We start from the raw sequence: 56,599 nt of genomic DNA on the forward strand, positions 1-56,599 counted from the left end.
CCGTCGTCGTGGACACCGGGTCGATGCGCAGGACGTAGTTGGAGTGGCGGATGTAGCGGGTGGGGTTGTTGTATGAGCGGAAGGAGGCCCAGCCCGCGTCCGCGAGACCCGCTGTGCGGTAGAAGGTCGCGTCACCGGCGAAGGTCGACGTGCCGTCGTTGGTGTCGAGCTGGAGCTGGTAGTTGTAGTGCCGCAGGTAGCGGTCGGGGTAGTTGACCGACCGGAAGGACACGCCGGAGCTGTCGGCGAGGCCCGGGACGAGGGTCCACAGGGAGTCCTTGTACGGCTCGATGGGGTACTCGTCGATGCGGCCGACGTAGTCGGAGTGGCGGATGTAACGGGCCGGGTAGTTGTAGGACTTGAGCCGGTTCCAGGCCGGCGCACCCCACTTGGCGAGCAGGTTGTTGTACTCGGCCGTGGTGATCGTGGCGATGCCGCAGTGCTTGGAGTTGACCGGCTGGGTGTAGGTCTTCTGGTCGAGCGCGGTCCAGGTGCCGGAGGCGGGGCTGGTGGACTGCCAGGCGTAGAAGACGCCGTTGGGGGTGTAGGTGTCTCCCCACAGCCACCAGGTGCCGGAGGTGAGGGACTTGACCACGGTGGGGGCTTCGGTGCCGCCGTGGGACACGCCCGCGCTGTACTCGGTGAAGCTGCCCGGGTTCAGGGTGGTGGACCTGGCGCTCACCAGGGTCTGGCTCTTCTTGAAGAAGAGGTAGTTGTATCCGTTCACCCCCACGGCCATGTCGCCGTCGATGACGTCGTAGCCGGGGTCGAAGAAGACCTGCGGGGCCGAGGCGGTGACGAAGTCGCTGGTGTAGTTGACCATGATCACGTTGTGGCCGCTGGAGTTGACCGAGGAGTAGATCACCGCGTACTGGCCCCGGCCCGCGTCCCAGAACGCCTCGGGCGCCCAGCTGTGGGTCGTCATGTCGTGGAGCTTCAGGCGCCGGTAGCCGGTGAAGGTGCGCAGGTCGGTGGAGTCCCAGACGTGGATGTACTGGCTGTTGTAGCTCCAGTCGGTGCCCTTGAGGTCGGTGGCGAGCACGACGAAGGTGCCGTCCTGCTTGCGCATGAGGAACGGGTCGCGCAGGCCCAGGGCGCCGGCGGTGGGGGTGACCAGCGGGTTGTTCTGGTTGAGCGGCGTCCAGTTCAGCCCGTCGGGGCTCACGGCCAGGTGGAGCCCGTAGTCGGTGCCGTCGCCGAGGTTGGTCGACTCGGTGAAGTAGACCATCGCGTACGCCGAGTCGGCGGCCTGCGCGGTGCCCGCGCCGAGCGTCAGGGCGAGCGGCACGGCGGCCGTCATGCCCAGAAGGCCGCGACGGGACAGGTGGGGGTTTGCGCTCATCTTGTTCTCCAAGCGGGCGTGCGGGGGCACCTCAAGTGACCGGTATTTCGAACGCAGTTCGGTAAATCGGTCAGAAAGTAGGGCCTGGCCGTGACCGCGTCAATCGTCCTGTCACTCTTTTGTGATTCCTGTGCACCCGGGGCGCGGGAGAGCGCCCCGGGGCGGGTGGGTCAGCGCTGGGTGTAGATGAAGCCGATCTTGTCGACCTCGTCGGCGGCGCGTCCGTGGAACCCGGCGATCTGCCAGCCGGACGGGGCGGTACGGGTCACGCAGTCGGAGGTGGTGGTGCCGCCGGTCAGGGTGCGGCCGAGGTTGGTCGTGAACCTGGCGTAGAAGATCCGCGTGTGGCCGCTGTACGCGCCCTGGCAGAGCTGGGCCGTGGTCACGTACTCCCCGCTGCCCAGGGCCAGGGAGGACGCGGTGCCGCCGGTGCCGCCGTGGGTGAGGGCGGTGCCGTTCGCCAGGGTGAGGCCCAGCTGGTCGACGCGGGACCCGGCCCGCAGCGAGACCGTGGTGGCGCGGGCACCGGCGGGGACGGCGGCGATATCGTTGAAGTAGTCGCCGTGCGGGCCGCCGTACTGGTCGCTGAGCTGGTAGGCGGAGTTGCGCGACCAGGTGAAGCCGACGGTGATCGGGTCGTGGTCGGAGAGCATCAGATTGTCGCTGGTGAGGAACTTGGCGTGCTCGTTGTTGTACGAGGTCGCGTTGAGGGAGACGAGGGGGCTGCTGCGGTAGAGGACCTTGTCGACGACCTCGCAGGTGTTGGGGACGGTGGCGCCGGTCTGGTCGCAGACCAGGGCGTCGCTGCCCTTGGTGGGCGGGGTGCCGCCACGGATCAGCTGGACCCAGGAATCGGTGAGGCCGTTGGCGGCGGCGAACTCGGCGATGGTGTCGCCGGAGCGGGTGTAGCGGGTGTTGGTGTCGCCCATGACCACCACGGCGTTGCCGGCGGAGTGGGCCTTGATGAACGCGCTGAGCTGGTTGAGGTTGTCCGCGCGCGAGGCCAGGTCCCCGTCGTTCGTGCCGGCGTTGGTGTGCAGGTTGTAGAAGTCGACGTAGACGCCCTCGGCCAGGCGCTCGCGCATGAAGGTGAAGCCCTTGGGGGTGAGGCAGTCGCCCGAGTCCACCTGGCAGGAGTTCCAGTGCACCCGCTCGAAGTCATCGGTGTCGTACGGGATTTTGGACAGTGTGTTCAGGCCGCTGCCGATGCCGGCGCCGCCGCTGGTGGGGGTGCGGTAGGCGTGGTTCGTGTCGCCCGCGTAGAGGTAGGCGTGGTAGTTGAAGTCCTCCTCCACATGGACGATGTCGTACGGCGCGATCCGCTGGCCGATCGCCGTGGTGCTCGACTCGCGGGGTGTCGACGCGCTGGAGATGGCCGAGGGCAGGCCGGCCACGTTGTAGGTGAGGACGCTGAAGCTGCCCGAGTCGGCGGCCGTCGCGGTCGGGGCGGCCGCGGTGAGTCCGCCGAGGACGGCGGTGGTCGTCGCCAGAGCGGCGAGGAGTCTGCGCATGGGGGGTGTCTCCTGGAGGAGTGGCACGGGTGAAAGGGGCGGGGCGGGAGAGAAGTTACCGCTGGTTACCCCATGTTGTCGCCGTCTTGCGCACTCCCGGATCGTCAAGTTCCCTGCGCCTGACCGGGCGCTGGACCCCCGTGCCCACCACCGTTCATCTCTCCTTCACGCGCGGTGGCTGAATCCCGGCCCCTTTGATGCCGCGGTTCCCGGGCGATACGAGGTGTGGAATTTCCGCGCGGCATATCTGTCTACGATATGAAGGTCGTAGGGAGAGGGAACGCGTGTGAGTGAACCACCAGTCCTCGTCTGCCCGGAGTGCGGGGCGCCCAGGGCGGCGGACGGCACTCCCTCCTGCACCTGCGCACACCGCGCCTCCGAGGCCCACCGCGAGTCCCGCACGGCCGAGGCGGCCGCAGCGGAGGACTTCGACCCGGTGCGCATACGGCCCTTTGTGGAGGTCGGCGAGGAGCCGGCAGACCCGGTCGAAGAACTCCCGTCCCGTGCAGGGGACTTGGGCGACATCACCTTGGTCCCGGTGGACGCGGAAAAGGCGCCTCGCGAGGAGCCGCGCGTGCCGTCCCCGGCCGACAGCGCCCCGCCCGGTCGTGGGCGGCGGAACCTGATCGTCACCGGGGCGGGAGCAGCCGTCGCGGTCCTGGTCACAGGCGGATTCGTCGGCGGGCTCTTCACCTACGACGGCCCTTCACGGGACGGTTCCGTGGCCGGCGGCGTGCGCGCGGGCGTGCCGGAGGCGCCGCCGTCGCCGAGCGCCCCGTCCGTCACGGCGTCTTCTCCTACGGCGACCTCGACGCGGTCGTCCGCACCGCCTTCCCTCTCGCCGAGCGCGGAGTCCAGTGACAGCGCGTCGCCGACGGGCACCACCACCCCGACCACCACCCCGGTCGGCACCCCGTCGAGCGCCGCCGCCATCACCACGGTGGGCCCCGGCCCGACGGTGTCGAGCGGCCTGCCCCCTGTTCTGCGCCTCGGCGCCCAGGGGCCCGAGGTCGTCGAACTCCAGCTCCGGCTCCGACAGATCGATCTCTACGACGGGGACGCCGACGGCGACTTCGACCAGCAGGTCGAGAGCGCGGTGCGCAGCTACCAGGCCACCCGCTTCGTCCTCAAGGACGAGCCCGGCGTCTACGGCGGGGCGACGCGCACCGCGCTCGAGTCCGAGACCTCCCAGCCGTGACGGCCCAGGGCTATCCCCGGTGCCCGTCGGAAGGGTGTGCCCCGTCGTAGGGGCGGGGGTAACCGGTCGGCGAGTAGGGCAGGTAGCGGGCCGGTGAGGCCGGATCGGCTTCGAGGGCACGGGAGTTGAGCGCGGCGGGAGCACTGCCGAGCCAGTGACCGCTCCTGATCCGGTCCTCCAGTGCGTGCAGGGCGGCGATCTGCTCACCGGGGCTGAAGGTGCAGTGGCCCGCGTTGTCGACATAGCGCTGCCGCAGCAGTGGAGCCGAGCCCCCGGCCGTGGCGGCCCGGCGGTAGGCGCTCTCGGACTGCACGGGGATCAGCGCGTCGCCGGTGGTGTGGATGTCCAGTTGGGGCTTGGTGAGGCGGCCGGTGAAGGTGCTCGTACGGCGCATCCAGTCGACGGCCTTCTGGTCGGCGCGGGTGCGCGGGGCCTTGTCGAGGGTGTTGAGGTCGGACTTCAGGGAGAGGCCGGCCTTCGCGTACAGCTCCTCGACCTCCTTGCGGTAGGGGGAGCCGCGGAGCATCGCGCGGTAGTCGACGCCGGTGTTCCACGACATGTTGCCGGCCGCCCGGGACTCGGCCTCCTGACGCCACACGAAAGCGGGGAACTTCACCAGTCCGACGACGGCCTGGTACTGGCCCACCTGCTGGGCGTCCCAGTCGGTGGGCGTGGGCCGGGGCTGCGAAGGGTCGTTCCAGCCGGGGATGTTGTGCAGGGCCGCGGCGAGCGCGATGCGGGCCCGTCCGTCGGCGGTCCGCTGCGCCTCGGTGAGGACAGCCGTCATTTCGTCGGACGCCCGGGTCGCGGCGGCCGGGGTCGGCAGCCCGGTCAGTGGGATGCCGGAGCCGGGGGTGAGGAGCGTCTTCAGCGCGAAGACCGGGTCCAGTGTGCTGTTCCAGTTGGCGACACCGCCCTGGACAAGGCCGCACATCGACAGCGAACCGGCGAGACGGGACGCGTGCCGTTCCGCGAGAGCGGTCGTGACGAGGCCGCCGTAGGACGTGCCCCAGGCGATGGTCCGGCCGGCGCGTCCGAAGCGGGCGGTGAAGGTGTCGAGGGTGGCGAGCTGGTCGGGTACGGCCTCGGTGACGGCCCAGCCGGTGGTGGCGTACGAGGACCCGATCAGCGCGTAACCCTGCTTGAGGAGCAGGGACTTCGTGGTGTCGTCGGGCGCGTCGCGAGCCGGGTTGGGGACGCCGGGCGGTGTGTAGCCGTGGCTGTAGAGGAGGACCGTGCCGTTCCAGCCGGCCGGCACATCCATGAGGTAGGTCGCGCCGGACGGCAACCGGCCCTCGATATGGACGTCCTCTGCGGCGTGGGCGGCCGGGGTGAGGGGAGCGGCGAGCAGCAGTGCCGCGACGGTGACGAGCGTATGGGTGCGGATGCGGTGCATCACGAGACGTGGGCTCCTTGGGGGCAGTCCGTGTTTTTCTGCGGTCGGGGGGACTGACACCGGCGAAAGTAGGCGTGTACATTGCGGGCGTCAATGATGTGCACAACATCAGTGGACGGGTCGTGAGGCGCTCCGACGCCTCGTCAGGAGGGCCCCATGCAAAGGCGCGTGCTCGGACTTGCCGTTGCGGTGGTGACCCTCGCGGCCGCCGCCGGATGCGGATCGTCGGACTCCGGGAGCGGCGGCACGTCCTCCGCGGGCGGAGCGAAGACGACCCGGGTCACGGTCGGTGTCATCCCCATCGTCGATGTGGCGCCGCTCTATCTCGGGCAGAAGAAGGGGTTCTTCGCCCGTCGCGGGATCGAGCTGAAGATGGTCACCGCGCAGGGCGGTGCGGCGATCATCCCCGGAGTGGTGAGCGGTCAGTTCCAGTTCGGCTTCAGCAACACCACGTCCCTGATGCTCGCGCAGACCAAGGGCGTTCCCGTGAAGTCCGTGGTCAACGGGGCGGCCTCCAACGGTAAGGTGGGGGCCGACGTCACCGGTGTTCTGGTGAAGAAGAACAGCCCGGTGAAGTCCGCGAAGGACCTGGCCGGGCGCACGGTCGCCGTGAACACCCTGCAGAACATCGGGGACACCACGGTCCGCGAGTCGGTCCGCGAGGACGGCGGCGACCCGGCGAAGGTGAAGTTCGTCGAGATCCCCTTCGACCAGATGCCGGCCGCGCTGGACGGCGGTCGCTTGGACGCCGCGTGGATGGGCGAGCCGGCCCAGACCGTGGCCAAGGCGCAGGGCGCCCGGGTCATCGCCTCGCCCTTCGCCGAGACCGACCCCAAGCTCACCGTCGCGACCTGGTTCACCTCGGCGAAGATCGCGCAGCAGAACCCGGACCTGGTGAAGAAGTTCACCGAGGCCATGACGGAGTCGCTGAAGTACGCCTCCGGCCACCCGGACGAGGCCCGGCAGATCCTCACCGTCTACACCAGGATCAGCGGCGATGTGCTGGCCGAGCTCATCCTCCCGAGCTGGCCGCCCCAGGTCGATGTGGCCTCACTGGAGAAGCTGGCCGCGCTCGGCGAGGAGGACGGCATCTTCGGCGGCAAGAAGCCGGACATCCAGGCGCTGTTCTCCTGAACATTAGAGAGAGTGCCGTTCGGCCCAGAGGTCCTCGTCCCATGCCAGGAGCCGGGCGAGGTCCTCGTCGGAGGGGCGGGGCGCGGCCGAGGGGGTGTGGGTGCCCCGGGAGATGTTGCCGCTGACGGTGATGTTGTGCTCCACGCGGGGGCGGCGCAGTCTCTCGTAGAGGCCGAGCGCGGCCTCCGTGTCCGGCGCGCCCCGCAGGGACTTGGCGAGGACGACGGCGTCCTCCAGGGCCATCGAGGCACCCTGGCCGGTCGCGGGAGAGGCCGCGTGGGCGGCGTCGCCGATGAGCAGGGTCCGTCCTGAGCGCCACGGGGTGCCGGTGGGGATCTCGGTGGCGTTGGTGACCATCAGCTCGTCGCCGGCGGCCGCGACGAGATCCGCGGCCGGCGTGGCGTCCTCGCGCAGCAGCGGCAGCAACAGGTCACGCCAGTCGGCGGGCGTGCCCTGCGCCAACTCCTCGGCAGGCAGCGGGCCGCCGCTCACCCGGGCGAACCAGTACGCCTCCCCGTCCGGCGACACCGCGTACCCGAAGGCGGCCCCGCTGCCGCGGACCATGGTGATGCAGGCGCCCGTGCCGGAAGAAGACGCGGCGCGCGTGTAGCCGTAGAAGACGTACTGGCCTGCGTGGAAGGGCCGCGTCCCGGGTGAGATCGACCGTCGTACGGTGGAGTTCAGGCCGTCGGCGCCGATCAGCAGGTCGCCGGTGGCGGTGGTGCCGTCGGCGAAGTGTGCGGTGACCCCGTCGGGGCCGTCCTCGACGGAGGCGAGCCGTGCGCCGTGCCGGACCGGGACGCCCCGGCGCCGCGCCTCGGCCTGGAGTGCGGTGTTGAGGTCGCCGCGGCGCAGGCACCGGTAGTGGAGCAGCGGGTCGGAGGTCTCGCCCATGGGCGCGTGCGCCAGCTCGGTGCCGCGGTCGTCCAGGACCCGCAGCGAGGTCAGCGGGAAGCCGATCGCGGTGACCGCCGCGGAGGCGTCCACCTGGGCGAGGGCACGCATGCCGTTGCTCGCCAGGGTGAGGAACGCGCCGATGTCCTCGGCCGAGTCGGGGTGGGCCTCGTGCACGACGGCCTCGAAGCCCGCTTTGTGCAGCGCCAGAGCCGCCGCCGTACCGGCGATACCGCCGCCGATGACCAGTACGCGTGCCACACCCACCCCGTTCGTCCCGCGCCCGCCCGCACGGTCGTACGGACAGGGAAGGAACGACCGGACGGTGGCGGGGGTTCCGCCGCCGTCCCGTCCAGTCCCGTCGGGTCAGGCGCCGCTCTCGCGCAGCATGTCCTCGCGCTCGACGAGCTTCACGCGCTCGCGGCCCTGGGGCTGCCCCAGCGCCTTCTCGGCGGCGTCCAGCTTGTACCAGCCCTCCCAGGTGGTGAAGCGGACGTTCCGCTCGGCGAGGAACGCGTCCACAGCCTCCGGCTCGGGCGAACCGGGGCTCTGGAGGCGGTCGTTCGCGAAGTCGTCCAGGAGATTCGAGACCGTCTCGTTGGCGTCGCCCTTGGTGTGGCCGATGAGGCCCACCGGACCGCGCCGGATCCAGCCGGTGACGTACGTCGACTGCAGGTGCTCGCCGTTCTCCTGCATGACCCGGCCGCCCTCGTCCGGGACCGTGCCCGAGTCGATGTCCCAGGGCAGCTTGGGCAGCTTGTCGGAGAGGTAGCCGACCGCGCGGTAGACCGCGGTGACGTCCCAGTCCTTGAACTCGCCGGTGCCCTTGACGTTGCCGGTGCCGTCCAGGGCGGTGCGCTCGGTGCGCAGGCCGACGACCTTGCCGTCCTCGCCGAGGATCTCGGTGGGCGACTCGAAGAAGTGCAGGAACAGCTTGTGCGGGCGGTCGCCGACATCGCGGATCGCCCAGTTCTCCAGGGTCTTGGCGACCATGTCGGCCTGCTTGTTGCCGCGCCGGGTCTCGATCGAGCCCTCGTCGTAGTCGATGTCCTCGGGGTCGACGATGACCTCGATGGTGGGGGAGTGGTCCAGCTCGCGCAGCTCCATCGGGGAGAACTTCGCCTGCGCCGGGCCACGGCGGCCGAACACGTGGACCTCCAGGGCCTTGTTGGCCTTGAGGCCCTCGTGGACGTTCGGCGGGATCTCCGTGGGCAGCAGTTCGTCGGCCGTCTTGGCCAGGATGCGCGCCACGTCGAGGGCGACGTTGCCGACGCCGAGGACGGCGACCTTCTCGGCCGCCAGGGGCCAGGTGCGCGGCACGTCCGGGTGGCCGTCGTACCAGGAGACGAAGTCGGCGGCGCCGTACGAGCCGTCGAGCTCGATGCCCGGTATGCGCAGCTCGCGGTCGGCGGTCGCGCCCGTGGAGAAGATCACCGCGTCGTAGAACGCGCGCAGGTCGTCCAGGCTGACGTCGGTCGGGTAGTCGACGTTGCCGAACAGGCGGATCTGCGGCTTGTCGAGCACCTGGTGCAGGGCCGTGATGATGCCCTTGATCCGGGGGTGGTCCGGAGCCACGCCGTAACGGATCAGTCCGAACGGGGCCGGCATCCGCTCGAAGAGGTCGATGGACACGCCGGGGTCGGCGGCCACACCGGACTTGAGCAGCGCGTCGGCGGCGTAGATCCCGGCGGGGCCGGCTCCGACGATGGCTACCCGCAGGGGGCGGGGCATGATCAGGTTCCCTTCGAGCGGTGACAGATCAACTCCAGGGAAGCCTAAGCTGAGGCAAGCCTAAGTCGGTACGCGGGTCCACTCTATGAGCTCATAAGCTCACCTTATGAGTGGCCGAGGCACTTCAACCGGGGTCACGGGAGCTGCTGTTCCGCCCAGATGACCTTGCCCGCAGGGGTGTACCGGGTGCCCCAGCGCTCGCTGAGCTGCGCGACGAGGAACAGTCCGCGGCCGCCCTCGTCGGTCATGGCCGCGTACCGCAGATGCGGTGAGGTGCTGCTGCTGTCGAAGACTTCGCAGATCAGCGTGCGGTCGTACAGCATGCGGACGTGGATGGGGTCGCCGCCGTAACGGATCGCGTTGGTGACGAGCTCGCTCAGGATCAGCTCCGTGGTGAACGCGAGGTCGTCCAGGCTCCAGCGGGCGAGGTGCCGGGACACGGTCGCCCGCATTTCGGAGACGGCCGCCGGGTCGGCGGGGACCTGCCACTCGGCGATCCGGTCGGCCGCGAGCGCCCGGGTGCGGGCCACGATCAGGGCGATGTCGTCGGTGGCCCGGGTCGGCGGCCGTGCGTCCAGTACGGCCCGGCAGGTGTCCTCGGGCGAGGGGCCGGCCTGTTCCAGGGCGGTGCGGAGCAGCTCCAGGCCCACGTCGATGTCGCGCTCCCGGTCCTCCACGAGCCCGTCCGTGTAGAGCACCAGGCGGCTGCCCTCGGCGAGTTCCAGGTCGACCGTCTCGAACGGCAGGCCACCGAGGCCGAGCGGGGGACCGGCGGGCACGTCGGCGTACTCGACGCTGCCGTCGGGGTGGATGACGGCGGGCGGCGGATGGCCGGCCCGGGCGATCGTGCACAGCCGGGAGACCGGGTCGTAGACGGCGTACAGGCAGGTCGCCCCCGTGACCGGGGAGTTGCCGCTCTCCTCCGCCTCGTCCTGGTCGATCCGGGCGACCAACTCGTCGAGCAGGCCGAGCAGTTCGTCGGGCGGCAGGTCCAGGGCGGAGAAGTTGTGCACCGCCGTGCGCAGCCTGCCCATCGTGGCCGCGGCGTGCAGCCCGTGCCCCACGACGTCGCCGACCACCAGCGCCACCCGCGCACCGGACAGCGGGAGTACGTCGAACCAGTCGCCGCCCACCCCGGCCTGCGCGGGCAGGTACTTGTAGGCGATGTCCAGGGCGTCCTGCTCGGGCAGCCGGCGCGGCAGCAGGCTGCGCTGGAGCGTGACCGCCATGGTGTGCTCGCGGGTGTAGCGGCGGGCGTTGTCGATGGAGACCGCGGCCCGGGTGACGAGCTCCTCGGCGAGGGCGACCTCCTCGGTGTCGAAGGGCCGGGGCTTGTCCGAGCGCCAGAAGCTGACCGTGCCCAGGACGAGGTTGCCGGCCCGCAGGGGAACGGCGATCAGCGAGTGGATGCCGTACTCGATGACATGGGCGGAGCGCTCCTTGTCCTGCGCGCGCCACCCGGCGGCCTCGGACAGACGTGCCTCCAGGACGGCCCGGCCGCCGCTGATGCCGCGGGACTGGGGAGCGGAGTCGACCAGAGGGATGCGCTCGCCGACCTTGTACAGCGGGGCGTCCTCGCGGATGCCGCTGAGCGCGGTGCGGCGCAGGGTGGTCGCCGCCTCCGGCTGGCCCCCGCTGAGCACCGCCTCGAAGAGGTCGACGGTGGCGAAGTCCGCGAACCTCGGTACGGCGAGCTCGGCCAGTTCCTCGGCGGTGCGGGTCACGTCCAGGCTCGTGCCGATGCCGACCGTGGCGTCGTACAGCATGTCGAGGCGCTCGCGGGCGACCTCGGCGCGTCCGGACAGGGCGCGCAGCTCGGTGGAGTCGCGCAGGGTGGCGACGCTGCCCGGCGGGCCGCCCTGGATGTCGGTGGGCCGCTGGTTGACCGCGAGGAGGCGGTCCTTGACCCGGTGCACCTCATCGGTGGCGACGCGTCCGGACGCCAGCAGCCCGGCGATGTCGGCGGGCAGCGCGAGGTCCAGGACGTGCCGGCCCTCGGAGTCGGCGGGCAGGTCGAGCAGCCGGTGCGCCTCGTCGTTGGCGAGCAGCAGCAGGCCCTCGCCGCCGACGATCAGCACTCCCTCGCGCACGGCGTGCAGCACCGCGTCGTGGTGCTCGTACATGCGGGTCATCTCGTGCGGGCCCAGGCCGTGCGTCTGGCGCAGCAGCCGTCGGCTGACCAGTGCCGTGCCCGCCGTGGCCAGGGCGAGCCCCACCGCGGCGGCCATCAGGAGCAGCGGCAGCTGCTGGTTGGCGGTGCCGCCCACCTTGGCGGTGGTGATCCCGGCCGACACCAGGCCCACCACCTTGCCGTCGTCCGCCTTGATCGGGACGACGGCCTGCACGAGCGGTCCTATGGTGCCCGTGATGTCCTCGGTCACCACACGTCCGGCCAGCGCGGGGGCGATGTCCCCGACGAACTTCTTGCCGATGCGGTCCGGTTTGGGGTGCGTGTACCGGATGCCCTCGGTGTTCATGACGACGATGAAGTCGACGTCGGTCGCCAGACGGGCCGCCTCGGCACGCGGCTGGAGCACCGCGGAGGGGTCGGGACCGCTGAGGGCCTCGACGGTGCCCGGCGCGTTGGCGAAGGCCTGGGCCACGGCCACCGAACGGTTGCGAGCCTCGACGGTGCTGTCGTGCCGTACCTGGAGCACGAGGGCGACCACCGCGGCCACGACCAGCAGCAGGACGATCACGACCTGGAGGACGAACACCTGTCCGGCCACGCTGCGTCCGTCGACCGCCGCCCGCAGCGCTCCCGGCGGCCGTCGCGTCCGGACTCCGTCGCGCTCCGCCCGCGTGGGCGAACCGCCCCTGAGCGGGCCTTCGTGGCGGTCGTCGGCGTGGTCGGGTGTCTGCGGTGGGCGGGGACCGCCGGGGCGACGGGCCGACCCGCCCCCGAAGCGGCCCAGGAGTCGGACCATGTGCCCATGTCTACACTGCCGCGCCCCGGGAGGCGAGGGGCGTCACGCGGTGTGACGGCCCATCGAGAACCGGCAGACCTCTCCTATTGACCGCGACTCATGGTGACCGCGACGGTGCCGTGCGCCGGGTGGCGAGCAGCAGCGCGATGTCGTCGGGGCGGTCCACGGCGTGCCGGGCGGTCGCCGTGAGCCGGTCTGCCACGCCCGCCAGGAACCTGCTGCCCGGCCGGGCGGCCGGTGCGCCGGCCTTCGCGAGGGCCACCCGCAGGGCGGTGATCCCCTCGTCGATGTCACTGCCGGAGCGTTCCACCAGTCCGTCGGTGTAGAGAGCCAGGATCGCGCCCGGCTCCATCTGGAGCTCGGTCACCGGATAGCGGGCGCGCGGGGCGACCCCGAGGACCACCCCGCCGGGCAGGTCCAGGACCCGGGTGCGGCCGTCGGGGCTGCGCAGCAGGGGCGGCGGATGTCCGGCGCGGGCCGCTCTGGCCACGCCGGTGGCGGGGTCGAGCCGGATGTAGCAGCAGCTGGCGAACAGGCCGGGGTCGAGGTCGATGAGGAGATGGTTGGTGCTGCTCATGACCTCGTCCGGCGGCCGGTCGCCGAGCGCGAACGCCCTGACCGCGCTGCGCAGTTGGCCCATGGTGGCCGCCGCCTGCACGCCGTGCCCCTGGACGTCCCCGATGACCAGGGCCAGCCCGTCGCCGGACTCGACGACGTCGTACCAGTCGCCGCCGACGTCCATCCCCGCGGTGCCCGGCAGATAGCGCCCGGCGGTCTCCAGCAGCGGATGCGCCGACAGCCGGCGGGGCAGGAGCGCCTGCTGGAGGCCCCGGGCGAGCACGGTCTCCGACTCGTAGCGCTGCGCCTTCTCCATGGCGTGGGCGATGAGCCCGGCCAGCGCGGTCAGGACCGTGCGCTCCTCGGTGCTGAAGCTGCGCGGCCGGTCGAAGCCGAGGATGCAGGAGCCGACCGGGCGCCCGGAGGCGATCAGCGGCAGGAAGGCCCGGGCGCCCTCGGTGGCGTCCAGGGCGATGCCGGGGTAGGCGGCCGTCAGCTGTTCCATCGAGTCGAAGAACAGCGGGCGGCCGGTGGTGAGGGTCTCGACGCCGGGCAGGTGCGTGCCCAGGTCCGCGCCGTCGAAGGGCGCGAGGAAGCCCTTGGGGAAGCCGGTCTCCCACTCCAGGTGCAGATGCCGTTCCTGGAGGAGATAGATCGCGAGCCGGCGGCCGCCGAACGCGGGAAGCAGCTCCCGCATCACGACCGCGGACACCTGCCGGGCGGTGACCGCCTCGGTGAGGGCGATGGCCAGCGCGATCGGCCGGTACAGGTGTGCAAGCGGGCTCACGGCCGCCTCGGACACCTCGGCGGCCCCCTGCCCCGCGGGACTGCCCGTCACCCGGCTCGCGGGCCGAACCGTACAGGTCAGCCGGTCAGGACCGGGATGCACGGAGAGGGCCAGCCAGTCGCCTTCGTACGGCTGCGGGGCGGCGGCGTCTTGAGGGGGCGGGGGTGGGGCGGTGTGGCCGGCGGAGGATGGGGGGCCGGTGTGGCGGGCGGGTGGTGGTTCCGCATCCCCGGCGGTCGGCGGTGGTTCGGTATCCCGGGCGGAGGACGGTGATGCCGTGTCCTGGACCGGTGGCGGCGCGCCGATGTGCTGAACGGATGGCTGGGGTCCGGCATCTCGGGCGGACGACGGTGATCCCGTGTCTCCAGCCGGAGACAGCGAACCGAGGTGCTGAACGGGCGGAGGTCCGGCATCCCGGGCGGTCGGCGGTGGTCCGGTGTCCCGAGGGGACCGCGGTGGCCTGGCGTCCCCAGTGGCCGACCGTGTCTCGGAGTTCTGCGTGGGTGGTCGTACGAGATGGAAGTGGACCGGGTCGGAGGTGAGGAGGGCCGCTCTCAGGTGGTCCTCGAACTCGGGGCGGGCCAGCCAGGGCACTGCCTCCCACAGGTCGCGGCCGACGAGCTCGGCGCGGGGGCGGCCCAGGAGCTCGGCGGCGCGCGGATTGGCGTAGACGACCAGGCCCAGTCGGTCCACGCAGAACACGCCGTCGGGCAGCAGGTCGGCCGCCGAGTCCGCCGTGGGGGCCGGGCCCGGGGCCACGACGACGCCCCGGACCGCGGGGGCGGCGGGCGGTTCGTAGGCGTTCCACAGGTCCAGCAGGCGCAGCGCGCCGTCCTCGTCCCGCAGGTACAGGGGCAGCGCGGGAGGGCGGCCGGCGGCGGTGTCGCGCAGGGAGGCCAGGATGCGGTGGGCGTCGCTGGGGGACACGGCCTCGGCGAACGCCTCGACCGTGCCGGGGAACTCACTGGGCGGCACACCCAGGAGGGTGTGCAGGTCCTCGTCCAGGCTGATGTCGGCTGCCTCGGGGTCCCAGGCGAAGCGTCCGGCGCGTCCCACGGAGGTGGAGGAGGTCGGCGGCCGCAGGCAGACGGGCTCACCGTCCCAGGCCACCTGGTCCGGGTTCGCGTCCTCCAGGCCCCGCAGCGCCTCGCCCAGCTCCTGGGCGAGGCGCACCATCCGGTCGCGGCCGGACAGCACCTCGGCGGCGTCGGTGACGGCCGGGCGCAGCACGGTCAGCACCCCGAAGGTCGTCGAACCGCAGACCACGGGCACATAGAGCGAACCGAACTGGAAGGGCAGGCCTGCGGCGAACTGCGGGTAGCGCCGCATCGTCTCGGTGGCGTTCGGCAGGACCACCTGGACACCGAGCCGGTAGGCGTCGGCGACGGGGAAGGGGCGGTCGGAGTGCAGCCGCCACCAGGGGCGGAACAGCGGTCCGGGCAGCCCCGACAGGACGGCGAGCCGCAGCAGCCCGGGCGTGCGGGCACGCAGATAGACCCCTCCGGCGTGGCCGCCGGCCGCACTGATCGCCTCCGTCGAAGCGTCGATCAGCAGCGCCGCCAGCCGCCCGGCCATGGGGTGTGCGTCCTCGACGCTCCCAGTCATCGGCCCTACCTAGTCCGTGCACCGTCCCGCGGGCGACACAGCAAGAATGCGCCACAAGGACACCGGCCCGCACCCGGGCGGCCATATGTATACCTCCCTCACCCTGCTGGACAACCGCCGGTCGGACTCTTAGGCTGAACTTCCAGATTTAGACAATCAGTCTATTGAGTCCTTGGACTGGAGCCCGATGGTGAAAGGCGTCGTTGACGGTGCGGACGAGCACCTCATCGGTGAGGCAGAGAAGATCGCTGTCGCGCTCGGCCGTATGTTCCCCGGTCTGTGCGAGGTGGTGCTGCACGACCTGCGCGATCCGCGGCAGGCGATCCGGGCGATCGAGAACAACCTCTCCGGCCGCCGGGTCGGGGACTCCGCGACGGAGCTGGGGCTGGCGCGCATCGCCGATCCGGAGTACCCGAGCGTGATCCAGAACTACCCCAACCGGTTCCCCGACGGCCGCCCGGCCAAGAGCACGTCCATCGGGATAAAGAACAAGGCCGGTGAGTACATCGCGGCCCTGTGTCTCAATCTCGACGTGTCGGTGCTCTCACCCGTGACGCTCGCCCTCTCGAACCTCGTGGCCACCGACACCGAGCACCGCGAGCAGCCCCTGGAGACCCTGCGGGACCGCACCACGCGCGAACTGCGCCGGACAGTGGAGGAGTTGGCCGCGGAGCGCGCCGCCACACCACGCTCCCTGAGCAGACAGGACAAGAAGGAGCTCGTACGTCGGCTGCACCGGGACGGGTACTTCGACTCGCGGGACGCGGCGCAGACCATCGCGGATCTGCTCGGCGTGTCCCGGGCGACCGTCTACAACTACAGCAAGTGAAGGACCTCTCATGACCTCCGCCGGACCGCACCCCGGCCCGCCACCGGCCGCCCGCACCCTGTTGCACATCACCGAGGAGCGGACCGCCGCGGTCGTCGACGAGGACCTGGCCCTGGCAGCGGCCCGCGCCGCCTTCGCCGCGACGGTGGACGGCCCGGTCTTCGCCTCGCTCGCCGTGCACGGATCCGATCCGCGCAACCGGTTCACCCTCAAGCCGTCCGCGTCCGCGACGCACGCAGGCGTGAAGATCGGCACGTACTGGCCGGCGAACGACGAGCACGGGCTGCCGCGCCACCACTCCACTCTGCTGCTGTTCGACCAGACGATCGGCAGGCTCGCGGCCGTCCTGGAGGTCGGCACCGCGAACGCCTACCGGACGGCCGCCGCCGACGCCCTCGCCGTCGACCTGCTGGCCCGCCCGGACGCCACCACCCTGGCGGTCTTCGGCACCGGGCACCAGGCTGCCTACGAGGTGCGGGCCGTCAGCCGGGTCCGGGCCGTCCGCGAGGTCCTGGTGGTGGGACGTACGGCCGAGCGCGCCGAGCGGACGGTGGCGGCGCTGACCGCACAAGGCCACGCGGCCCGTGCCGCGGGCGCCGAAGAGGCCTGCGCCCGGGCCGACGTGGTCATCACCGCCACCACCGCGCGGGCCGACACCCCGCCGCTTTTCGAAGCCTCGTGGATCCGACCCGGTACACATCTGTCCTGCATGGGCGCCGACGCCCCCGGCAAGCGGGAACTTCCGCCCGAACTGTTCGCCCGCGCCCGGGTGTTCTGCGACCTGCCCGAGCAGGCCCGCCGCATGGGCGAGTGCCGGCAGGCTCCCGCGGGCACGGTCCTCACCCCGCTCGGGGAGGTCCTCACCGGCCGCGCCGAAGGACGTACCGCCGACAGCGACATCACGGTCTTCGACAGCTCCGGGATCGGAGTGCAGGACCTGTATCTGGGCCTGGCCCTACTCGAGAAGATGGACATCTCCCTGTGAGCCCCGCGAATCCTGTGAACCCCGTAGATCCTGCGAGCCCTGCGAGCCCTGCGAGCCCTGCGAGCCCCGTGAGCCCGAGCATCGTCGCGCGGACCCTGGCCGATCCCGACACCCCCTTCGCCGTGGTCGACGTCCACAAGGTCAGGCGCAACGTCGAGCGGCTGGCGGCGAGGGCCCAGCGGCTCGGTGTGACCCTGCGGCCCCACGTGAAGACGGCCAAGAGCCTCGACGTCGCCGCCCTCCTGCACGAAGGCGGCCCGCCCTGCCCGGTCACCGTGTCCACCCTGGCCGAGGCGGAGGCGTTCGCCGACGGCGGCTATACCGACATCACCTACGCCGTGGGGATCGACCCCCACAAACTCCCGCGTGTCGTCGCCCTGTTGCGACGCGGGGTCACCCTGCGCGTCCTGCTGGACAGCGCGGAACAGGCGGAGTTCGTCGCCGAGGCATCCCGCCGGGCCGGACTTCCCGTCCCCGCCCAGATCGAGATCGACTGCGACGGTCACCGCGGCGGCCTCAGGCTCGACGCGCCCGCTCTTCCCGGGATCGGCCGCGTCCTGCACGAAGCGGGCTGCCTGGACGGGGTGTTGGCCCACGCGGGCGAGTCCTACTTCGCGTGGACCGCCGAGGAGCAGCGCCTGGCCGCGGGGAACGAACGCGACAGCGCCGTCGCCGCGGCCGAGCGGCTGCGCGCGTCGGGCCTGCCCGTGGCCACCGTCAGCGTCGGTTCAACCCCCACCGCCCATGCCGCCGAGGACCTCACCGGGGTCACCGAACTGCGGGCGGGCAACTACGTGTTCTTCGATCTGGTGATGGCCGGCCTCGGTGTCTGCCGCGTCGACGACCTCGCCCTGTCGGTCGTCGTCACCGTCATCGGCCACCGCCCCGAGTACGGCTGGATCCTCACCGACGGCGGCTGGATGGCCATGTCCCGCGACCGCGGCACCGCGGCCCAGGCGCAGGACCAGGGGTACGGCCTGGTCGCCGACCTCGACGGCAATCCGGTCCCGGGCCTGGTCATGACGGGCGCCAGCCAGGAACACGGCACCCTCACCGCCCGCGACGGCAGCCCCCTGCCCGAGCTGCCGATCGGCACCCGCCTGCGCGTCCTGCCCAACCACGCCTGCGCCACCGCGGCCCAGCACCACGGCTACCACGTCGTCGACGGCACGCGGGCGACGGCGGGCGCGCCGGTCGTCCAGGCCTTCTGGAGCCGCGTCAGCGGGTGGTGATCAGGTGGTGGTCACCCCAGGGGCGACACGCCCGATGGGGTGACCGAAGTCGCTTCGACACACGGGCGTAAAGTGCCGTGTGGGAGGGGAATCACCCTTGTGCAGATCGTGGCTTGTGGTATTGGAGAGGCTGTTTAAGGGGTAACTACCACCATCCGCGGCTGTTCAATCGTGGTGATGATCATGATGTGATCAGGGGCTGCCTCGGACTACGTTTCCGCTGTGATCACCTCTCAACTCCCCGTAACGACACCCCCGCTGACCGAGACGGCCGCGATCCGGCACCTCCTCTTCGGCGCACAGGACGAGATCCACGAACCCTGGCGCCAGCTGTTCAGCTCCGACGTGTTCGCCTACCACGAGGGGCTCACCCACCAGGAGCGCACGGAACTGTCCTATCAACGCCTGCGCACAGTCAACGCGGCCGTGCCCGACCCCCAGGCCCTGGCGCGGGACCCGGTCGCACTGAGCGCCCTGCACGAGTGGGCCGGGGTGGTCGACGCCGGCATGACGACGATCGCCAGCATCCACTACAACCTGTTCCTCGGCAGTCTGCTCGAACACGACCACGAGGGCCGGGACTTGGGCCCCTATCTGCGGATGGAACGCATCGGCACCTTCCTGTGCACCGAGCAGGCGCACGGCAACGACGCCCCCCAGCTGGAGACCACCGCGACCCTGGACCCAGCCACGGGCGGATTCGTGCTCACCACCCCGACGCGGGGAGCGCGCAAGTGGATGCCCAACACCTCCCTGGCCGGCGGACCCAAGGACGCTCTGGTTGCCGCCCGTCTGGTCATCGACGGGAAGGACCAGGGCGTCTTCCTCTTCCTGGCCCCCCTTACCGACACGAACGGCCGACATCTGCCGGGCGTGGAAGTGGAGTTGCTGCCGCAGACCGCGAGCAGCCCGGTCGACCACTGCGCCACCTCCTTCCACGGGGTGCGGCTGCCGCGGACGGCCATGCTCCAGGGTGAACACGGCAGGCTGACGGACGAGGGGGAACTCGTCTCCTGCCTGGGGAGTCCCCGCAAACGGTTCCTGCGTTCCATCGGCCGCGTGACCATGGGCAAGCTGTGCATGAGCGCCTACAGCCTCGGGGTGACGCGGCACGCCCTGGCCGTCGCCGTGCGCCATGCCCACCAGCGCGTCACCTCGGGCATGACCAGCGGTCAGCGGGTCCCGCTGTTCGCCCACCGCACCCACCACGCTCCGCTCGTGGAGGCGCTCGCCACGACCTACGCCGCCACCTTGCTGCAGCGTGAGGTCGTCCGGCGATGGGCGCGGGCGGAGGGGGAGGAGCGCGAGGAGGCCGAGCGGCTGGTGGCCGTGGCCAAGGGGTGGATCACCTGGCAGGCCCGCGCCGTGATGACCGAGTGCCGGGAACGCTGCGGCGCCCAGGGGCTGTTGCTCTCCAACGGGATCGCGGGACAGCTCGCCGCCAACGAGGGCACGATCACCGCGGAGGGCGACAACGCCGTCATCTGGGTCAAGGCGGCCGGGGAGATGCTGCTGGGCGGCTTCACCCCGAGACCGCCCAGCGAGGTGCCCCCGGCTACCCGGAGCCTGCACGATCCGGCCCACCTGCACGACCTGATGGGGGACCTGGAGCGAATACGCCACGAGCGGGCCCGGGTGCGGCTGCGCGCGAAACGGGCCGGCTCGCCCCTGGACCGCTGGAACGGCGCCTCCGGCGCGGCGCTGTCCCTGGTCGACGCCCACGTCCACCGGCTGGCCGCACAGGAACTCCTCGCCGCGGCCGCGCAGGTGGCCGACCCGCAGGTGGCCCTGCTGCTTGAGCACCTCCACCGGCTGTTCGCCCTGCGCTACGTGGCCGCGCACAGCGGTGAACTGCTCGCGCACGAGCGGCTGACCGCCGAGCAGGTCCGGTATCTGCCGGAGGTCCTGGAGGCCACCGTCGCCGCGCTGGTGCCGCACGCCCTCGCGCTCACCGGTGCCTTCGCCGTGTCGGAGGAGATCACGGCGCGCCACCCGATGCTGGGACCCGAGGTGGTACCGGCGTAACCGGCTCCACCACTTCCTGAGTCCGGGGCCGCGCGACACTTCGCGGCCCCGGACTTCTGTTTCAAGGCCTGGCTCACATCCCCGGCTCAGGCGGCGCGCAGGGTGCGCCGCGCGAGCTCGTACGCCGGGAGCATCTCCTCGTGCTCATCGGTGTCGAGGCCCCCGAGGTGCACCACCACCGGCCCGTCCGCGGTCGTGACGGCGAAGGCTCTCTCCTTCTTGGTCTCCTCCAGGAGCTCGCTCGTGTACAGGTACTCGACCCTCACCCCCGAGAGGCCACCGGACGTGAAGGCGCTGTACTTCTCCTCGCCCACCCCGTCCTCGGCCGCGACGAAGGCCTCCAGCACGGCCCGGGCGTCGGCGTCACCGGGCTTTCCGGCCCATACGCGGAGGAAGCCGATGTTGCCCGCGGGCTTCGCGTCGATCTCGCAGGCCAAGCTGACGGGCCCCTGGCTCAGAGGCGCCGTCACCGCCTCGGCCTTCCAGCTCTTCGCCGTGTCGAAGGTGACGGGCAGCTCGCACGCCGAGCCCGCGGCGCCGACCGAGCCCCCGCTGCTCGCGGCCGTGCCCTCAGGAGCGGACGTCCGTGCCCTGGCCGACGGCAGCGCGGACCCTGTGGAGCCGTCCCCCTCGGCGGCCTCCGAACATCCCGTCAGCACACCCGCCAGCAACGCCACATGGGCCATCCGAAGCCACGTGTTCCCCGCCCTGACCGGCATGGCCGTCTCTCCCTCTGTTCAGTGGTGGTGCTCGAAGGAGTCAGGTTAGGTGGCAGGAACAACGAATCGTGCAGCGATGGGGGAAGCGTTGTTGGCCTTCGACGAGTACTGCGACGCGATCGTCGCCCAGACCGACCTGCTCGCCCGCCACGCCAAGGGCGCCGATCCGACCCTCGCGGTGCCCACCTGCCCCGGCTGGGACCTCGGCCGGTTGCTGCGGCACGTGGGCGGCGATCACTGCTGGGCGGAGGAGATCGTACGGACCCGGGCCACCGGTCCCGTCGACGACCACTCGGTCAACGACCCTGCCTCCTACGCCGGCCTCGACGACTCCGAGCTCGGCGGCCGGCTCGCCGAGGGCGCCAGGAGGCTGGCCGGCACCCTGCGTGCGGCCGGGCCCGACGTGCCGGTGTGGACCCCCGCCGACGAGCAACTGGTCCAGCAGTCCGCGATGTTCTGGGCCCGGCGCATGACCTACGAGACGCTGCTGCACCGGGCCGACGCGGCGCTCGTGACCGGGGCGGAGTTCCTGGTCGAGGAGTACCTCGCGGTGGACGCCGTGGAGGAGTGGCTGGAATTCTCCACCGTGCCCGAGGCCTACGAGCCCCTGCCGGGTGTGCCCGGGCTGCTCGGGCACGGGCGGACCGTGGGCCTGGACGCGGGGGCGGCGGGGGAGTGGCTGCTCGACCTCGGCGGACAGCGGCCGGTGTGGCGGCGCGGGGCCGGCGCGACCACCGTCAGCGTGCACGGGCCCGTGACGGACCTGCTCCTGTTCCTCTACGCCCGCCCGGCGCCCGGTGTCGGGACGCGAGGGGACTCGGAGCTGCTGGATCTGTGGCTGAGGCGCACCCGGTTCTGGCTGGAGGCGTAGGCGCGCGAGGGGGCCGGTGTGGCCGAAGCCACGTGCCGGGTGAGGCCGGAGCCATGTCGTCCCGGTGGGAGCGCGGGCTACCGTTCGCGCAGTCCCCTCTCCCACCAGTCCCTCGGGCGGCCCGCCAGTGCAAGCAGATCTCTCCCCGGTCATCGCGGCGACCGCGCACTGGCTGACCCGCGCCTACCCGTCGGCGGGAGGTGCGCTGGCCGCCGCGCTGTGCGAGGTGCAGGCGCGACAGGCCGTGACGGTCGCCGCGTGGCTGCGCTATCCGACGGCGATGGACGCCGCGCTCGTCGGGATGGCGGGGCCGGGCGGCTCCGCGCGTCTCGACTGGGTCACCGGCGCGGACGTCACCATCGGCCGGGACGCCGAGGAGCACGCCTGGCGCACCTGGGTGGACGAGGTCGTGGCCAGCTGGGCGGCCTGTCTGCTCAGCGACCCCGAACTGGCCGAGCGAGCGGTGGCCGACATAGCGGAGGGCGAGCACACGACGGGCTCACCGGCCGCGTTCCGTCGTCTGCTCGCCCCGGACGCGACGGACCGGAATGCCGCCGCCCTGCTCCGCCATCCGGACCTGCTCGCCCCGGTGGCGGGCCTGCACCGGGGCGAGCTAGTGAACCGGCTGGGCTCGGACGAGGCGCTCGTCGCCTGACGGCGGGCGCCGCGAGGATCGATTACGGCGGCGTCGGCCGACGCCCCTGCTGTTTCCTGTCCCCGGACCTCAGTCCTGCTTGCCGCGGCCCGAGAGCGCGTCCCGCAGCCGGTCGACCAGGCCGGCCCCCGGAGCGAGCAGCTTGTTCGCCGGAGGAGTGTCCGGAGCCGACGGGTGCGGGCGGGTCGGCGCCATCTTCTTGGCGCGGCGCACCTGGTCGCCCAGCTTGTCCAGCTCCTCGTCCGAGCACGCGACACGCAGCTGCGGGAAGAGGGTCTCCTCCTCCTCGGCGATGTGCGAGCGGACCTCGCCCATCAGCTCGCCCACCAGCCGGTCGAACTCGGGATCGTCCGCCTCGCAGCCCTCCAGGTCCTTCATGAGCTGCTCGGCCTTGGAGTGGTCCTCGATCTCCCGGTCGGCCATGGTGTTCCCGTTGACCAGGTGCTCCCGGACCGCCGGGTAGAGGTACTCCTCCTCCGCGACCGAGTGCCGGATCAGCTCCATGGTGACCTGGTCGGCGTACACCTTCCGGTCCTTCTCGCCGGGTGACAGCGCCTCGATCTTCCCGAACAGTTCCTCGACCTCGCGGTGATCGGTCACCAGCTCGTCGATGACGTTTCCTCCGTGTCCCATGTTCTTTCACCTCCGCCCCCCGGGTGCCCTGTGCCGTGCTCTCTACGCCTGGTCACAGGCTTGCCGGAACCCGTGGGGACGACTGTTCGATCAGCACGGAGACCGCGCTGCTCCGAGAGGTCCTCGCGCCGGCGGCCGGTTTCAGCCGGTGACGGCACCTCGGGTGTAAGGCGGCCCGCTGGAAGGAACCCGCACCAGGACACAGGCGTACGACGTTCCGAGGAGGCCGATGTGACCGACGCCGTGGACGAGGTGCTGGCGCGAGTGCGCGGAGAGGTGGCCGCACGGGCGGACCGGCTGTGGGACATGGCGCGGATGCTGCACTCCGACCCGGAGTACGCCTTCGAGGAGCACCGGGCGGCCGCACTGCTGTGCGGGGAACTGGAATGGGCGGGGTTCGAGGTGCGGCGGGACGTCGCCGGACTCCCCACCGCCTTCACCGCACGCTCCGGCACCAGGGCCCGCCCCGCGGTGGCCCTGATGCTGGAGTACGACGCCCTGCCCGGCCTCGGCCACGCCTGCGGCCACAACCTGATCGCCGCGGCCGGCCTGGGCGCGGCGTTGGCCGCCCGTGCCGTGCTCGACCGGGACGCGGGCACCGTGTGGGCCATCGGCACGCCCGCGGAGGAGGGCGGCGGAGGCAAGGTCGCCGAGACCGACGCCGGGGTGTTCGACGACGTCGACGCGGCGTTGATGTTCCACCCCGGTGTGCACAACTGGCAGTGGGCACCGCTGACCGCGCAGGCCCAGTACCGGGTCGCGTTCCGCGGACGCGCCGCCCACCCGACCGGGAACCCCACCGAGGGCGTCGACGCGCTCGCCGCGCTCATCCAGCTGTTCAACACGCTGGCCGTGCTCGGGCGCAGGCTCCCCGAGGGCTCGCACGTTCAGGGCATCGTCACGGACGGCGGCAAGGCGACCAATATCATCCCCGAGTACGCGGAGGGCCTGTTCGGACTGCGCGCGGTGACGACGGCCGCCCTGGAGGACCTGGCGGGGGAGCTGCTGACCTGCGCCCAAGGGGTGGCGCGGGCCACCGGCACGACGGTCACGGTGGAACGGGCCACGCCGCGCTACGAGCACTTCCGGGACAGCACGGCGCTCTCGGCCCGGTTCGCCCGGCACCTCGCGGACACGGGCATCGAGATGACACCGCCCGCCCCGGGCGTCTACCTGGGCTCCTCCGACGCCGGCAACGTCAGCGGCCGGGTGCCCGCCATCCACCCCTTCGTGGCGATCATGGAGGAGGACGGCTCGGACCACACCCCCGAGTTCGCCGTCGCGGCCGGCTCCGAGCGCGCCCGGCAGGTGATGCTGGCGGCGGCGGAGGCGCTGGCCCGCACCGCGGTGGAGGTCCTGTTGCGCCCCGAGCTGCGGGACGAGGCGTGGGAGGGCCACGACCGGGCCTCCGCCCGCGTCTGAGTCGGAGTCCGAGGTCGAAGAAGGGCCGGGCCGTCAGTCGGCGTGCAGGTGGTACACGTTGAAGGCTCGCCGGATCACGGGCTGGGCGACGTTCCGCACCCGCACGCCGCCGGCCGTCACGCCGTGCTCGGTGCCCGCGTGGGCGTGTCCGTGCACGCTCAGGTCGGCCCCCGCGGTGTCGATCGCCTCGGCCAGCAGATAGCTGCCGAGGAACGGATAGATCTCCGGCGGCTCACCGGCGAGCGTGTCGGCGACGGGGGAGAAGTGGGTGAGCGCGACCCGCGTCCCGCAGCCCTGCCGCTCCAGTTCCTCCAGCGCGGTGCGCAGACCGTCCGCGCAGCGCCGTGAGTACCGTACGAACTCCTTCATCAGCGGCTCGCCGAACTCCCCGGCGCTGCGGCCCACGAACCCGCCGCCGAACCCCTTGGTGCCGGCGATGCCCACGCGCGTGTCGCCGCACTCCACGACCGTCCCCTCGCCCTCCAGCACCCGCACGCCCGCGTCCTCCAGGAGGGCCGCGACCTTCTCGGGCTGCTCGTCGTGGTGGTCGTGGTTGCCGAGGACCGCCACGACCGGCACCGGGAGGTCCCGGACCTCCTGAGCCACCACCCGGGCCTCCTCCGGAGTGCCGTGCCGGGTGAGATCCCCGGCCAGCAGGAGCAGGTCGGCGCAGTCGGGCAGCGTGTCGAAGGCCGGACGCAGCACGCCCTGGCTCTCGAGTCCCATGTGGATGTCCCCCACGGCGGCGACACGGATCACGGCAGTTCCTCCGCATGATCGGGCGTGGCGGTCTCCGCCACCACCACGTCGGTGTGCACGGCGAGCCCGGCGAGCTCCTCGCGGACGGTCCGCAGCACGGTCTCCCGGCACTGCGCGGACGGCACCGTGCCGGTGACGACGACCGCCCCGGCCCGCACCTCGGCGCGGACGCCCAGCTCGCCGAGTTCCTCCGCGGCGAGCCGGTCGCGCAGGTGGGCGACGCGGTACTCGATGTTCTCTTCCTCGTTGTCCTCGGAGCGTTGCGTCAGAGGCTCGCTCATGGCCGTCCCTCCGTCGTCCTCGGCTCGATGACCTCCAGGCGTTCCAGGAAGTAGAAGAACGCGTCCGGCATCGGCGCGTCCCCGCAGCCCCGGCGTACGGCCTCCCAGTCGACCTTCTCCCGCAGCGCGCGGGCGATCGGCAGTACGGCACCGAAGTTGCAGTGGTGCTCGGAGAACGCGGACAGCAGGCTGTGCAGCAGGTCGGTCGGGGACAGCACGGGCATGAGCACCGAGTCCACCGAGAGTTCGTCGGCCCGCGCCAGCAGATCCGTGCTGACGGGCTGGTGGGCCAGCTCGAAGATCAGGTCGACCTGCTGGCCCATGCAGTCGGCCTTCAGCAGCCAGTCCTCCGGAGGCGTCCGGACCTGCAGACCCGCCTTGCCGAGGGTCTCGGCCACGGCCTGCGCGTCCTCGGGGAGGATGGCGAAGTCGACGTCGTGCTGAAGATTCTGGGCGCCGCCGTGGGCGTAGACGGCGACGCTGCCCGCGAGCGCGAACGGGTGCCCTTCCCGTTTCAGGATCGCGCCGACCTGCTTGGCCGCCTCCAGGATCGCCTGGTTGCGGTCGACAGGCAGACTCGAGGCGAGCGCGTCGGCGGCGCTCTCGGTCGCCAGTCGCAGTCCGGCGACGCCCCCGTGGCGGGTGACGTCGTCGTCGGCGTGCTGCGTCATCAGTGTCCCCTTCCTGGTCGGCCCACACCGGAGGGCCGTGACGGCGAGCCCCGAGTACCCGGGGGGCGGGCTTCGACACGGCGGTACGCCGGGCTTGGGCGGAGGGCGTCTGCGAGCGGGGGCGTCGGGCTCCGCCTGGGGAACAGGTCGGCATGGGCCGGTGGGCGGTTGGCCTGCGGTGACAGGACGGGCCGGCCCTCGGCCGGTGGGGGTGTCGGTCTGCGGCCGGGGCCACGTCGACTCGTGTCGGTCGGTGATCAGGGGTACCTCGGCCCACGGTTGGACCGAAGCGTCGGCCGTCGGCCGGAGGATGCGTCGGGCTTCGGGCGACGCGGTGCCGCGGCGCCCGGCCGGGTGGCGCCTCAGTCGAGGAGCTTTCGGGACCGGAGCAGCGACAGGACGTGGTCGTGCACGGCGGCTGCCCGGGGGAGGTCGGGCTCCTGGCCGGTGATCCAGCACATCTCGGCCAGTTCGGCGGCGGGGCGGTGGACGCCGGTGACCGTGGTGTCGTAGACGGTCATCGTCCTCGGGACCCGCTGCAGCGCCGCGAGTGCCCGGACCGGATGATCACGGAGGCGGTCACGACGAGGGTGTCGCCGGCTCGGTGACGGGCTCGCTCATTCCGGTGGCCAGCCGTCCCGCGCCGCCAGGTGCAGGACGAGCGCCGCGATGTTCCACGCGTCGTCCTCGCCGCGATGATGCCGTCCTTCGAGCGGCAGCCCGGCGATTCCGAGGGCCTGCGCCATGCCGGGGCGCTTGCGCAGGCCGTGCACCTCGGTGAAGACCGCCTTGGCGTTGGTGTGGCGGCGGCCGAAGGGATACGGCGTCCTCGTGGCCCCGCACTGCCGGGTGAACAGGTGACGGTCGTAGTCGCCCCAACTCGCCCACGGCCGCACCCCCGAGGCGTGTCCGGCGGCCAGCAGTCGGCACGCCTCCCCGAAGGACAGGCCCCCTTCGGCCTCTTCCTGCGTGAGGCCCGTCAACTCCGTACAGAAGTCGCTGACCTCGGACCGGGCGGGCCGCACCAGGATCCGGTGCCGTTCGACGCGCTCGGCGGTCGACAGGTCCACCACCGTCAGTCCGATCTCGATGATCTCGCCCACCGCACCCGGGGGAGGGGAGCCGGGCCAGCACGTGGCCTCGACGTCCACGACGTTCAGGAGGCGCCCGGTGCCCGTGCTGTTCATGGCGAGAACCGTAAGGGCGCAGATGTGGGCGAGTCATCTCGTTTTCCCTGCACGGAGGTTCGGGGGGGGTGTGGAACCCTGTGTTCCGTATGAGAGTGCTGTGAATTTCCGAGGTGCTTGAACGCGAGGGGCCCGCCGTCCGTATGGGGCGAGGGATTTGCATGCCCGGAGAGCCGACACGCGCAGGAGTACTTCCGTGGGACGCAACAATCGCAGACGACCGACAGGCGCACGACGTGCGACCTTCGCCGCAGTGGCCCTGATGCTCGGGGGTGGTGGCCTGGTCGCGGCGAATGTGTACGCATCCGCCACCGAGAGCGGCACGCCGCAGCAGACGTCGTGGGGAGCGGTCACGATCGACTGCCCGGACGTCGGGGACACGCTCACCAGCGTCCCGGACGGGTCGAGGGCGGAGGTCGACAAGGAACTCGCCCTGCTGGACCAGCAGATAGCCGAGGCATACCAGCGACTCCAGGACCCGTCGGTGCAGGACCGCGAGTCCGCGCAGAGCCGTATCGTCGATCCGCTCCAGGAGAACCGCGCCGCCACGATCCAGCGCATCAGCGCCGCGCTCGAAGGCGCGGGAGAGCAGCCGGACGGACTCGGTGACATGGCCGGCTGCACCCTGCGCGAGACCGAGAACCAGCCCGAGAACGCGAACGGCGACGGTCAGAACCAGCAGCAGGGCGACGGTCAGGACCAGGGCGCTCAACAGGGCGACGGCCAGCAGGGCGACGGCCAGGACCAGGGCGGCCAGCAGGGCAACGGCGGGCAGGCGGGCAACGGCCCCGTCGCCGCGGACTACGCCGACATCAACACCGCTCCGTCCACCGCGCAGGCGCCGCAGGCTCAGGGCGACGCCTCTCGTGGCACCTTCGTCACCAGCTGCGGTGTGAACGCGAACGGCCTGTTCAACTCGGACAACGTCATCGTCGCCCCGGGTGTCTCCAACGGCGCCCACCACTTCCACGACTACATCGGCAACCAGTCCAACACCGCCTTCGCGAGCGACCAGGACCTGGCGAACGCCGAGACGAGCTGTGTCGACCAGGGCGACAAGTCCACGTACTACTGGCCCGTGATCCGGCTCCAGAACGGAACGCAGGAGCAGGACGCCAACTCGCCCGGCGGTGGCATCGAGGGCAACGCCGGCCAGATCGTCACCCCCAAGGAGGTGACGTTGACGTTCGTGGGCAACCCCCGCAGCAAGGTCACCGCGATGCCGCGGTTGCTGCGCATCATCACCGGCGACGCCAAGGCCTTCGTCAACGGCACCGCCAACGCCAACGCGTCCTGGAGCTGCACCGGGTTCGAGGACCGGCAGCTGAAGGACAAGTACCCGCTGTGCCCGCAGGGCAGTGACGTGGTGCGTACCTTCAAGTTCCAGAGCTGCTGGGACGGCCGCAACATCGACAGCGCCAACCACCGCACACACGTGGCGTTCGCCCAGAACGACGGCACCTGCCCGGAGGGCTTCGAGGCCATCCCGCAGCTGGTCCAGCGGATCGTCTACGACGTCGACGCGCCGAGCCTGGGCGACGGCGGCCGTACGACCCCGCTGTTCGCGGTCGACTCCTTCCCGGAGCAGCTCCACAAGCCCGTCACCGACCACGGCGACTTCATCAACGTCTTCGACGAGGACCTGATGAACCAGATGGTCGGCTGCATCAACGACGGCCGTCAGTGCGGCGCGGGCACCGGCCAGGACGACCCGGGCAACGGCGGCGGCGACAACGGCAACGGCGGTGACAACGGCGGCGGCAACGGCAATGGCAACGGTGGCGGCTCCGCCCCGGACACCGGCGCCAGCCAGAACCCGGGCAACGACAACGGCGGTGACAACGGCAACGGCTCCGAGGACACCCCCGGAAACGGCGACGAGCCGCAGCAGCAGCCGACGCAGACCGCCGAAGCCCCCGCAGGGGAGCAGACGACCGCCCCCGCCGACAACGAGCCGAAGACCTACAGCTCACCCACCGCCCACAGCACGACCGCCCCTTCGCCCAAGAACGAGACCGGCACCGGCACCGGTGACGGGAGCGGAATCGGCAACGACCGGACGACCCAGCCCAGCCCCCAGGACGACACCGTCACCGACGCCCCCGCTGCCGTCGCTCAGCCCCCGGTCGCCGCACAGCCGGAACCCCAGGGCAGTCAGAGCAGCCTCGCCGAGACCGGCACCCAGCTGTGGCCGGCCGCACTCGGCGCGATCCTCCTGATCTCCGGTTTCGTGCTCCTGCGACGCACCAGCCGCCGTTCGATGTGATCGACCGGCACGAATGAGAAGCGGAGTGGCTGTCCGCCGCGCGGTTCCACCGGCGGACAGCCACTGCCAGTGCCTGACCGTGGCTGACATGGCACCTCGAAATCGACGTGGTTATTCTTGGTCTGCGAAACCGAATTCGGACCGTACCCCCGCGGCCGCTCGGAAGATGTAGGTGTATCCGCAAACCAGGCTGACCATGGGCGGCCGCTGATCCCGGCGGGGTGAATTCACGGCACCACTCCGTGGCCCTGCCACTGGTCCATGTACGGCAGCCCGGGAAGCAGGGGACCGTGGCTCCCGGCGCGGCCTGACGGGCCAGGACGTCCCATCTCCGGGAGCCCCCATGTCTCTACGCCGACCCCGCCTGCGAGCGGCATCCGTCCTGGCGGTCTGTCTCGCCGCGCTGGCCCCGACGACGGCCGGTGCCACCGCCGATCCATCGGGTGACCAGACGCTTCAGCGTCAGCTCGACGAGTTCGTGCACCGCTCGGGCGGCCCGCCCGGAGCCATCGCCGTCCTGCGGAGCGAGAAGGGGACCAGAGTCGTGCGCGCCGGCGTCGCCGACGTCCGCACGGGCCGCCCGCCCGGCACCGACGACCACATGCGCATCGCGAGCACGGCCAAGGCCTTCAGCGGGGCGGTGGCCCTGACCCTGGTCGACCGGCGCGCTCTGCGCCTGGACGACACGCTCGGCAAGAGGCTTCCCCAACTCCCCGGCGCCTGGGCGTCTGTGACGCTTCGTCAACTCCTCAGCCACACCAGCGGATTGCCGGACTACTCCCGGAGTGACCGGTTCCTCGACGAGCTGCGGGCCGACCCCCTCCACCACTTCGACTCCCGTCGCCTGCTCGACTACGTCGCCGGTCAACCCCTGCTCTTCAAGCCGGGCACGCAGTACCGCTACTCCAACTCGGACAACATCGCCGTAGCGCTCATGGCCCAGGCGGCGACCCACAGGCCGTACGAGGAACTCCTGCGGGAAATCGTCCAGGAGCCGCTCCAACTGCACTCCACCAGCCTGCCGCAGGGCAATCGGATGCCGAAGCCCTATCTGCACGGCTACGACGTGAGCTCGCCCGCGGCCCCGCAGGACGTCAGCGAGGTCATCGGCATGTCGGGCGTCTGGGCCTCCGGAGGCATCGTCTCCACGCCGGCCGACATGACCCGCTTCATCCGGGAATACGCCGGCGGACGGCTGTACGGCGGGCCGGTCGTGGAGCAGCAACGGCGATGGGTCGAGGGCGGCGCGTCCGAACCCGCCGGACCGGGACGCAACTCCGCGGGCCTGGCACTCTTCCGGTACGAGACGCGCTGCGGTGTGGTCCTCGGACACACCGGTAACACGCTCGGATATACGCAATTGATCGCGGCCACCCCCGACGGCCGCCGTTCACTGACCTTCTCGGTAACCGCTCAGATAACCCGGTCCTCCGACGCGAAACAGTTGGGGAGAATGCGCGCCATTCAAGAGAACTTCGTCTGCGCATTGTTGCGCGGCGAGAACCAATAGCGATTTCCCGTAGTCATACGCGTTCAACTCAGCACGATTTCCCAGGTGTCGACGGCGTAACGGACCGACATTCCGTTGCGCGCGTACAACGCGGGGGCCCCGGTGGCGTTCTCGGTGGCCACGCTGAGCCCCACGGTGTCCCGTCCCCGGGCAGCGAACGCCGCGAAGGCCTGCCGCGGCAGCAGCCCTCCGAGGCCCCGGCCGCGGGCCTCGCGGACGACTCCGACGCTGCGGATCCACCCCATGGCCTCGCGGCTGTCGCGGGCGATCAGCAGACCGACGTCTCCGAGGTCCTCGGTGGAGACGAGCCACACCAGGGACCAGTCGAGCTTGTCGGCCTGGATGCTGTCCAGCCACCGCTCGTACCGGGCGCGGTTGGAAGCCGAAGTCCTCGGTGAAGGCGGCCTGGTGGAGGGCGTGCGCCTGCTTCCGGTCCGCTTCGTCGGAGCAGTCCCGCACCCGTACGCCCGCGGGCGGCCGGGCGCCAGGTCCTCGTCGGCCCGCAGGGCCCGTTCCAGCACGTGATGGCGGCGTACGACCGACCACCCGCGCGCCCGCAGCAGCGCGAGGTCGGTCGTGGGCGCCGCGTTGAGGTGCAGATGCAGCACGGCCCGGGAGGCGCTGTTCGCCCGGGCCTTCTCCAGCGCCCTGGTCTCGGCCGCCTCCAAGAGGAGTTCACCGGCCTGCTGATGGTCGGGGAGCACATAGTGGTCGACGTTGACGCGCTCGCCCTTGGAGTCGTCCCACACCAGGGCGTACGCCACCAGGCGCGGTCCGTCGAAGGCCAGCCACGAGTCGCGGTCGGGGTCGGTCTCGGGGTGCCCCAGATCGGACTCCACCGTGTGCAGATCCGTCTCGGGCCGCCCGATCTCGATCCGGTCGAGCTCGTTGAGCAACTCGGTGACGGCCGGCGCGTCGGTGGGCGCGGCAGCACGCAGGAGGCCTTGGTAGGCTGCGCCCGTTGATCATGAGCGAGCGGCCGGAACAGGGGGATCCCCTGCGGACCGCCACCGCGGCGACCACCACCCCCGCCCGGCGTGGATGAGTCCTTTGCGGGATCTTTGTGGAGAGTCCTCAAGTGTGGCGCCTGGTACGCCTGTTGACACTGTGATGGCTGATAAGATCATTACACTTTTCAGTAGGCTGATGACGCGTCATACGCGCGTACGGGGGACAGCCAAAACGGCCCCATCGTGAAGGAGTGACGGTTGGTCCGCCGGTAACGTCCGCGCCGCACGGCGACGGGCATTTCCGGGGTCCCATGCACGGTCAGTCTCCCGACGCGAGGCGACTTGAAGAGAGTCTCATGACGTCATTGTTCGAAGATCCACTCCTGTGGGTCCTGCTCGTGGTACTCATCGCTGCGATTCTCGCAGTGATGCGCGCACGGAGAACCAACATCCAGCTCCGCGCGAACAACAACAAACTGCACGGCGACATGGCGGGTGTGCGAGGTCAGCTCGCCGAGCTCCAGACGACCTACTCGTCCGTGAGCGCACGGCACGCCGCGGATCTGGAAGAGGTGCGCAAGGACGCCGAGTCGGCCACCAAGGCGACCCTGAAGTCGGCCGTCGGCACCCTGGCGACCCTGGCCGAGGAGCAGCTGGCCCTGCTCGACGGACTCCAGCAGAAGTACGGCGACGACCACGCGGTCCTCGCCGACCTGATGCTGGTCGACCACACCGGCAGCCAGTTCAGCCGCCGTACCAAGGGCATCTCGGTGCTCTGCGGCGGCTGGCTCGGCCGGCGTGACCGGGACGCCTCGGTGTACGACGTCGCCCGCAGCGCCCAGGGGCGGATCCGCGACTTCGAGCGGGTCAAGGTCCACTCGCAGGCCAACGTGGCGATCACCAGCCGCGCGGTCGAGCCGGTCGCCATGGTCCTGGCCGAACTGCTGGACAACGCCACCAAGTACAGCGCCCCCGGCACCCCCGTCGAGATCAACATCCAGGCCGTTCCCACCGGGATCTGCCTGATCGTCGACGACGCCGGTCTCGGCATGGACCAGGAGACCAAGGCCCGCGCCGCGTCCCTGCTGACCACCGGCGGATCCGTGGACATCACGAGCCTCGGCGACCCGCCCAAGTTCGGCTTCGCCCTCTCCGGGAAGCTCGCCGCCCACTACGGGTTCCACGTCTCCGTCGACGCGGTCTCCCCGTACGGCGGCGTGCGTGCCGTGGTCCGGGTGCCCGAGAACCTCCTGACGGCGGACGTGCCCGCACCCGCGCCCGTCGAACTGGACGACCAGGAGGGCGAGCCCGTGGCGGCCAAGCCGACCCCCGTCGCCTCCCTCGTCGTAGGACAGACGGCCGGCGGCCTGCCCAAGCGCCGTCGCCGCCGCAACGGCGCCGTCTCCATGGTCGCCACGCCCAGGGCCGAGGTGCCCGACCTGGACGCGGCCGGCGAGGAGACCGCCTCACGGCTCAAGGCATTCGCTCGCGGAACCCTGCTCGGGCGGGACTCGGACAACACGGAAGGACCTCAGAACCAGTGAATCCCGACCTGTCGTGGGTGCTGAACGACGTGCTCGAGGTACGCGGAGCCCGCCACGCCATCCTCGTCTCGGCGGACGGCCTGCTGATGCAGCGGTCCGACGGCATCGTCCGTGACGACGCCGAGCGCAACGCCGCCGCGATGAGCTCGCTGCAGTCCCTGTGCCGCAGCGTCGCCCCCTTCGTGGGCGGCGGCAAGGGCCTGTGGAAGCAGACACTGATCGAGTTCGACGGCGGCTGGATCTTCCTCATCGCCGGGGGCAGCGGCTCCTACCTCGCCGTCTCGACCGCCCTGGACGTCGACATGGAGGCCATGTCGATCCGGATGCAGAAGACGGTGGGCGCGCTGACCAAGGCGATGAGCGCGACCCCGCGCCAGCACACCGGCGCAGACGCATGACCTGGCCAGGCGAGGACGCTCCGGTAACCAGCGACTTCGTCCGCTCCTACGTCATCACGGGCGGCCGCCGTCTGCCCTCCGACGACGACCTGGCCCTGCACACCCTGGTGTGCCTGGCCCCCGACCGGACCCTGCCGCTCGGGGCCGGCCCCGAGGTACGGGCCATCTGGGAGCTGTGTTCGGGCGGCTACCTCTCGGTCGCCGAAGTCGCCGGTCATCTGGGCCTGCCCGTCGGCGTGGCCCGACTGCTGCTGTCCGATTTATTCGAACAGGGGCACCTCCTGCGCCGCGCTGAACCGGCCCCCGCCCAGCACGTCCCCCGAGCGATACTCGAGAAGGTTCTGCATGGACTCGAAACCCTCAACATCGGCTGACCCCGGGGCGAACGGCTCCATCTACGTGTCCGCCGACGTGACCACCGCCGCGAAGATCCTGGTGGTCGGACACTTCGCCGTGGGCAAGACGACCTTCATCGGGTCCCTGTCGGAGATCACTCCTCTGCGCACCGAGGAGAAGATGACCCAGGCGTCCGTGCACGTCGACGACCTGCGCGGGGCGCCGGAGAAGGCGACCACCACCGTGGCGCTGGACTTCGGCCGGCTGACGCTGAGCGACGAGCTGGTGCTGTACCTGTTCGGCACCCCCGGACAGCAGCGCTTCATGCAGCTGTGGGAGGACATGGCCCGCGGCGCGCTCGGCGCCCTGCTCCTGGTCGACCCCTCGCGACTGGAGGAGACGTTCCCGGTCATCGACCTGATCGACGAGTACGGCCTCGAGTACGCGATCGCCGTCAACACCTTCTCGCAGACCAGCCACTTCGAGGAGGAGGAGATCCGCGAAGCCCTCGACCTGCTTCCGGACACTCCCGTCATCTACTGCGACGCCCGTGACCAGCGCTCCTCCGCCCGTGCCCTGATCGCGCTCGTGCGTCACCTGCTCGACCGCGCCGCCTGAACCACCACTCCCCGCCCGGGCCGCACGGTCCGGGCCACCAAAGGACACCCACATGGACGTTCACGACACGGCCGCCACCGGTGCGGCCAGATGCCCCATGTACGACGGCTCCTTCGCGGCCGACCCGCAGAAGGTCTACGACTACCTCCGGGCGCACGGCCCCGCCGGCCCGGTCGAACTCGCCCCCGGTGTCGACGCCACCCTGGTCGTCGACCACGAGACCGCCCTGCGCGTCCTCCAGAACCCCACCCTGTTCGCGCGCGACGGCCGCCGCTGGACGGCCCTGAACGACGGCCGGGTCCCCCTCGACAGCCCCGTCCTGCCGATGATGGCCTACCGGCCCAACTGCCTGTTCACCGACGGCGCCCAGCACCTCAGGCTGCGCAAGGCGGTCACCGAGAGCCTCGACCGCCTCAACGTCACCCGCATCCGCCGCGACGTCGAGCCGATCGCCGCCTACCTCATCGACCAGTTCAGCGAGCGGGGCCGGGCGGACCTGATCAACGACTACGCCAAGCTGCTGCCGATGCTGATGATCAACAAGCTCTTCGGCTGCCCCGCCGCCATCGGCGACCGGGTCACGAGCGCGATGGCCGACATGTTCGACGGCAAGGACGCGCTGAAGGCCAGCGAGGAACTCACCGCCTGCTTCATGGAGCTGGTCTCCCTCAAGCGCCGCGAACCCGGCGACGACATCACCTCCTGGCTGGTCCAGCACCCCGCCGGGCTCAGCGACGAGGAGCTCAAGGACCAGCTGGTGATGCTGATCGGCGCCGGTGTGGAGCCCGAGCGCAACCTCATCGCCAACGCCCTGCTCCTGCTCCTGGACCGGGACGGCGGGGACGGTCCGAGCATGCAGATCGAGGACGCCCTCGACCACGTCCTGCTCAACAACCCGCCCATCGCCAACTACGCGACGCACTTCCCGCTCCAGGACGTCGACCTCGGCGGAGTGGTGGTCCAGGCGAACTCCCCCCTGGTCATCAGCTTCGCCGGAGCCAACAGCGACCCCGCGCTCGCCTCCTCGGGCCAGGCCCACAGCCGGGGGGCCCACCTCGCCTGGGGTGCGGGCCCGCACGCCTGCCCGGCCAAGAGCCCGGCCCAGGTCATCGCGGTCACCGCCATCGAGCTGATCCTCAACGCGCTGCCCGACCTGGTCCTGAGCGTCCCGGCCCAGGAACTGCAGTGGCGTCCCGGCCCCTTCCACCGCGCCCTGGCCACCCTCCCCGTCCGGTTCAGCCCCACCCCGGCCACCCGGATGGCATCGGCGTACGGCGTGCCCACCGCGCCCCGCCCGACCGTCGTCCAGCAGCCCCAGCAGGCGGCGCGTGTCCCGGCACCCGCACCCGCATCGCAGAAGCCGGCCAAGAAGGGCTTCTGGAGCAGCTTCCTCGAGATCTTCCGTGTGTGACGGCTTAGCGCCGCCCGGCCTCCGGTGCCGGAGAGAGGACTGACCGTTCCCAAGTCCCCTCTCCGGCACCTCTGTTCGTTCGGGGCACAGATCGCCTCGCGCGCGCCCGAAGGGCCCCCTCCTCCGGCAGAATTCGACTTCCGTACAGCACAGCGCGCAGTGCGAGGAGCGGCGCATGGAGTACTACGACCTCGGCTCTCACGGCCGGCCCGTCACCACCGACTCCGCCGAGGCCCAACTCTGGTTCGACCGCGGCCTGGTGTGGACGTACGCCTTCCATCACGAGGAGGCTGTGGCCTGCTTCGAGAAGGCGGCCGCCGCCGACCCGGACTGCGCGATGGCCCACTGGGGCATCGCCTACGCGCTCGGCCCCAACTACAACAAGCCCTGGGAGTTCTTCGACGACCGGGACCTGGTTCGGACCGTCGAGCGGACCCATGCGGCCGTCGAGTCCGCGCACCGGGAGGCGGCCGACCGGGCCACCCCGGTCGAGCGGGCCCTGATCGACGCCCTGCGCCTGCGCTATCCGCAGGCCGAGCCCGCCGAGGACTGCGCGGTGTGGAACGTGCCGTACGCCGACCGCATGGCCGCCGTCCACGAACTCGCCCCGGACGACGCGGACGTGGCCGCGCTGTACACGGACGCGCTGATGAACCTCACACCCTGGCAGCTGTGGGACCTGCGCACCGGCGAGCCCGCCGTCGGCGCCCGCACCCGCGAGGCCCGGGCCGTGCTGGAACGGTCGCTCGCCGGCGCCTCCGGCCGCACCCACCCGGGCGTCCTGCACCTGTACGTCCACCTCATGGAGATGTCGCCCACCCCCGAACTGGCCCTGCCCGTCGCGGACCGGCTGCGCGGTCTGGTACCCGACGCCGGACACCTTCTGCACATGCCCTCGCACCTGGAGGTGCTGTGCGGCGACTACCGGCGGGTGGTGACGGACAACAGCGCCGCGATCGCCGCCGACGAGAAGGCCCTCGCCCGGGCCGGAGCCATGAACTTCTACACGCTCTACCGCTCGCACAACTACCACTTCAAGATCTACGGGGCGATGTTCCTGGGCCAGTCGCAGACCGCTCTGGAGACCGCCGCCCAGCTGGAGGAGTCGATCCCGGAGGAGCTGCTGCGGGTGGAGAGCCCGCCGATGGCCGACTGGCTGGAAGGCTTCCTCGCGATGCGCGTCCACGTCCTGGTCCGCTTCGGCCGCTGGGCCGACATCCTGGACCTCCCGATGCCCGCCGACCCGCGCCTGTACTGCGTGACGACCGCGATGCTCCACTACGCCCGCGGCGTCGCCTGGTCCGCCCTCGGCCGCATCACCGAGGCGGAGGGCGAACGCACCCTGTTCCACGAGGCGGTCGGCGAGGTCCCCGAGACCCGCATGCTCTTCAACAACACGTGCGCGGACATCCTGGCCATCGCCTCGGCGATGCTGGACGGTGAACTCGCCTATCGCAAGGGCGAGTTCGACACCGCCTTCGCGGCGCTCGAACGGTCCATCGAACTGGACGACAGCCTCCCCTGCGACGAGCCCTGGGGCTGGATGCAGCCGACCCGGCACGCCTACGGCGCCCTCCTGCTCCAACAGGGGCGCGTCACCGAGGCCGAGGCCGTCTACCGCGCCGACCTCGGCCTCGACGACACCCTCCCGCGGCCGCTCCAGCACCTGGGCAACGTGTGGGCGCTGCACGGCCTTCACGAGTGCCTGGTCCGCGGGAAGAAGGAGGGAGAGGCACGGATCGTCGCCCAGCAGCTGCGGGTCGCCGCCGCGCTGGCCGACGTACCGGTGCAGGCGTCCTGCTTCTGCCGTCTGGAGACCGGTTCGGGGTGCTGCGGATAGGCTCTCGGCAACAGGTCTTTGTCGGCGGGGAGTTGGATGCGGAACACGAGTGACTTCATCGCGCAGGCCTACGCGCTGGGCCCGGGAGACCGGACGATGACACCCGTCGCCCGCGGTGCCCTGGGCCAGATCTGGAAGCTGTCCGGGAACGGCACCGCGTGGGCGGTGAAGGAACTGCTCTTCGAGAAGGACGAGCCGGACGTCGGCGCCGAGTCCGCACTGCGCGACGCGGCGGAGACGCTGGGCGTCTCCTCGCCCCGGCTGCTGCCCGACCGCACCGGCGCCCACGTCGTACGGCTGCCCGAGGGTTCCTACGTGAAGCTGTACGACTGGGTCGACGGCACCGCGGCCGACCCGTCGGACCCTGAGATCCTGAGTTGGTGCGGCCGTACGCTCGCCCTTCTGCACAGGGCCGGTCAGGGTGCGAGCGGTACTCCGAGCGGCTGGTACGAACGCTGCAACCCGGCGTCCGACTGGGCCGGGCTGCTCGGGAAGGTGGAGCGGGCAGGCCTGCCCTGGGCGGGGGAGCTGGGCCGGTTCGTCGCCACGACGGCCGTCGAGCTGGCCCGGCATGTCTCGCCGTCGTCCCCCGGTGACGTGGTGAACTCCCATCTCGACATGCGGCCGCAGAACGTCCTGGTCGGCGCGGACGGACCGGTCCTGCTCGACTGGGACAACGCCGGGCCCGTCTCGGCGGAGCGTGAACTGGCCCGTGCCGTGTACGTGTGGTCGGGCGGCAACCGCTTCGACGCAGCGGCGGCACGGCGCATGGTGCGCGCCTACCGGGACACCGGAGGCCGCGCGGTGATCAGGAACCTGGACGCCTTCTCGATGCTCTTCGCGACCGAGCTCAACTACGTGTATGTGCAGGCCGATTGTGCGGTCGATCCGGCGATCACGGCCGAGCAGCGCGCGTTCGGGAGCCGGGAGGCCCTGGCCAAGCTGCGCGGCCTGCCCGACGTGAGCGCCGTCTCCCGGCTGACGGAGGCGCTGGCGGCCGAGTGGTGACGTAGCGGCACCGTGGCCCGCGGGCACCGCTCGGCAGCCCGGACTAATGTCCTCGGCATGAGCGAAAACTCCGCGCGGTCGGTCACCGTCGAACGCACCGCCACCGGCCACTTCGTCGCCACCAACACCCGAGGCGGCACCATCAACTTCGGCACCGGCTCCGACAGCGAGTTCACCCCGGTCGAACTGCTTCTCGCCGCGCTCGGCGGCTGCACGGCGGTGGACGTCGACCTCGCCACCAGTCGCCACGCCGAACCGGCCTCCTTCAGCGTCGAGGTGAGCGGCAACAAGATCAACGACGAACTCGGCAACCGGCTGACCGACCTCGCGGTCGCCTTCACCGTGACCTTCCCCGACGGCGAGGGCGCAGAGCGGGCCCGCACGATCCTGCCCCGGGCGGTGAAGACCTCCCACGATCGCCTGTGCACGGTCAGCCGCACGGTCGAGATCGGCACGCCCGTCACGGCGACCGTCGAGGACGCCTGACCTCTGCGTAGCCTGTCCCCGTGTCCGTCTCCCGCCTTCGCCGCGTCGCCGTTCTCGTCCTCGAAGGCGCGAAGCCCCTGGACGTCGGCATCCCCGCGCAGGTGTTCACCACGCGGGCGAGCATGCCGTACGAGCTACGGCTGTGCGGCGCGGCCCCGGGACTCGTGAGCGGCGGGGACGGGCTGTCGTACCACGTCGCCCACGGTCTGGAGGCGCTCGCGTGGGCGGACCTCGTCTTCGTCCCCGGCTACCGGTTCCCGGACCGCGAGGACCCGCCGCCGGCCGTCGTCCACGCCCTGGTCGCCGCCCACAGCAGGGGCGCGCGGCTCGCCGCCATCTCGACCGGCGCCTTCGCGTTGGCCGCGACCGGCCTGCTCGACGGGCGGCGCGCCACGACCCACTGGCACTACACGAGGGCGCTCGCGGCGCGGCATCCCCTGGTCCGGGTCGACGAGAACGTGCTGTTCGTCGACGAGGGCAGCGTGCTGACGTCGGCCGGCGCCGCCTCCGGCATCGACCTGTGTCTGCACATCCTGCGCGGCGACCTCGGCGTCGCCGCGTCCAACCACGCGGCCCGGCGCCTGGTCGCGGCCCCCTACCGCAGCGGCGGTCAGGCGCAGTACGTACCGCGCAGCGTGCCCGAGCCGCTCGGCGAGCGCTTCGCCGCCACCCGGGAGTGGGCCCTGCACCGACTCGACCAGCCCCTCACCCTCGACCTCCTGGCGCGGCAGGCCGCGGTGTCGCCGCGCACGTTCTCACGCCGCTTCGTCGAGGAGACCGGGTACACGCCGATGCAGTGGGTCATGCGCGCCCGCATCGACATGGCCCGCGAGCTGCTGGAGCGGTCGGAGCGGAGTGTCGAGCAGATCGCCACCGACGTCGGGCTCGGGACGGGCGCGAATCTGCGGACGCACTTCCAGCGGATCCTGGGGACGACGCCGAGCGAGTACCGGCGCACCTTCACCCGGGGCGAGTAGCCCTCCCGCGCCCGGGATCGCCTGGCGCGATCCTTTTGAACCATGGCGATCGCGCCACTGTCAGCGGCGGAGGCCGCGCGCGAGCCTGGTGGCGTAGGAAGTGGACATCGGAAACGGGACACCATTCATGACTCGCATCGCCATCAACGGATTCGGCCGCATCGGGCGCAATGTGCTGCGCGCGCTCCTCGAACGCGACAGCGCCCTGGAGATCGTCGCCGTCAACGACCTCACCGAACCCGCCACCCTCGCGAGGCTTCTCGCCTACGACAGCACGGCCGGCCGTCTGGGCCGTCCGGTGACCGTCGACGGGAACACCCTGGTCGTCGACGGCCGCCGCATCACCGTGCTGGCCGAGCGGGAACCGGCACAGCTTCCCTGGGCCGAACTCGGCGTCGACCTCGTGCTGGAGGCCACCGGCCGGTTCACCTCGGCCAAGGCGGCCCGCGCCCACCTCGACGCGGGTGCGCGGAAGGTCCTGGTCAGCGCGCCCTCGGACGGCGCCGACGTCACCCTCGCGTACGGCGTCAACACCGACGCCTACAACCCGGACGTGCACACGATCGTCTCCAACGCCTCCTGCACGACCAACGCGCTCGCCCCGCTGGCCTCGGTCCTCGACGAGCTCGCCGGCATCGAGCACGGCTTCATGACCACGGTGCACGCCTACACCCAGGAGCAGAACCTCCAGGACGGCCCGCACCGCGACGCCCGCCGTGCCCGCGCCGCCGGTGTCAACATCGTGCCCACCACGACCGGCGCCGCCAAGGCGATCGGCCTCGTGCTGCCGAACCTGGACGGCAAGCTGTCCGGCGACTCGATCCGCGTCCCGGTTCCGGTCGGCTCCATCGTCGAGCTCAACACGACCGTCGCCCGCGACGTGACCCGCGAGGACGTGCTCGCGGCGTACCGCTCCGCCGCCGAGGGCCCCCTCGCCGGGATCCTGGAGTACTCCGAGGACCCGCTCGTCTCCTCGGACATCACGGGCAACCCCGCCTCGTCGATCTTCGACTCGGCCCTCACCCGCGTGGAGGGCCGCCATGTCAAGGTCGTCGCCTGGTACGACAACGAGTGGGGCTTCTCGAACCGCGTGATCGACACACTGGAACTCCTGGCGAACGGCTGAGCGACGCTCGGACCCGCACGGCCCGCGCGTGACTGTCTTGACCGGTGATGACCCGAACGGCAGGGTCATCACCGGAGCAGGGCGAGCGGGAGCGGCAACACGCCGAGCGCTGGGAGAGGGCAGCGCCTCCCTCCCCGGGTCGATAACCTCGCCTGTCTTGAACGGCTGTCCCAGCAATTCCCGGTCTTCACAGGAACGGCGTACCGGCGTCCAGTCCGGACAGCACCCTGCCGTACAGCTCCAGGTTGGCGGCCGGGTTGACGAAGGAGTGCAGGTTCAGGGCGTTCAGGTCCCGCACGGCCCGCTGGACCGGCACCTCCAGGTGCAGTGACGACGCTCCGGACGCGGAACCGATCAGATCCACGGCCTCCTTGCACAGCCGCGCCACATAGCCGGCCTGGGCCCGGATGCGAGCCCGTTCCTCTGTCGTGTAGGAGTTGCCGTCGGCGACCCGGGTGTCCATCAGCGAGACGAAGTCGGCGGTGAGCAGTTCGGCGCAGGAGATCTTCATCGCGGCCTCGGCGAACTGCAGATGGGTGACGGGGGCTTCGTGCTGATGGTCGTAGATCGTGTAGGTGATGCCGCGCTGATGGACGCGCTCGCCGAAGTCCGCGAGCGCCGCCCTGGCCGGACCGAGGGCGCCGGCTGCCGTCCAGGCGCAGAACAGCAGGAGGACGGGCATGCCGTAGAAGGGGTCGGCGCTGTTGAGGCGAGAGGGGAAGGAACCGGCCAGCAACGGCCCCAGCGGCAGCACGCGGTGGGCCGGGACGTGGACGTCACGGGCCACGACACTGTTGCTGCCGCTCCCGGCCAGACCGGAGACCTTCCAGTCGTCGAGCACGTCGAGGTCGGCCATCGGAACGGCCGTCCACAGCAGGTCCGGTGGGCGACCGTCACCGGAGTCCGCCACAGCGGTCAGCAGATGCCAGTCGGATTCCTGACAGCCGGTGGCGAACGGCGAGGTTCCGTCGACCACGTAACCGCCGTCCACCGGACGGGCCTTCGCCTTCGGGACGAGGGTGCCGCTGACCCGTACGCCGGGGGCGGTGAAGATCTCGTCCTGCGCCTCGTCCGGGAAGAGCGCCGCGATGAACGCGCACCCGGCCTGGATCAGCGCCGTGAACCCGGTCGATCCGCACGCGGCCGAGATCTCGCTCAGCACGTCGACCTGTGTGCGCACCGAGGACTGGTGACCGCCGTACCGGCGCGGGACGTTCATGCGGTGGACCCCGGCGTCGGTCAGGGCCGCGACGACCTCGCCCGTCACCCGGCGTTCCCGTTCCGTGCGCAGGGCCTGCGAGCGGATGAGCGGCTGAAGTTTCCGTACGCTTTCGAGGAGTTCGGCGTCCGAGTTCGGTGCGGATGAACCAGCCAAGACAAGACCTCCGGGCCCGATGCGCACGGGAAACCCTCACCGTGACGCCGAACCCGACGGGTGTCAACGCCTCTTTCAGGCCCAGCTTTCGGCGCGCATACATCGGATGAGTCGCTCAGGCTGGTCTAGGCCAGCTGACGTGCTGATCTGCGCTGCGTGTCCCTGCGTACAGCCCAAACACCTGCATTCACGAGGTGTGGAGTCATTGACAGGTGCACATGCGCCTCTTAGGTTCCCGGATACACCCGATGTATCAAGGAACCCGTCAGCCCTGGAGGACGACGATGACCTCACAGCCGGAGAGGCACGCCCAGCCGCCCCGCAGAGCCGTACTCGGCACCGCGCTGGGCGGTGCCGCAGCGGTCGCGTTACCCGGTACGGCTCACGCAGAAGCACCGATGTCTTCGCGGGCGGGCGCCAAAAGTCCCTGGAAGCTCCGCGACACGATGACCACCGACAGCGCCTGGGCCCGCTTCCTGCGCGACCAGGACCTGCTGTGGACCAGGTTGCCCACCCTCTGGTACGAGGGCCCGTTCCTCGGTGACGGCCAACTCGGCAGCATGATCTACCAGGAACCCGGCGCCAATCAGATTCGTTTCACCGTCCAGCACGGCCGAGTGCAGGACCACCGCCCCGAGTTCGGCAGCGGCTGGGGCACCTGCCGCCTCCCCGTCGGCCACCTCACCCTCGAACCGGTCGGCACCATCACCGCCGTCGACTGGCGGCTGAGCCTGTGGAACGCCGAACTCACCGGCACCGTCACCACCACGGCCGGCACCCTCACCCTCGCCGCCCTCATCCACGACGAGGTCCTGGCCGTACGGGTGAAGGCCACCGGCGGTGAACGGGCCACCTGGACCTTCTACCCCGAGGAGGCCATCAGCCCGCGCAAGATCAGCGAGGCGCCGCCCGCCGACTACACCGCCAACCCGCCCTGGACCACCCGCACCACCTCCGACGGCACCGAACAGGTCCTCCAGCCCCTCACCGGCGGCGGCCAGACCGCCACCGCCCACCGCCGCACCGGCGACGACCTGCTCCTCAGCGTCGGCCACAGCCACCCGTCCGACACCGCCGCCGAGGCCGACTCGCTGCGCAACCTCCGCCGCGCGAAGTCCTACAGCACGCTCAGGCAACGGCACACCCGCTGGTGGCACGCGTTCTACCGCAAGAGCTTCGTGTCGTTCCCCGACCAGCGCCTGCAGAGCTTCCACTGGATCCAGCTCTACAAGGTCGCCTCCGCCAGCCGCGCCGGCGGTCCCGTCATGGCGACCTCCGGGCCCTGGCTGGAGCCCACACCCTGGCCCGCGGTCTGGTGGAACCTCAACGTCCAGCTGGAGTACTGGCTCATCCACGGCTTCAACCACCCCGAGCTCGACTCCCTGGCCACCACCCTGCGCCAGAACCAGGAACAGCTCATCGCCAACGTGCCCGCCGCCTACCGCGCCGACAGCTCAGGCATCGGCCGCAGCTCCGACATGTTCGCCAACCGCGGCGTCGGCCGGCCGGGCACCGGAGCCGAGACCGGCGACCTCACCTGGGCCCTGCACAACGTGTGGCTCTCCTACCGCCACTCCATGGACGAATCCCTGCTGCGCGACACGATCTACCCCGTACTGCGCCGCGCCATCAACTACTACCTGCACTTCCTCACCCCCGGCAGCGACGGCAGGCTCCACCTGCCCAGCACCCTCTCGCCCGAGTACCCCGTCATACCGCCGCAGGACACCAACTACGACCTCGCCCTGATCCGCTGGGGTTGCCAGACGCTCATCGAATCCGCCGAACTCCTCGGCATCGACGACGAGTTGACACCGCGCTGGCAGGAGGTGCTCGCCAAGCTCACGCCGTACCCGGTCGACGCCAACGGCTTCATGATCGGCGCCGACACCCCCTACGCCCAGTCCCACCGCCACTACTCCCACCTGCTGATGGTCTACCCGCTCTACCTCGTCAACTGGGACCAGCCCGAGAACCGCGAGCTGATCACCAAGTCGGTCGTCCGCTGGCACGCGTTGACCGGCGCCCACCGCGGCTACAGCTACACCGGCGCCGCCTCCCTGTACGCCATGACCGGCGACGGCGACACCGCGATCACCTACCTCCGCAAGTTCTTCGACCCCACCACCCGCTTCCCCTGCAGGGCCAACACCCACTACACCGAGGCCGGACCGGTCATCGAGACCCCGCTGTCCGCCTCGCAGTCCCTGCACGACATGTTCTGCCAGAGCTGGGGAGGGGTGGTCCGTGTCTTCCCGGCCGTCCCGACCGCCTGGGCCGACCTCACCCTGCACAACTTCCGCACCCAGGGCGCCTTCCTGGTCAGCGCCGTCCGCAAGGCGCGGACCACCCGGTTCATCCGGGTCAAGAGTTTGGCGGGCGAGCCCCTCAAGCTCCGGCACGGCCTCACCGGTCGCCTCACCGCCGTGCTGGACGACGGCACCCCGGCCCGCACCCAGGACCTCGGCAACGGCACCCTCGCCATCGACCTGCCGCGCGGTCGCGAGGTGCTCGTCCACACCGGCTCCCGTCCCGACCTGAGCATCGCGCCCGTCGCCGTCAGCGAGCCGGGGCCGGCCTGGGGACTGCCGTAGAAGGCCACTTAACGGACACACATCACGGAGGATTTCGATGGCGGTTCCCATAAGAACCGCCGTCGCCGCACTCTGCGTCTCGCTGGCGGCCGCACTCCTCACCACCGCACCCGCACAAGCCCAACAGCACGGCCCGCGCGACCTGCACGACCGGGCATGGTCCCTGTCGGCGGGCCCACACGCGCCCCGCGCACAGGTCACCCTCGAACACGCTGGCCTTCGGATTGGCGAAGTTGGCAACGAGGCCCTGCCCGTACGCCCGCCGAAGCGACACCGCGGCTGTTTCCGCTGGTCCCTGATCCGGCTGTCCAGCTCGCCTCGCCTGCCACAAGGCACGCGCTCCGATCCACACCAATACCGCGGCGCCGACAATCCGGATGACGTCGTAGGCGACCTGCGAAGCCAGCAGTAGGGCGGAGAGAGACCGAAGGCCGCGGCCAGGCCCCACCGCAGCACCCCGCACTCGTTACCCAGGACCGTGGCCATGCCGGTCCTCCGGCCGTTCACCACCGCTCGGCGCAGGATCACGACCGTGCTCGGCCCTGGGACCATGGCGACCAGGAAGGCCGCACCGACGAACGCAAAGAGGGAAGTCATCATCGGGGCAGCATCGCCAAGCGCGTTGATGCGCCACAAGGCTCTTGTCGGGCCCAGCTGCGGACGTGTTCCGCAGATCGTCCGTCAAGGCGAAGACCAGGGTTCACGCCGCGGAGAAGGCGCGGAATCGGATGGACACGGCTCGATACGGTGGCCGATGATCTCCAGCATGATCCGGGCCGCCACTGTGAACGACATCGCGGAGATCCGCGCGATGATCCGCGAACTCGCTGAGTACGAACGGGCTGCCGAGCAGGCCCGAGCAACCCAGGAGCAGCTCCGCGACGCGCTGTTCGGAGAACACCCCGCTGCTGCCGCACTGATCGCTGAGGACGATGAGACCGGGCAGGCCGTGGGCTATGCCCTGTGGTTCCCCCGCTTCTCGACCTGGACCGGCACGCGCGGCATGCACCTGGAGGACCTCTACGTGCGGTCGCACGCCCGAGGTGGAGGACATGGCAAGGCTCTGCTCGCCTCATTGGCCGCGATCTGTCAACAGAACGGCTACGAGCGCTTCGAGTGGTGGGTCCTGGCCTGGAACGAACCGACGATCGACTTCTACAAGTCGCTCGGCGTGGAGCTGCTGAACGAGTGGACGGTATGTCGGCTGGGCGGCGAACCACTCAAGGAACTCGCTGCCCAGGCCCCGGCAGTCCTCAACCAGACCCCGGCCCGGTAGGACGGAGGGTCATGCAACCTCCTGTCGCAGTAGTGGTCGAAGCCCACCGGACACTGGAAAGGCTCGTGGCCGGACTGAGCGACCAGCAGGTCGCCGAGACGTCCGCCCTTCCGGGTTGGTCACGCGGCCACGTCCTCGCGCATCTCACCGACAACGCGGGAATGTTCGCCCGTCTCGCGGAACATGCCCTGCGCGGTGAACTTGTAGCGGGCTACGACGGCGGGGTCGACGAGCGCAACGCGATCATCGACACGACGGCTGGCCGCAGCGCAGCCGAGCACCGCGCGCAGCTCGCCGCGCACACGGCCGGGCTAGAGGCATCCCCAAGGGCATCCAGCGCACCTGGCCGCAGGTCATGACCCTTGGTGCCTTCGCCGAACTGATGATGGGCCTGGACCCGACCGGGGACGCGGCGGCCCTCGAAATCGGCGGCAACCTTTCCGGATCCGGCGGCAACCTTTCCGGACCCGGCGGCGACTGACACGTCGCAAGGCCCTCCGCCGGAGGCTCGCACGGATCACCAAGGACGCACCAGTGGCATCTCGTTCGCATCGTTCCCCTTCGTCGGGCAGGGGGCGCACGGCCCTCGTGTCGGCGGCCGCCGTCGCCGCCGTGGCGCTCGTGGCAGCGCTGATCCTCGCCTTCAGCCCCGACCACGAGACCGACGCCGGTCCTGCCGCGGCCACGCGCGTCGCCGGCACCCCTGGCACACCGACCCCGACGACCGAGAAGTCGGAGCCCGCCACCGCGTCCCCCTCGGCGTCGGCCCGCACCGGCAGCCCGAAGGCCACCGCGAGCAGCAGCGCCTCACCCCGGCCCTCGAAGACGCCGTCCACGCGGCCGGCGCGGAAGACGTCCACGTCGGCCGCGCTGACCGGACGGATCAAGCCGGGAGTCACCTACGACGGCGTGGCCACCTTCTACGACACCGGCAACGGCGACGGCGCCTGCCTGTACGGCCCCACCGCCGACGTCATGACCGCGGCGATGAACACCACCGACTACGAGACGTCCCGGGCGTGCGGGGCGTACATCCTCGTCCGCGCCGCGAGCGGCGCCTCCGTCACGGTCCGCATCACCAACGAGTGCCCCCTGCCCTGCGCCCCCGGCCAACTCGACCTCAGCCCGCAGGCGTTCGCGAAGCTCGCCGCCCCCGTGACGGGCCGGATACCGATCACCTGGAGCCTGCTGAGCCCCAGCACCTCCGACACGATCTCGATCCGGTACAAGACGGGATCGACCCGCTACTGGTGCGGCATCCAGGCGATCGGCCACCGCAACCCGCTGGCCCGGCTGGAAGTGCAAACCGCTGCCGGGTGGACCGAGTTGCCCCGCACCGGCTACAACTACTTCCTCTCCGAGCAGGGCAGCGGGTGCGGTGGTGCGATCAGGATCACCGACATCTACGGAGAGCGGCTGGAGATCGACGGGATCAGCGTGAAGCCGGACGTCGTGCAGTCGACCGGGGTCCAGTTCGCCCGGCACTGACCCCGCCCCTCGTCCCGCCGGTGTCGTGGTGCGGCAACGGTTGTCACTGGCGTGTCACAGCACGCTCGGCCCCCACAACTTCTTCCCGGGTCGTCGTGTCGAACCCTGCGTTGAGACAAGACCAGTCGGCCGGACCAACCGGCTGACGGAGCGTCAATATCCCACGGGGGGAACAGACATGAGCATCACCACGCGCACCACCCGGCGTACCGCAGGTTCGGCCGCCGTCGCAGCGGCCTCCTTCCTGCTGCTGGCGGGAGCGGGCATCCTGGCCGCGCCGACCGCGTTCGCGGGCGTCCCCGGCGGCACCTCCGCCGCCGACCGCAACAACGACTTCAACGGTGACGGCTACGGCGACCTCCTCATCGGCGTCCCGGAAGGCACCGTCGACGGCAAGGAGGGCGCCGGATACATCACCGTCCAGTACGGCGCCCCCAACGGCATCGGCACCAACAACACCGTGCCCAAGGGCGAGGTCCAGCTCCTCAGCCAGTCGACCAAGGGCGTGCCCGGCACCTCCGAGACCGGTGACCACTTCGGACAGGCCGTCGCGAGCGGCGACCTGGACGGCGACGGCTACGACGACGCGGTCATCGGCACGCCCGGCGAGGACGAGGGCACCGTCGAGGACGCGGGCCGGGTGACCGTCGTCTACGGATCCGCGAAGGGCCTCGACACCGGCCGGACCGCGACCGTCACCGCCGCCAAGCCCGCCGAGGGCGCCCGGTTCGGCCACTCCGTGGCCGCCGCCCGGTTCACCGGGGACATCGTCGGCGACCAGCTCGTCGTCCTGGACCAGAAGGTGGGCCTGCACGTCTTCACCTACCACGCCGGCGTCCTGCGCCAGGTCGGCACCCCGCACTCCACCGGTCACACCCTCCAGGCCGCCTACCTGACCACCGGCGACTACGACAGCGACGGCTTCGCCGACCTCGTCGTCTCCGGCTACAGCCCCGACGACGACTACATCAAGGGCTGGTCGGCGCTCTACGCGGGCGGGGACGAGGGCCTGAGCTACCGGAGCGACCTGCACGGCGGCCTGGGCACGGCCTCCGGCGACATCAACGGCGACGGCTACGACGACCTCGTCGTCGGCCAGCTCAGCGGCGTGGACGAGTCGGCCGGTGACGCGGAGGCCCCCGGCGGCCTGGTCGGCGTCTACTACGGCGGCGCGGAAGGACCCGCCGGCGAGGTCGGCCCCGGCACCGCCCCGCAGTGGTGGTCGCAGAACTCCCCGGGCGTGCCCGGAGCCGGGGAGACGGACGACTCCTGGGGCAACGAACTGTCCGTCTCCGACGTCGACGGTGACGGCTTCGCCGACGTGGCCGTCGGCGCGCCCGGCGAGGACGCGGACGGCGAAGCGGGCGCGGGCGCGGTATGGCTGCTGCGCGGCGCGCGGGAGGGCCTGACCGCCACCGGTGCGCAGTCCTTCGACCAGAACACCGCGGGCATTCCCGGTGCCGCCGAGGCCTTCGACGGTTGGGGCGGCCAGGTGCGGCTGATCGACACCGACGGCGACGGCCGGGCCGAGCTGGTGGCCGCGGCGCCCGACGAGAACGCCGGTGACGGCGCGGTGTGGCTGCTGCCCGCGAGCGGTAAGGGCCTGCTCGCCGACGGCTCCCGCTCCTACGGCGCCGCCGCCCTCGGCGGGAGCGCCCACGGCGCCCACTTCGGCGCGGTCATCGACGAGTGAGCGTGACGCGTCCGGTCCGGGTCCGGGGCCGTCACTCGGTGCCGCGCAGCGCGACCCAGGTGTCGTGCGCCACGACACCGTCGGCGTCCAGGCCCCGCTCGTTCTGGAAGGCCCGGACCGCGCTCTCGGTGCCGGACCCGAACTCGCCGTCCACACCGGCGCCTCCGACGCCGTAGCCGCGCTTCGTCAGGATGCACTGCACCTGCTGTACGCGTTTGCCGCTGTCGCCGAGGCGGGTGCGTCCGTTGCCGGCGTAGTACGTGCACTCCGAGAGCCAGGGAGCGGTGTCGGTCCCGGCCGACGGGCTGTCGGCGGGCGGGGTGGGGGAGGGCGTGGTGGACGGATCGTCACCGGGAGGCGGGGCGTCCACATCGTCCCGGTCTCCGGCGGAGCCCGAGGCCTTGGGCTCTGCCGAGGTGGTCCCCGTCTTCGTGTCGCGGTCCTCCGCAGCGGCGCCGTCGACGTCCGTGCGGCTCGGTCCGCCGGCACTCGGGGATTCCGAACCGCCGGAGGTCTCACCTGAGCCGGTGCGGGTGCCGTCCGCCCTGGTGGGACCGGCTTTGGGAGAGGCGACGGCAGGGGGATCCTGGCGGATGAGCAGCAACGCCGTCGCCATCACCACACAGACCGTGATGCCCGCGACGGCGAGGAGTAACGCCTTCCGCCGGGGGCTCCGGGCAGGGGCTGTCGACGGTGCCGGCGGGGGCGGGGGCGGGTTGTTCTCGCCCTTCGCGGGGGACTGCGCGTCGGGAGCAGCCGGCACGGGAGCAGCCGGCACGGGAGCAGCCGGCACGGGAGCAGGCCGGGAGGGACGCGCGGAGAGAAGCAGGGGGAGGTCGTCCGGAGACCGCAGACGGCTCATGCCCGCGACCGGCAGACGGTGCAGCGCCTCGTACGCCTGCTGCCGGGCGAGCACCTCGGCGCCCAGCGGCTCCGGCCAGGTGGAGACCACGGGACGTGCCCGGGCGGCGTCGATCAGCTCCTGCGGGGTGGGCCGCCGCGCGGGCTCCTTGTCCAGACAGGCGGTCAGCAGGGCGCCGAGCTCCTCGTCCGCCGCCGAGATCTCACCGACGACCTCGGGGTTCGGGTCCTCGTACGCCACCCGGTGCATCACGTCGACCCCTGTGCCGTCACCGAACGGCGCACGTCCTGTCGTCGCGTAGACCAGTGTTCCGGCCAGCGAGAACACGTCCGACGCGGTGTCGGACCGGCCCTCTCTCAGATGCTCGGGCGACATGTAGGCCGGAGTGCCGACCCGGTTGCCCGTACCGGTGATGGCACTCGCGTCAGCGGCCTTCGAAATACCGAAGTCGATCACGTGCGCGCCACGGACGGACAGCAGCACGTTGGACGGCTTCAGGTCCCGGTGCACGATCTCCTCGACGGCGAGGCTCCCGAGTGCCTGCCCCAGCTCCGCGACCAGCCGCCACACCGCGGCCGCCTCCAGGGCGCCGTACTCCTTCACGGCTTCCGCCAGGTCGAAGCCCGGGAGGTACTCCGTGGCCATCCACAGCAGCTCGTCCTCGAAGCCCGTGCCGCACAGTCGCGGGGCGTGCGGTGTCCGCAGACGGGCGTGCACGGCTGCCTCGCGCTCGAACCGGCGCCGGAACCTGGGATCCTCCGCGTACTCCGGCCTGATCACCTTCACCGCGACCAGACCCGGACTGTCGTCCGCGGGACGTGCCAGATAGACCCGTCCCATGCCGCCACTGCCCAGCAGCGCCACCGGCGCGTAGGGGCCCACGCGCCCCGGGTCGCCGAGCCGCAGTGGTAATGCACCGGTCTGCCGCAGCGCGGCAGTCGCGTCGTCCGCCGACACCGGCCGCTGTACCGACAAGAAATCCCCCGAAGTCACGTTCGATGCACGCCAGTTCACCCCCAGTGAGAGAAGAGCGTAACTCAGCTCGCTCAGGTGTTCAGGAAATCGACAACCTCCGTCACGCGGACCGATCCGGGGCGAGTCGGGAATGAACCCGCCGCATCCGCATGTTTGGGCAGCGCCGACCACCGGCACTGTCCGGTCCCCGGAAGGAAGCAGGCCCATGACGTCCTCGCCGAACACCATGCGCGCCGTCCGGCTCTCCGCTCCGGGTCCGGTGGACAACCTGCGGCTCACGAGGCTCCCGCTCCCGCCCGAGAGGGACGGCTGGGTACGCATCCGCGTCGAGGCGTTCGGCCTCAACCGCTCGGAGCTGAAACTGCGGCTGGGTCTGGGCGTCGGTGTCACCTTTCCCCGGGTACCGGGCATCGAGGCCGCCGGCACCGTCGACGCGGCCCCGGCCGGCAGCGGACTTCTTCCCGGGCAGAAGGTCGTCGCGATGATGGGGGACATGGGCCGCACCTACGACGGTGGCTACGCCGAGTACACCTCGGTGCCGCTCTCCCAGGTCCTCCCCGTGGACACCGACCTGCCCTGGGAGGTGCTGGGCGCCCTGCCCGAGATGGTGCAGACCGCCTACGGCTCGCTCACCGTCGGCCTGGACCTCACGCCCGGCCAGTCCGTGCTGATCCGGGGCGGCACCTCCTCGGTCGGCCTGGCAGCGGCCGCGCTGGCCACCTGGCGCGGCGCGACCGTGCTGTCCACCACCCGGCGGGCCGACCGCCTCGCTCTGCTGGCGGAGCACGGCGTCGACCACCCCCTGCTCGACACCGGCGAGATCGCGCCCGCCGTACGGGAGCTGTACCCGCACGGCGTCGACGCCGCCCTCGACCTCGTCGGCACCCCGACCCTGCCCGACACCTTGCGTGCGGTGCGCGTGCACGGCACGGGCTGCTTCGGCGGCAGCCTCTCCAACCAGTGGACGGTGCGGGACTTCTCCCCGAACGAGTACCTGCCCCGGGGCGTACGCCTCGCGGGCTACTTCGGCGACGCCGCCGACCTGCCACGGGAGGCCTTCCAGGAGATCCTCGACGCGGTCGAGGCCGGCCGGCTGACCTTCCCCGTGGACCGCGTCTACGACGGACTCGAGCAGGTGCCGCAGGCCCACGACGACATGGAACACGACCGCGCCACCGGCAAGCTCGTCGTACGCGTCCGGCACTGACAGCACCGGCTGCGCAGGAGTAGCACTGTCAGGGGTGGGGACTTGAAGAGCAGGCCGGCGTGGCGGCGTACCCATGGGGGCCGCACCGGCCAGGCTTCTCCGGTTCAGCCAACGAGCCGGGGAAGCCGCGGTCCGGCGAGGCCACCCACATGTGAAGACATGCCTCAGGGCTGTACGCCGCGCGCGGCAGGCGTCACAGCGAGGCACTCGGCGTGAAGGCGCACTCCGGGGCGGCGGTAGGGTGGCCGCACCGGTGGTCGAGGCGGGTGGTGGCGGTGGAGTGGCGAGAGTTCGCCGAGGCGATGGCTCAGCTCGCGCGGCAGTTGCTGGCGCAGGAGTCGGTGCAGGGGACGCTGGACGAGATCGCGGCGTCGGCGGTGCGACTGGTGGACGGCTGCGACGCGGCCGGAATCCTGGCGGTCCGCAAGGGGCGGGCGGTCACGCTCTCGGCATGCGGCGAGCTGGTGGAGGCATCGGACCGGCTGCAGGGTGAGCTGGCCGAAGGCCCGTGCTTCGATCTCGCCGCCCGGGCCGACGGTGTCAACGGCGAGCGCGTCTTCCGGATCCCGGACATCACCGAGCCACAACCGTCCTGGCCGCGGTTCGCCACGGCGGCTCGCGACCTGGGTATCGGCAGCATGACCGGCGTACTGCTCTACACCCACGACGCGGACTTCGGCGCGCTGAACCTGTACTCCCGGCGCCCCGGCGCGTTCGGCAAGGACATCGAGACCGCCGGCTGGCTGCTGGCCTCGCACGCCGCCGTCGCCCTGGCCGACGCCCGCACCATCGACCAGCTCGAGGAGGCCATGGAGACCCGCCACGCCATCGGCGAGGCCATGGGCATCCTGATGGAACGCCACCAGCTGAGCGAGGACGACGCCTTCAACGTGCTGCGCCGCATCTCGCAGCAGCACAACATCAAGCTGCGCGACGTCGCCCAGCGGGTCCGTACCGACCGCGCGAAGAAGGCCTGACCCGCACCACCTGGCGTACGCACTGGGCGCAGACGAGAAGGCCAGGCTGCGCTATGCCGCAGCCTGGGGCACGGACAGCCCCCGCGCCGTGGACGCGCGACGCGATGTGCGTGCCGTCCTCGCCCACGCTCCGTGCGGCGACCGCCCCGCCGTCCCCGCGTCCAGGGTCATGGACGCCGAACTGGTCGTCAGTGAGCTCGTCACCAACGTCCTGCGGCATGCTCCCGGCCCCTGTGCGCTGACGCTCCGGCTGTCCGGCACCGAGCTGTCGATCAGCCTGTACGACACCTCGCCCGACGCGCCCGCGGTCCAGCCACCCGACCGCCGCCGCGTCGGCGGGCACGGCCTCCACCTGGTGCACTCGGTCAGCGACAGGGTCGTCGTCACCCCCCGTGACCACGGCAAGGAGATCACCGCTCACCTGCGACTCGTCGGGAGCGGCGACGCCGGCCCGGCAGCCAGGACCCCGCGGCGGCCCGTCAGCTCCGGCGCGCGCTGACCAGCCAGGCGCGCGAGTCGAACCACACGCCGTCGTCGCTGCCGTGCGCGTCCAGAGTCACGGACAGCCGATCGAGGGCGCGCTCGGCGGACGCGGCATCGAGACCGCTGACCCGGTCCTTCGCCATGCGCAGCTGGAGGACGGCGGCACGCGCGCGCTCGGCGTCCGGGCCGTACCGGACGGGCTCGCGCACGTCGACGACGTCCACCGCCGTGAAGCCTGCCGCGGTCAGGACGCCGGCCACGTCGTCCGGATCGGCCAGCGCGAAGGCGTCGTCTGCTGGGGCCGGCATCAATGACGCGGGCCCGCCGGAGAGCGCCGCCCGGATCGCGGTGTGCCACTCCTGACGGTCGGCGGCCTGCCAGACCAGCTGCACGAAGCGCGCACCCGGACGCAGGCCCCGCCCGATATTGGCGAACGCGACGACCGGGTCGGAGAAGAACATCGTGCCGAACCGACTGATGGCCCAGGTGAAGTGCTCGGGCGGGAACGCGTGCTCCTGGGCGTCGCCCTGCACGAAGTCGACATTGTGGAGCACCTCCGCCTGGGCCTGTCGCCGGGCCCGCGCCAGCATCGGGCCCGAGACGTCGATACCGAGCGCGGAACCCGACGACGCCGCCCGGGCCGCGTCCCGGGTGGTCAGGCCGGTACCGCAACCGACATCGAGGACATGATCACCGGGGCGGATGTCGAGGGCTCCCCACAGCCGCTCCTGATAGCGGGCGAGCTCGGAGTCGTAGTCGAACACGGGGATCGCCTCCTCACGTCGCCGGGCCGTCGCGGAGCACGCCCCGCACGGTGTCGAGCCGCACACCCGGCTCCAATTCTGGCAGCCACCACATCGTCCCGGCCTTCTCGTACGGCTGGGGATCGACGCCCGGTGGCAGCCCTACGGCGATGGCGTACGAGGCCATCTCGCAGCCGTCGAGCCGTGCGGCCAGGCGGTCGCGCGCGGCGGTGCCCGTCCGCAGATCGTGTTCCGCACCGCGGTCAACGACACCTTGCCGTCGATGGTGCGAGCCGGAGGGGAACTCGCAGCACCGCCGACCGGCGCTGACGCAGGCGGACAAACGGCTTGGCGCTCACTGCTCGGCCCGTTCGACCTCCTCGACCTCTCTGGCGAGTCTCGCGACCTTTGCCTGTGCCGCGGTGATCGCGCGGAGTATGAGACGCAGGTGGGTGGTGGACTCGGGTACAGCGGCCTCGAGTTCTTCCAACCGCCTCCGCTGCGCGGCGAGTTCTGCCCTGAGCCGCGCGGCCCGGTCGGGTGGTGGGGGAGGGGCGGCCCCGTTGAAGACGACGTTGTGCAGGGGGCGTTCGGTGTGGACCGCTTCGCGTTCGGCCGCGTGTGCGTCGTGGGGGTAGTCGATCCGGATGCCGATGACGCGGGGACCCCAGAGCTGTTGTTGCAGATGGGTGCGGATACGGGTGAGCGGGCAGGCGGAGATGCCGACGTACAGCAGGCCTTCGGGGCCGTAGAGGCGGTACAGGGCGGTGCGGCCCGCGGTGTGCAGGCCGCCTTCCTCGTCGAACAGGCTGCGCAGGAACTGGGTGTCGGTGTCGGTCATGACGCGGCCTCCCTCAGTCCGGGGCGCACGGCGACCGCGCGCCGTTGTCCGTCCTCTCACGCTCCCACGCGGGTGTGACACTGCCCCTCGGACGACGACACGCCAGGCGTCGGCACGGAAATACACGAAGGTGTCCCGCGGCCGGTTGTCCGTGAACTCACCCGGAATTGTCCTTGATCCGTAACGGACGCATCCTGTGGCCGCAGTTCCTCGTCTTGCCAGGTGGTCGTTGAGTGACCAAGGCATTGACGAGGAACTGCGGG

50 protein-coding genes and 1 pseudogene are annotated in these 56,599 nt (G+C 71.2%); 30 read left to right on the forward strand and 21 right to left on the reverse strand.

Going from position 1 to position 56,599, the window contains the following annotated elements; genetic code table 11:
• Together ACFVYN_RS01105 and ACFVYN_RS01110 are read right to left on the reverse strand one after the other, a co-directional pair.
• A partial coding sequence (locus ACFVYN_RS01105) for a glycoside hydrolase family 43 protein (RefSeq protein ID WP_389990710.1) occupies positions 1 to 1,342 on the reverse strand: 1,342 nt, incomplete at its 3' end.
• A 170-nt stretch (positions 1,343 to 1,512) separates the two neighbouring features.
• A complete protein-coding gene (locus ACFVYN_RS01110) occupies positions 1,513 to 2,853 on the reverse strand; it encodes a jacalin-like lectin (protein WP_389990712.1) in 1,341 nt (446 codons plus the stop codon).
• A 286-nt stretch (positions 2,854 to 3,139) separates the two neighbouring features.
• Here ACFVYN_RS01110 and ACFVYN_RS01115 point away from each other — a divergent pair, with 286 nt between their 5' ends.
• The gene (locus tag ACFVYN_RS01115; protein WP_389990714.1) at positions 3,140 to 4,051 is read left to right on the forward strand and encodes a peptidoglycan-binding protein; all 912 of its coding nucleotides are present in this window, start codon (positions 3,140 to 3,142) and stop codon (positions 4,049 to 4,051) included.
• A gap of 10 nt (positions 4,052 to 4,061) precedes the next feature.
• Here the strand turns inward: ACFVYN_RS01115 and ACFVYN_RS01120 are convergent, their stop codons facing one another.
• The gene (locus tag ACFVYN_RS01120) at positions 4,062 to 5,447 is read right to left on the reverse strand and encodes a hypothetical protein (RefSeq protein ID WP_389990999.1); all 1,386 of its coding nucleotides are present in this window, start codon (positions 5,445 to 5,447) and stop codon (positions 4,062 to 4,064) included.
• A gap of 156 nt (positions 5,448 to 5,603) precedes the next feature.
• On the opposite strand from ACFVYN_RS01120, the gene ACFVYN_RS01125 reads away from it, so the two are divergent.
• Positions 5,604 to 6,581 (forward strand): ABC transporter substrate-binding protein, encoded by a 978-nt coding sequence (locus ACFVYN_RS01125; protein ID WP_389990716.1) that lies wholly within the window; start codon positions 5,604 to 5,606, stop codon positions 6,579 to 6,581.
• 3 nt (positions 6,582 to 6,584) lie between these two features.
• Here the strand turns inward: ACFVYN_RS01125 and ACFVYN_RS01130 are convergent, their stop codons facing one another.
• The 4 genes from ACFVYN_RS01130 to ACFVYN_RS01145 form a co-directional block, all read right to left on the reverse strand.
• The gene (locus ACFVYN_RS01130) at positions 6,585 to 7,736 is read right to left on the reverse strand and encodes an FAD-dependent oxidoreductase (RefSeq protein ID WP_389990718.1); all 1,152 of its coding nucleotides are present in this window, start codon (positions 7,734 to 7,736) and stop codon (positions 6,585 to 6,587) included.
• A gap of 105 nt (positions 7,737 to 7,841) precedes the next feature.
• Positions 7,842 to 9,206: an FAD-dependent oxidoreductase gene (locus ACFVYN_RS01135; RefSeq protein WP_389990720.1), complete on the reverse strand. Its 1,365-nt coding sequence runs from the start codon at positions 9,204 to 9,206 to the stop codon at positions 7,842 to 7,844.
• 134 nt (positions 9,207 to 9,340) lie between these two features.
• A complete protein-coding gene (locus tag ACFVYN_RS01140; protein ID WP_389990722.1) occupies positions 9,341 to 12,133 on the reverse strand; it encodes a SpoIIE family protein phosphatase in 2,793 nt (930 codons plus the stop codon).
• 97 nt (positions 12,134 to 12,230) lie between these two features.
• Positions 12,231 to 15,083, reverse strand: a complete 2,853-nt coding sequence (locus ACFVYN_RS01145; RefSeq protein WP_389990724.1) for a SpoIIE family protein phosphatase — start codon at positions 15,081 to 15,083, stop codon at positions 12,231 to 12,233.
• Between the two features lie 187 nt (positions 15,084 to 15,270).
• Between ACFVYN_RS01145 and ACFVYN_RS01150 the strand changes: the two genes are divergently transcribed.
• The 4 genes from ACFVYN_RS01150 to ACFVYN_RS01165 all read left to right on the forward strand — a co-directional run bounded on the left by ACFVYN_RS01150 (position 15,271) and on the right by ACFVYN_RS01165 (position 20,154).
• On the forward strand, positions 15,271 to 15,912 hold the full coding sequence (locus ACFVYN_RS01150) for a transcriptional regulator (protein WP_389990726.1): 642 nt from the start codon (positions 15,271 to 15,273) through the stop codon (positions 15,910 to 15,912).
• A 10-nt stretch (positions 15,913 to 15,922) separates the two neighbouring features.
• Entirely contained in the window at positions 15,923 to 16,897 is a 975-nt protein-coding gene (locus tag ACFVYN_RS01155) for an ornithine cyclodeaminase family protein (RefSeq protein ID WP_389990728.1), read from the forward strand.
• A gap of 68 nt (positions 16,898 to 16,965) precedes the next feature.
• Positions 16,966 to 18,129 carry a DSD1 family PLP-dependent enzyme gene (locus tag ACFVYN_RS01160; protein WP_389990730.1) on the forward strand — a complete coding sequence of 388 codons (1,164 nt, stop codon included), beginning with the start codon at positions 16,966 to 16,968 and terminating at the stop codon, positions 18,127 to 18,129.
• 222 nt (positions 18,130 to 18,351) lie between these two features.
• On the forward strand, positions 18,352 to 20,154 hold the full coding sequence (locus tag ACFVYN_RS01165; RefSeq protein ID WP_389990732.1) for an acyl-CoA dehydrogenase: 1,803 nt from the start codon (positions 18,352 to 18,354) through the stop codon (positions 20,152 to 20,154).
• 86 nt (positions 20,155 to 20,240) lie between these two features.
• Here ACFVYN_RS01165 and ACFVYN_RS01170 read toward each other — a convergent pair whose 3' ends face one another.
• Entirely contained in the window at positions 20,241 to 20,873 is a 633-nt protein-coding gene (locus ACFVYN_RS01170; RefSeq protein ID WP_389990734.1) for a lipoprotein, read from the reverse strand.
• Positions 20,874 to 20,949: 76 nt separating this feature from the next.
• On the opposite strand from ACFVYN_RS01170, the gene ACFVYN_RS01175 reads away from it, so the two are divergent.
• Complete coding sequence (locus ACFVYN_RS01175; RefSeq protein WP_389990736.1) at positions 20,950 to 21,744, forward strand: maleylpyruvate isomerase family mycothiol-dependent enzyme; 795 nt, start codon at positions 20,950 to 20,952, stop codon at positions 21,742 to 21,744.
• 127 nt (positions 21,745 to 21,871) lie between these two features.
• Positions 21,872 to 22,399, forward strand: a complete 528-nt coding sequence (locus ACFVYN_RS01180; protein ID WP_389990738.1) for a hypothetical protein — start codon at positions 21,872 to 21,874, stop codon at positions 22,397 to 22,399.
• 69 nt (positions 22,400 to 22,468) lie between these two features.
• Here ACFVYN_RS01180 and ACFVYN_RS01185 read toward each other — a convergent pair whose 3' ends face one another.
• Positions 22,469 to 23,032 (reverse strand): hemerythrin domain-containing protein, encoded by a 564-nt coding sequence (locus tag ACFVYN_RS01185; protein ID WP_389990740.1) that lies wholly within the window; start codon positions 23,030 to 23,032, stop codon positions 22,469 to 22,471.
• A gap of 231 nt (positions 23,033 to 23,263) precedes the next feature.
• Here ACFVYN_RS01185 and ACFVYN_RS01190 point away from each other — a divergent pair, with 231 nt between their 5' ends.
• A complete protein-coding gene (locus ACFVYN_RS01190) occupies positions 23,264 to 24,454 on the forward strand; it encodes an amidohydrolase (RefSeq protein ID WP_389990742.1) in 1,191 nt (396 codons plus the stop codon).
• A gap of 33 nt (positions 24,455 to 24,487) precedes the next feature.
• On the opposite strand, the gene ACFVYN_RS01195 is transcribed toward ACFVYN_RS01190, so the two are convergent.
• The 5 genes from ACFVYN_RS01195 to ACFVYN_RS01215 form a co-directional block, all read right to left on the reverse strand.
• Complete coding sequence (locus ACFVYN_RS01195; protein ID WP_352385112.1) at positions 24,488 to 25,213, reverse strand: metallophosphoesterase; 726 nt, start codon at positions 25,211 to 25,213, stop codon at positions 24,488 to 24,490.
• Positions 25,210 to 25,494 (reverse strand): BON domain-containing protein, encoded by a 285-nt coding sequence (locus tag ACFVYN_RS01200; RefSeq protein ID WP_389990744.1) that lies wholly within the window; start codon positions 25,492 to 25,494, stop codon positions 25,210 to 25,212. Before ACFVYN_RS01200 ends, ACFVYN_RS01195 begins: the two co-directional genes overlap by 4 nt.
• A complete protein-coding gene (locus tag ACFVYN_RS01205; RefSeq protein WP_389990746.1) occupies positions 25,491 to 26,165 on the reverse strand; it encodes a hypothetical protein in 675 nt (224 codons plus the stop codon). The genes ACFVYN_RS01200 and ACFVYN_RS01205 overlap by 4 nt, the downstream gene beginning before the upstream one ends.
• 362 nt (positions 26,166 to 26,527) lie before the next feature.
• Positions 26,528 to 26,686: a hypothetical protein gene (locus ACFVYN_RS01210; RefSeq protein WP_389990748.1), complete on the reverse strand. Its 159-nt coding sequence runs from the start codon at positions 26,684 to 26,686 to the stop codon at positions 26,528 to 26,530.
• A 96-nt stretch (positions 26,687 to 26,782) separates the two neighbouring features.
• The gene (locus ACFVYN_RS01215; protein ID WP_389990750.1) at positions 26,783 to 27,352 is read right to left on the reverse strand and encodes an exonuclease domain-containing protein; all 570 of its coding nucleotides are present in this window, start codon (positions 27,350 to 27,352) and stop codon (positions 26,783 to 26,785) included.
• Between the two features lie 262 nt (positions 27,353 to 27,614).
• On the opposite strand from ACFVYN_RS01215, the gene ACFVYN_RS01220 reads away from it, so the two are divergent.
• Positions 27,615 to 29,618: a DUF1996 domain-containing protein gene (locus ACFVYN_RS01220; RefSeq protein ID WP_389991002.1), complete on the forward strand. Its 2,004-nt coding sequence runs from the start codon at positions 27,615 to 27,617 to the stop codon at positions 29,616 to 29,618.
• Positions 29,619 to 29,961: 343 nt separating this feature from the next.
• Entirely contained in the window at positions 29,962 to 31,128 is a 1,167-nt protein-coding gene (locus ACFVYN_RS01225; protein ID WP_389990752.1) for a serine hydrolase domain-containing protein, read from the forward strand.
• Between the two features lie 23 nt (positions 31,129 to 31,151).
• On the opposite strand, the pseudogene ACFVYN_RS01230 reads toward ACFVYN_RS01225, so the two are convergent.
• Positions 31,152 to 32,066: pseudogene (locus ACFVYN_RS01230) on the reverse strand (GNAT family N-acetyltransferase).
• A gap of 368 nt (positions 32,067 to 32,434) precedes the next feature.
• On the opposite strand from ACFVYN_RS01230, the gene ACFVYN_RS01235 reads away from it, so the two are divergent.
• The 10 genes from ACFVYN_RS01235 (at position 32,435) to gap (ending at position 41,822) form a co-directional block, all read left to right on the forward strand.
• Positions 32,435 to 33,622, forward strand: coding sequence for an ATP-binding protein (locus tag ACFVYN_RS01235; protein ID WP_389990753.1), 1,188 nt, complete (start codon positions 32,435 to 32,437; stop codon positions 33,620 to 33,622).
• Positions 33,619 to 34,020 carry a roadblock/LC7 domain-containing protein gene (locus ACFVYN_RS01240; RefSeq protein WP_037713893.1) on the forward strand — a complete coding sequence of 134 codons (402 nt, stop codon included), beginning with the start codon at positions 33,619 to 33,621 and terminating at the stop codon, positions 34,018 to 34,020. Before ACFVYN_RS01235 ends, ACFVYN_RS01240 begins: the two co-directional genes overlap by 4 nt.
• Positions 34,017 to 34,394: a DUF742 domain-containing protein gene (locus ACFVYN_RS01245; RefSeq protein WP_007386762.1), complete on the forward strand. Its 378-nt coding sequence runs from the start codon at positions 34,017 to 34,019 to the stop codon at positions 34,392 to 34,394. The genes ACFVYN_RS01240 and ACFVYN_RS01245 overlap by 4 nt, the downstream gene beginning before the upstream one ends.
• The gene (locus ACFVYN_RS01250; RefSeq protein WP_389990755.1) at positions 34,366 to 34,974 is read left to right on the forward strand and encodes an ATP/GTP-binding protein; all 609 of its coding nucleotides are present in this window, start codon (positions 34,366 to 34,368) and stop codon (positions 34,972 to 34,974) included. Before ACFVYN_RS01245 ends, ACFVYN_RS01250 begins: the two co-directional genes overlap by 29 nt.
• 52 nt (positions 34,975 to 35,026) lie before the next feature.
• Positions 35,027 to 36,385: a cytochrome P450 gene (locus ACFVYN_RS01255; RefSeq protein WP_389990757.1), complete on the forward strand. Its 1,359-nt coding sequence runs from the start codon at positions 35,027 to 35,029 to the stop codon at positions 36,383 to 36,385.
• 175 nt (positions 36,386 to 36,560) lie between these two features.
• On the forward strand, positions 36,561 to 38,225 hold the full coding sequence (locus ACFVYN_RS01260; RefSeq protein WP_389990759.1) for a hypothetical protein: 1,665 nt from the start codon (positions 36,561 to 36,563) through the stop codon (positions 38,223 to 38,225).
• A gap of 36 nt (positions 38,226 to 38,261) precedes the next feature.
• Complete coding sequence (locus tag ACFVYN_RS01265) at positions 38,262 to 39,233, forward strand: phosphotransferase enzyme family protein (RefSeq protein ID WP_389990761.1); 972 nt, start codon at positions 38,262 to 38,264, stop codon at positions 39,231 to 39,233.
• 57 nt (positions 39,234 to 39,290) lie between these two features.
• Positions 39,291 to 39,719, forward strand: coding sequence for an OsmC family protein (locus tag ACFVYN_RS01270; RefSeq protein ID WP_389990763.1), 429 nt, complete (start codon positions 39,291 to 39,293; stop codon positions 39,717 to 39,719).
• A gap of 20 nt (positions 39,720 to 39,739) precedes the next feature.
• The gene (locus ACFVYN_RS01275) at positions 39,740 to 40,696 is read left to right on the forward strand and encodes a GlxA family transcriptional regulator (RefSeq protein WP_389990765.1); all 957 of its coding nucleotides are present in this window, start codon (positions 39,740 to 39,742) and stop codon (positions 40,694 to 40,696) included.
• 127 nt (positions 40,697 to 40,823) lie between these two features.
• Positions 40,824 to 41,822, forward strand: a complete 999-nt coding sequence (gap, locus tag ACFVYN_RS01280; protein ID WP_389990767.1) for a type I glyceraldehyde-3-phosphate dehydrogenase — start codon at positions 40,824 to 40,826, stop codon at positions 41,820 to 41,822.
• A gap of 187 nt (positions 41,823 to 42,009) precedes the next feature.
• Here gap and ACFVYN_RS01285 read toward each other — a convergent pair whose 3' ends face one another.
• A complete protein-coding gene (locus ACFVYN_RS01285; RefSeq protein ID WP_389990769.1) occupies positions 42,010 to 43,197 on the reverse strand; it encodes an acyl-CoA dehydrogenase family protein in 1,188 nt (395 codons plus the stop codon).
• 284 nt (positions 43,198 to 43,481) lie between these two features.
• Here ACFVYN_RS01285 and ACFVYN_RS01290 point away from each other — a divergent pair, with 284 nt between their 5' ends.
• A complete protein-coding gene (locus tag ACFVYN_RS01290; protein WP_389990771.1) occupies positions 43,482 to 45,791 on the forward strand; it encodes a Tat pathway signal sequence domain protein in 2,310 nt (769 codons plus the stop codon).
• Positions 45,792 to 45,813: 22 nt separating this feature from the next.
• Here the strand turns inward: ACFVYN_RS01290 and ACFVYN_RS01295 are convergent, their stop codons facing one another.
• Positions 45,814 to 46,254 (reverse strand): LysE family translocator, encoded by a 441-nt coding sequence (locus tag ACFVYN_RS01295; RefSeq protein WP_389990773.1) that lies wholly within the window; start codon positions 46,252 to 46,254, stop codon positions 45,814 to 45,816.
• A 303-nt stretch (positions 46,255 to 46,557) separates the two neighbouring features.
• On the opposite strand from ACFVYN_RS01295, the gene ACFVYN_RS01300 reads away from it, so the two are divergent.
• The 5 genes from ACFVYN_RS01300 (at position 46,558) to ACFVYN_RS01320 (ending at position 50,248) form a co-directional block, all read left to right on the forward strand.
• Positions 46,558 to 47,067, forward strand: coding sequence for a GNAT family N-acetyltransferase (locus ACFVYN_RS01300; RefSeq protein ID WP_389991005.1), 510 nt, complete (start codon positions 46,558 to 46,560; stop codon positions 47,065 to 47,067).
• 11 nt (positions 47,068 to 47,078) lie between these two features.
• Positions 47,079 to 47,426 (forward strand): maleylpyruvate isomerase N-terminal domain-containing protein, encoded by a 348-nt coding sequence (locus ACFVYN_RS01305; protein ID WP_389990775.1) that lies wholly within the window; start codon positions 47,079 to 47,081, stop codon positions 47,424 to 47,426.
• Entirely contained in the window at positions 47,423 to 47,548 is a 126-nt protein-coding gene (locus ACFVYN_RS01310) for a hypothetical protein (RefSeq protein WP_389990777.1), read from the forward strand. Before ACFVYN_RS01305 ends, ACFVYN_RS01310 begins: the two co-directional genes overlap by 4 nt.
• Before the next feature lie 53 nt (positions 47,549 to 47,601).
• Positions 47,602 to 48,555, forward strand: a complete 954-nt coding sequence (locus ACFVYN_RS01315; RefSeq protein WP_389990778.1) for an expansin EXLX1 family cellulose-binding protein — start codon at positions 47,602 to 47,604, stop codon at positions 48,553 to 48,555.
• Positions 48,556 to 48,733: 178 nt separating this feature from the next.
• The gene (locus ACFVYN_RS01320) at positions 48,734 to 50,248 is read left to right on the forward strand and encodes an FG-GAP and VCBS repeat-containing protein (protein WP_389990780.1); all 1,515 of its coding nucleotides are present in this window, start codon (positions 48,734 to 48,736) and stop codon (positions 50,246 to 50,248) included.
• A gap of 31 nt (positions 50,249 to 50,279) precedes the next feature.
• Here ACFVYN_RS01320 and ACFVYN_RS01325 read toward each other — a convergent pair whose 3' ends face one another.
• Entirely contained in the window at positions 50,280 to 52,085 is a 1,806-nt protein-coding gene (locus tag ACFVYN_RS01325) for a protein kinase (RefSeq protein WP_389990782.1), read from the reverse strand.
• Positions 52,086 to 52,290: 205 nt separating this feature from the next.
• Here ACFVYN_RS01325 and ACFVYN_RS01330 point away from each other — a divergent pair, with 205 nt between their 5' ends.
• The 3 genes from ACFVYN_RS01330 to ACFVYN_RS01340 all read left to right on the forward strand — a co-directional run bounded on the left by ACFVYN_RS01330 (position 52,291) and on the right by ACFVYN_RS01340 (position 54,768).
• Positions 52,291 to 53,292, forward strand: a complete 1,002-nt coding sequence (locus ACFVYN_RS01330) for a zinc-binding dehydrogenase (protein WP_389990784.1) — start codon at positions 52,291 to 52,293, stop codon at positions 53,290 to 53,292.
• A 275-nt stretch (positions 53,293 to 53,567) separates the two neighbouring features.
• Positions 53,568 to 54,269 (forward strand): GAF and ANTAR domain-containing protein, encoded by a 702-nt coding sequence (locus ACFVYN_RS01335; RefSeq protein ID WP_389990786.1) that lies wholly within the window; start codon positions 53,568 to 53,570, stop codon positions 54,267 to 54,269.
• Positions 54,270 to 54,357: 88 nt separating this feature from the next.
• Positions 54,358 to 54,768 (forward strand): ATP-binding protein, encoded by a 411-nt coding sequence (locus ACFVYN_RS01340; protein WP_389990788.1) that lies wholly within the window; start codon positions 54,358 to 54,360, stop codon positions 54,766 to 54,768.
• Here ACFVYN_RS01340 and ACFVYN_RS01345 read toward each other — a convergent pair.
• The 3 genes from ACFVYN_RS01345 to ACFVYN_RS01355 all read right to left on the reverse strand — a co-directional run bounded on the left by ACFVYN_RS01345 (position 54,749) and on the right by ACFVYN_RS01355 (position 56,336).
• Complete coding sequence (locus tag ACFVYN_RS01345) at positions 54,749 to 55,516, reverse strand: class I SAM-dependent methyltransferase (RefSeq protein WP_389990790.1); 768 nt, start codon at positions 55,514 to 55,516, stop codon at positions 54,749 to 54,751. The two genes, ACFVYN_RS01340 and ACFVYN_RS01345, sit on opposite strands and share 20 nt — an antisense overlap.
• A gap of 13 nt (positions 55,517 to 55,529) precedes the next feature.
• Entirely contained in the window at positions 55,530 to 55,682 is a 153-nt protein-coding gene (locus tag ACFVYN_RS01350) for a hypothetical protein (RefSeq protein ID WP_389990792.1), read from the reverse strand.
• Positions 55,683 to 55,850: 168 nt separating this feature from the next.
• A complete protein-coding gene (locus ACFVYN_RS01355) occupies positions 55,851 to 56,336 on the reverse strand; it encodes a GIY-YIG nuclease family protein (protein ID WP_389990794.1) in 486 nt (161 codons plus the stop codon).
• Positions 56,337 to 56,599: the final 263 nt, after the last annotated feature.

The organism is Streptomyces sp. NPDC058307 (genome assembly GCF_042880295.1).
Taxonomy (GTDB): Bacteria; Actinomycetota; Actinomycetes; order Streptomycetales; family Streptomycetaceae; genus Streptomyces.

Excerpts from the sequence above, each read along its gene's own strand:
- ACFVYN_RS01350 (WP_389990792.1), bottom strand. The coding sequence starts at position 55,682 with ATGGCCTCGTACGCCATCGCCGTAGGGCTGCCACCGGGCGTCGATCCC.
- ACFVYN_RS01185 (WP_389990740.1), bottom strand. The coding sequence starts at position 23,032 with ATGGGACACGGAGGAAACGTCATCGACGAGCTGGTGACCGATCACCGC.
- ACFVYN_RS01125 (WP_389990716.1), top strand. The coding sequence starts at position 5,604 with ATGCAAAGGCGCGTGCTCGGACTTGCCGTTGCGGTGGTGACCCTCGCG.
- ACFVYN_RS01305 (WP_389990775.1), top strand. The coding sequence starts at position 47,079 with ATGCAACCTCCTGTCGCAGTAGTGGTCGAAGCCCACCGGACACTGGAA.
- ACFVYN_RS01220 (WP_389991002.1), top strand. The coding sequence starts at position 27,615 with ATGCTCGGGGGTGGTGGCCTGGTCGCGGCGAATGTGTACGCATCCGCC.
- ACFVYN_RS01170 (WP_389990734.1), bottom strand. The coding sequence starts at position 20,873 with ATGCCGGTCAGGGCGGGGAACACGTGGCTTCGGATGGCCCATGTGGCG.
- ACFVYN_RS01250 (WP_389990755.1), top strand. The coding sequence starts at position 34,366 with ATGGACTCGAAACCCTCAACATCGGCTGACCCCGGGGCGAACGGCTCC.
- ACFVYN_RS01310 (WP_389990777.1), top strand. The coding sequence starts at position 47,423 with ATGACCCTTGGTGCCTTCGCCGAACTGATGATGGGCCTGGACCCGACC.
- ACFVYN_RS01205 (WP_389990746.1), bottom strand. The coding sequence starts at position 26,165 with ATGACGCAGCACGCCGACGACGACGTCACCCGCCACGGGGGCGTCGCC.
- ACFVYN_RS01260 (WP_389990759.1), top strand. The coding sequence starts at position 36,561 with ATGGAGTACTACGACCTCGGCTCTCACGGCCGGCCCGTCACCACCGAC.
- ACFVYN_RS01330 (WP_389990784.1), top strand. The coding sequence starts at position 52,291 with ATGACGTCCTCGCCGAACACCATGCGCGCCGTCCGGCTCTCCGCTCCG.
- ACFVYN_RS01355 (WP_389990794.1), bottom strand. The coding sequence starts at position 56,336 with ATGACCGACACCGACACCCAGTTCCTGCGCAGCCTGTTCGACGAGGAA.
- ACFVYN_RS01215 (WP_389990750.1), bottom strand. The coding sequence starts at position 27,352 with ATGAACAGCACGGGCACCGGGCGCCTCCTGAACGTCGTGGACGTCGAG.
- ACFVYN_RS01150 (WP_389990726.1), top strand. The coding sequence starts at position 15,271 with ATGGTGAAAGGCGTCGTTGACGGTGCGGACGAGCACCTCATCGGTGAG.
- gap (WP_389990767.1), top strand. The coding sequence starts at position 40,824 with ATGACTCGCATCGCCATCAACGGATTCGGCCGCATCGGGCGCAATGTG.
- ACFVYN_RS01110 (WP_389990712.1), bottom strand. The coding sequence starts at position 2,853 with ATGCGCAGACTCCTCGCCGCTCTGGCGACGACCACCGCCGTCCTCGGC.
- ACFVYN_RS01265 (WP_389990761.1), top strand. The coding sequence starts at position 38,262 with ATGCGGAACACGAGTGACTTCATCGCGCAGGCCTACGCGCTGGGCCCG.
- ACFVYN_RS01120 (WP_389990999.1), bottom strand. The coding sequence starts at position 5,447 with ATGCACCGCATCCGCACCCATACGCTCGTCACCGTCGCGGCACTGCTG.
- ACFVYN_RS01135 (WP_389990720.1), bottom strand. The coding sequence starts at position 9,206 with ATGCCCCGCCCCCTGCGGGTAGCCATCGTCGGAGCCGGCCCCGCCGGG.
- ACFVYN_RS01235 (WP_389990753.1), top strand. The coding sequence starts at position 32,435 with ATGACGTCATTGTTCGAAGATCCACTCCTGTGGGTCCTGCTCGTGGTA.
- ACFVYN_RS01140 (WP_389990722.1), bottom strand. The coding sequence starts at position 12,133 with ATGGTCCGACTCCTGGGCCGCTTCGGGGGCGGGTCGGCCCGTCGCCCC.
- ACFVYN_RS01155 (WP_389990728.1), top strand. The coding sequence starts at position 15,923 with ATGACCTCCGCCGGACCGCACCCCGGCCCGCCACCGGCCGCCCGCACC.
- ACFVYN_RS01255 (WP_389990757.1), top strand. The coding sequence starts at position 35,027 with ATGGACGTTCACGACACGGCCGCCACCGGTGCGGCCAGATGCCCCATG.
- ACFVYN_RS01245 (WP_007386762.1), top strand. The coding sequence starts at position 34,017 with ATGACCTGGCCAGGCGAGGACGCTCCGGTAACCAGCGACTTCGTCCGC.
- ACFVYN_RS01320 (WP_389990780.1), top strand. The coding sequence starts at position 48,734 with ATGAGCATCACCACGCGCACCACCCGGCGTACCGCAGGTTCGGCCGCC.
- ACFVYN_RS01175 (WP_389990736.1), top strand. The coding sequence starts at position 20,950 with ATGGGGGAAGCGTTGTTGGCCTTCGACGAGTACTGCGACGCGATCGTC.
- ACFVYN_RS01225 (WP_389990752.1), top strand. The coding sequence starts at position 29,962 with ATGTCTCTACGCCGACCCCGCCTGCGAGCGGCATCCGTCCTGGCGGTC.
- ACFVYN_RS01290 (WP_389990771.1), top strand. The coding sequence starts at position 43,482 with ATGACCTCACAGCCGGAGAGGCACGCCCAGCCGCCCCGCAGAGCCGTA.
- ACFVYN_RS01210 (WP_389990748.1), bottom strand. The coding sequence starts at position 26,686 with ATGACCGTCTACGACACCACGGTCACCGGCGTCCACCGCCCCGCCGCC.
- ACFVYN_RS01145 (WP_389990724.1), bottom strand. The coding sequence starts at position 15,083 with ATGACTGGGAGCGTCGAGGACGCACACCCCATGGCCGGGCGGCTGGCG.
- ACFVYN_RS01270 (WP_389990763.1), top strand. The coding sequence starts at position 39,291 with ATGAGCGAAAACTCCGCGCGGTCGGTCACCGTCGAACGCACCGCCACC.
- ACFVYN_RS01300 (WP_389991005.1), top strand. The coding sequence starts at position 46,558 with ATGATCCGGGCCGCCACTGTGAACGACATCGCGGAGATCCGCGCGATG.
- ACFVYN_RS01200 (WP_389990744.1), bottom strand. The coding sequence starts at position 25,494 with ATGAGCGAGCCTCTGACGCAACGCTCCGAGGACAACGAGGAAGAGAAC.